At 61.9% G+C, this 56,794-nt stretch carries 52 protein-coding genes and 1 tRNA gene (1 of these 53 cut by a window edge); 29 read left to right on the forward strand and 24 right to left on the reverse strand.

What is annotated here, in order from left to right; all coding sequences use genetic code 11:
* Positions 1-251 precede the first annotated feature (251 nt).
* Positions 252-1,451 carry a tyrosine--tRNA ligase gene (gene tyrS / locus IDM28_RS20445; RefSeq protein WP_188036769.1) on the reverse strand — a complete coding sequence of 400 codons (1,200 nt, stop codon included), beginning with the start codon at positions 1,449-1,451 and terminating at the stop codon, positions 252-254.
* Positions 1,452-1,674: 223 nt separating this feature from the next.
* Here tyrS and IDM28_RS20450 point away from each other — a divergent pair, with 223 nt between their 5' ends.
* On the forward strand, positions 1,675-3,084 hold the full coding sequence (locus tag IDM28_RS20450) for a peptidoglycan DD-metalloendopeptidase family protein (protein WP_181107977.1): 1,410 nt from the start codon (positions 1,675-1,677) through the stop codon (positions 3,082-3,084).
* 3 nt (positions 3,085-3,087) lie between these two features.
* Positions 3,088-4,179: an anhydro-N-acetylmuramic acid kinase gene (locus IDM28_RS20455; RefSeq protein WP_188036770.1), complete on the forward strand. Its 1,092-nt coding sequence runs from the start codon at positions 3,088-3,090 to the stop codon at positions 4,177-4,179.
* 60 nt (positions 4,180-4,239) lie between these two features.
* Here the strand turns inward: IDM28_RS20455 and erpA are convergent, their stop codons facing one another.
* Together erpA and argC are read right to left on the reverse strand one after the other, a co-directional pair.
* Positions 4,240-4,590, reverse strand: a complete 351-nt coding sequence (erpA, locus tag IDM28_RS20460; protein WP_101322360.1) for an iron-sulfur cluster insertion protein ErpA — start codon at positions 4,588-4,590, stop codon at positions 4,240-4,242.
* Between the two features lie 133 nt (positions 4,591-4,723).
* Positions 4,724-5,758 (reverse strand): N-acetyl-gamma-glutamyl-phosphate reductase, encoded by a 1,035-nt coding sequence (argC, locus tag IDM28_RS20470; protein WP_101322361.1) that lies wholly within the window; start codon positions 5,756-5,758, stop codon positions 4,724-4,726.
* Positions 5,759-5,900: 142 nt separating this feature from the next.
* On the opposite strand from argC, the gene hemJ reads away from it, so the two are divergent.
* The 6 genes from hemJ (at position 5,901) to IDM28_RS20500 (ending at position 9,802) form a co-directional block, all read left to right on the forward strand.
* Entirely contained in the window at positions 5,901-6,326 is a 426-nt protein-coding gene (hemJ, locus tag IDM28_RS20475; RefSeq protein ID WP_101322362.1) for a protoporphyrinogen oxidase HemJ, read from the forward strand.
* 86 nt (positions 6,327-6,412) lie between these two features.
* On the forward strand, positions 6,413-7,195 hold the full coding sequence (locus IDM28_RS20480) for an SDR family NAD(P)-dependent oxidoreductase (protein ID WP_101322363.1): 783 nt from the start codon (positions 6,413-6,415) through the stop codon (positions 7,193-7,195).
* Between the two features lie 63 nt (positions 7,196-7,258).
* Positions 7,259-7,597 carry a histidine triad nucleotide-binding protein gene (locus IDM28_RS20485; RefSeq protein WP_101322364.1) on the forward strand — a complete coding sequence of 113 codons (339 nt, stop codon included), beginning with the start codon at positions 7,259-7,261 and terminating at the stop codon, positions 7,595-7,597.
* Between the two features lie 66 nt (positions 7,598-7,663).
* Positions 7,664-8,311, forward strand: a complete 648-nt coding sequence (coq7, locus tag IDM28_RS20490; protein WP_101322365.1) for a 2-polyprenyl-3-methyl-6-methoxy-1,4-benzoquinone monooxygenase — start codon at positions 7,664-7,666, stop codon at positions 8,309-8,311.
* Positions 8,312-8,321: 10 nt separating this feature from the next.
* Complete coding sequence (locus IDM28_RS20495; protein ID WP_150571182.1) at positions 8,322-9,362, forward strand: DUF2157 domain-containing protein; 1,041 nt, start codon at positions 8,322-8,324, stop codon at positions 9,360-9,362.
* Positions 9,363-9,409: 47 nt separating this feature from the next.
* Complete coding sequence (locus IDM28_RS20500; RefSeq protein WP_224785546.1) at positions 9,410-9,802, forward strand: hypothetical protein; 393 nt, start codon at positions 9,410-9,412, stop codon at positions 9,800-9,802.
* Here the strand turns inward: IDM28_RS20500 and IDM28_RS20505 are convergent.
* A complete protein-coding gene (locus tag IDM28_RS20505; RefSeq protein WP_150572886.1) occupies positions 9,768-10,190 on the reverse strand; it encodes an OsmC family protein in 423 nt (140 codons plus the stop codon). The genes IDM28_RS20500 and IDM28_RS20505 overlap by 35 nt on opposite strands.
* 186 nt (positions 10,191-10,376) lie before the next feature.
* On the opposite strand from IDM28_RS20505, the gene crp reads away from it, so the two are divergent.
* The gene (gene crp / locus IDM28_RS20510; protein ID WP_188036771.1) at positions 10,377-11,021 is read left to right on the forward strand and encodes a cAMP-activated global transcriptional regulator CRP; all 645 of its coding nucleotides are present in this window, start codon (positions 10,377-10,379) and stop codon (positions 11,019-11,021) included.
* Here the strand turns inward: crp and IDM28_RS20515 are convergent.
* The 13 genes from IDM28_RS20515 to IDM28_RS20575 all read right to left on the reverse strand — a co-directional run bounded on the left by IDM28_RS20515 (position 11,018) and on the right by IDM28_RS20575 (position 25,245).
* Positions 11,018-11,722, reverse strand: coding sequence for a biotin/lipoate A/B protein ligase family protein (locus tag IDM28_RS20515; RefSeq protein ID WP_188036772.1), 705 nt, complete (start codon positions 11,720-11,722; stop codon positions 11,018-11,020). The genes crp and IDM28_RS20515 overlap by 4 nt on opposite strands.
* 66 nt (positions 11,723-11,788) lie before the next feature.
* The gene (gene trpC / locus IDM28_RS20520) at positions 11,789-12,625 is read right to left on the reverse strand and encodes an indole-3-glycerol phosphate synthase TrpC (RefSeq protein WP_188036773.1); all 837 of its coding nucleotides are present in this window, start codon (positions 12,623-12,625) and stop codon (positions 11,789-11,791) included.
* Positions 12,622-13,671 carry an anthranilate phosphoribosyltransferase gene (gene trpD / locus IDM28_RS20525; protein WP_150571178.1) on the reverse strand — a complete coding sequence of 350 codons (1,050 nt, stop codon included), beginning with the start codon at positions 13,669-13,671 and terminating at the stop codon, positions 12,622-12,624. Before trpD ends, trpC begins: the two co-directional genes overlap by 4 nt.
* A 10-nt stretch (positions 13,672-13,681) precedes the next feature.
* A complete protein-coding gene (locus IDM28_RS20530) occupies positions 13,682-14,275 on the reverse strand; it encodes an aminodeoxychorismate/anthranilate synthase component II (protein ID WP_103435182.1) in 594 nt (197 codons plus the stop codon).
* 145 nt (positions 14,276-14,420) lie between these two features.
* Positions 14,421-15,902, reverse strand: coding sequence for an anthranilate synthase component I (trpE, locus tag IDM28_RS20535; RefSeq protein ID WP_101322373.1), 1,482 nt, complete (start codon positions 15,900-15,902; stop codon positions 14,421-14,423).
* A 69-nt stretch (positions 15,903-15,971) separates the two neighbouring features.
* Positions 15,972-16,790: a phosphoglycolate phosphatase gene (locus IDM28_RS20540; protein ID WP_101322374.1), complete on the reverse strand. Its 819-nt coding sequence runs from the start codon at positions 16,788-16,790 to the stop codon at positions 15,972-15,974.
* A complete protein-coding gene (gene rpe / locus IDM28_RS20545) occupies positions 16,787-17,461 on the reverse strand; it encodes a ribulose-phosphate 3-epimerase (protein ID WP_150571176.1) in 675 nt (224 codons plus the stop codon). Before rpe ends, IDM28_RS20540 begins: the two co-directional genes overlap by 4 nt.
* 123 nt (positions 17,462-17,584) lie before the next feature.
* The gene (locus IDM28_RS20550; protein ID WP_188036774.1) at positions 17,585-18,412 is read right to left on the reverse strand and encodes an ABC transporter permease; all 828 of its coding nucleotides are present in this window, start codon (positions 18,410-18,412) and stop codon (positions 17,585-17,587) included.
* A gap of 11 nt (positions 18,413-18,423) precedes the next feature.
* The gene (locus IDM28_RS20555; protein WP_101322377.1) at positions 18,424-19,671 is read right to left on the reverse strand and encodes an ABC transporter permease; all 1,248 of its coding nucleotides are present in this window, start codon (positions 19,669-19,671) and stop codon (positions 18,424-18,426) included.
* Positions 19,672-19,735: 64 nt separating this feature from the next.
* The gene (locus IDM28_RS20560) at positions 19,736-20,773 is read right to left on the reverse strand and encodes an ABC transporter substrate-binding protein (protein WP_101322378.1); all 1,038 of its coding nucleotides are present in this window, start codon (positions 20,771-20,773) and stop codon (positions 19,736-19,738) included.
* Positions 20,774-20,813: 40 nt separating this feature from the next.
* The gene (locus IDM28_RS20565; RefSeq protein ID WP_188036775.1) at positions 20,814-21,938 is read right to left on the reverse strand and encodes an ABC transporter ATP-binding protein; all 1,125 of its coding nucleotides are present in this window, start codon (positions 21,936-21,938) and stop codon (positions 20,814-20,816) included.
* Positions 21,939-22,218: 280 nt separating this feature from the next.
* Positions 22,219-22,848 (reverse strand): response regulator transcription factor, encoded by a 630-nt coding sequence (locus tag IDM28_RS20570; RefSeq protein WP_188036776.1) that lies wholly within the window; start codon positions 22,846-22,848, stop codon positions 22,219-22,221.
* Positions 22,849-22,857: 9 nt separating this feature from the next.
* Positions 22,858-25,245, reverse strand: coding sequence for a PAS domain S-box protein (locus IDM28_RS20575; protein ID WP_188036777.1), 2,388 nt, complete (start codon positions 25,243-25,245; stop codon positions 22,858-22,860).
* Positions 25,246-25,340: 95 nt separating this feature from the next.
* On the opposite strand from IDM28_RS20575, the gene IDM28_RS20580 reads away from it, so the two are divergent.
* Positions 25,341-26,339, forward strand: a complete 999-nt coding sequence (locus IDM28_RS20580) for an alpha/beta hydrolase family protein (RefSeq protein ID WP_188036778.1) — start codon at positions 25,341-25,343, stop codon at positions 26,337-26,339.
* A gap of 13 nt (positions 26,340-26,352) precedes the next feature.
* Here the strand turns inward: IDM28_RS20580 and IDM28_RS20585 are convergent, their stop codons facing one another.
* The 3 genes from IDM28_RS20585 to IDM28_RS20595 are packed head-to-tail and all read right to left on the reverse strand — an operon-like array spanning position 26,353 to position 28,800.
* On the reverse strand, positions 26,353-27,117 hold the full coding sequence (locus IDM28_RS20585; protein WP_101322383.1) for a TerB family tellurite resistance protein: 765 nt from the start codon (positions 27,115-27,117) through the stop codon (positions 26,353-26,355).
* Between the two features lies 1 nt (position 27,118).
* Positions 27,119-27,790, reverse strand: coding sequence for an N-acetylmuramate alpha-1-phosphate uridylyltransferase MurU (gene murU / locus IDM28_RS20590; RefSeq protein ID WP_188036779.1), 672 nt, complete (start codon positions 27,788-27,790; stop codon positions 27,119-27,121).
* Positions 27,787-28,800 (reverse strand): aminoglycoside phosphotransferase family protein, encoded by a 1,014-nt coding sequence (locus tag IDM28_RS20595; protein WP_150571171.1) that lies wholly within the window; start codon positions 28,798-28,800, stop codon positions 27,787-27,789. Before IDM28_RS20595 ends, murU begins: the two co-directional genes overlap by 4 nt.
* Before the next feature lie 130 nt (positions 28,801-28,930).
* On the opposite strand from IDM28_RS20595, the gene IDM28_RS20600 reads away from it, so the two are divergent.
* The 11 genes from IDM28_RS20600 (at position 28,931) to IDM28_RS20650 (ending at position 42,942) form a co-directional block, all read left to right on the forward strand.
* A complete protein-coding gene (locus IDM28_RS20600) occupies positions 28,931-31,759 on the forward strand; it encodes an LPS-assembly protein LptD (RefSeq protein ID WP_188036780.1) in 2,829 nt (942 codons plus the stop codon).
* On the forward strand, positions 31,740-33,059 hold the full coding sequence (gene surA / locus IDM28_RS20605; RefSeq protein ID WP_101322387.1) for a peptidylprolyl isomerase SurA: 1,320 nt from the start codon (positions 31,740-31,742) through the stop codon (positions 33,057-33,059). Before IDM28_RS20600 ends, surA begins: the two co-directional genes overlap by 20 nt.
* Entirely contained in the window at positions 33,056-34,045 is a 990-nt protein-coding gene (gene pdxA / locus IDM28_RS20610; protein ID WP_101322388.1) for a 4-hydroxythreonine-4-phosphate dehydrogenase PdxA, read from the forward strand. Before surA ends, pdxA begins: the two co-directional genes overlap by 4 nt.
* Entirely contained in the window at positions 34,042-34,845 is an 804-nt protein-coding gene (gene rsmA, locus IDM28_RS20615) for a 16S rRNA (adenine(1518)-N(6)/adenine(1519)-N(6))-dimethyltransferase RsmA (protein WP_101322389.1), read from the forward strand. The genes pdxA and rsmA overlap by 4 nt, the downstream gene beginning before the upstream one ends.
* Before the next feature lie 151 nt (positions 34,846-34,996).
* On the forward strand, positions 34,997-35,377 hold the full coding sequence (gene apaG / locus IDM28_RS20620; RefSeq protein WP_101322390.1) for a Co2+/Mg2+ efflux protein ApaG: 381 nt from the start codon (positions 34,997-34,999) through the stop codon (positions 35,375-35,377).
* Entirely contained in the window at positions 35,377-36,258 is an 882-nt protein-coding gene (locus IDM28_RS20625; protein ID WP_103435195.1) for a symmetrical bis(5'-nucleosyl)-tetraphosphatase, read from the forward strand. Before apaG ends, IDM28_RS20625 begins: the two co-directional genes overlap by 1 nt.
* Positions 36,255-36,584 carry a thiosulfate sulfurtransferase GlpE gene (gene glpE, locus IDM28_RS20630; RefSeq protein WP_101322392.1) on the forward strand — a complete coding sequence of 110 codons (330 nt, stop codon included), beginning with the start codon at positions 36,255-36,257 and terminating at the stop codon, positions 36,582-36,584. The genes IDM28_RS20625 and glpE overlap by 4 nt, the downstream gene beginning before the upstream one ends.
* A 280-nt stretch (positions 36,585-36,864) precedes the next feature.
* Complete coding sequence (locus IDM28_RS20635) at positions 36,865-38,787, forward strand: PrkA family serine protein kinase (protein WP_101322393.1); 1,923 nt, start codon at positions 36,865-36,867, stop codon at positions 38,785-38,787.
* Positions 38,788-38,916: 129 nt separating this feature from the next.
* A complete protein-coding gene (locus IDM28_RS20640) occupies positions 38,917-40,191 on the forward strand; it encodes a YeaH/YhbH family protein (RefSeq protein WP_101322394.1) in 1,275 nt (424 codons plus the stop codon).
* Entirely contained in the window at positions 40,188-41,756 is a 1,569-nt protein-coding gene (locus IDM28_RS20645) for a SpoVR family protein (RefSeq protein WP_101322395.1), read from the forward strand. The genes IDM28_RS20640 and IDM28_RS20645 overlap by 4 nt, the downstream gene beginning before the upstream one ends.
* Before the next feature lie 58 nt (positions 41,757-41,814).
* Complete coding sequence (locus IDM28_RS20650; protein WP_188036781.1) at positions 41,815-42,942, forward strand: multifunctional CCA addition/repair protein; 1,128 nt, start codon at positions 41,815-41,817, stop codon at positions 42,940-42,942.
* A 19-nt stretch (positions 42,943-42,961) separates the two neighbouring features.
* On the opposite strand, the gene folK is transcribed toward IDM28_RS20650, so the two are convergent.
* Together folK and folB are read right to left on the reverse strand one after the other, a co-directional pair.
* Positions 42,962-43,471: a 2-amino-4-hydroxy-6-hydroxymethyldihydropteridine diphosphokinase gene (gene folK, locus IDM28_RS20655; RefSeq protein WP_188036782.1), complete on the reverse strand. Its 510-nt coding sequence runs from the start codon at positions 43,469-43,471 to the stop codon at positions 42,962-42,964.
* Positions 43,462-43,818 (reverse strand): dihydroneopterin aldolase, encoded by a 357-nt coding sequence (folB, locus tag IDM28_RS20660; protein ID WP_101322398.1) that lies wholly within the window; start codon positions 43,816-43,818, stop codon positions 43,462-43,464. Before folB ends, folK begins: the two co-directional genes overlap by 10 nt.
* Positions 43,819-43,892: 74 nt before the next feature.
* Here folB and plsY point away from each other — a divergent pair, with 74 nt between their 5' ends.
* Entirely contained in the window at positions 43,893-44,462 is a 570-nt protein-coding gene (plsY, locus tag IDM28_RS20665) for a glycerol-3-phosphate 1-O-acyltransferase PlsY (protein WP_101322399.1), read from the forward strand.
* Between the two features lie 27 nt (positions 44,463-44,489).
* Here the strand turns inward: plsY and tsaD are convergent, their stop codons facing one another.
* Positions 44,490-45,515, reverse strand: coding sequence for a tRNA (adenosine(37)-N6)-threonylcarbamoyltransferase complex transferase subunit TsaD (gene tsaD / locus IDM28_RS20670; protein ID WP_101322400.1), 1,026 nt, complete (start codon positions 45,513-45,515; stop codon positions 44,490-44,492).
* Positions 45,516-45,720: 205 nt separating this feature from the next.
* Between tsaD and rpsU the strand changes: the two genes are divergently transcribed.
* The 5 genes from rpsU to IDM28_RS20695 all read left to right on the forward strand — a co-directional run bounded on the left by rpsU (position 45,721) and on the right by IDM28_RS20695 (position 54,151).
* Positions 45,721-45,936, forward strand: a complete 216-nt coding sequence (rpsU, locus tag IDM28_RS20675) for a 30S ribosomal protein S21 (protein ID WP_002551877.1) — start codon at positions 45,721-45,723, stop codon at positions 45,934-45,936.
* 297 nt (positions 45,937-46,233) lie between these two features.
* Positions 46,234-48,213, forward strand: a complete 1,980-nt coding sequence (gene dnaG / locus IDM28_RS20680) for a DNA primase (protein WP_150571166.1) — start codon at positions 46,234-46,236, stop codon at positions 48,211-48,213.
* Positions 48,214-48,281: 68 nt separating this feature from the next.
* Positions 48,282-50,132 carry an RNA polymerase sigma factor RpoD gene (rpoD, locus tag IDM28_RS20685; protein ID WP_101322402.1) on the forward strand — a complete coding sequence of 617 codons (1,851 nt, stop codon included), beginning with the start codon at positions 48,282-48,284 and terminating at the stop codon, positions 50,130-50,132.
* A gap of 183 nt (positions 50,133-50,315) precedes the next feature.
* The gene (locus IDM28_RS20690) at positions 50,316-54,053 is read left to right on the forward strand and encodes a bifunctional diguanylate cyclase/phosphodiesterase (protein ID WP_150572895.1); all 3,738 of its coding nucleotides are present in this window, start codon (positions 50,316-50,318) and stop codon (positions 54,051-54,053) included.
* A 21-nt stretch (positions 54,054-54,074) separates the two neighbouring features.
* Positions 54,075-54,151 (forward strand) — tRNA-Ile (locus IDM28_RS20695).
* Positions 54,152-54,345: 194 nt separating this feature from the next.
* Here the strand turns inward: IDM28_RS20695 and IDM28_RS20700 are convergent.
* Entirely contained in the window at positions 54,346-55,029 is a 684-nt protein-coding gene (locus IDM28_RS20700) for a hypothetical protein (protein ID WP_150571164.1), read from the reverse strand.
* A 204-nt stretch (positions 55,030-55,233) separates the two neighbouring features.
* Between IDM28_RS20700 and IDM28_RS20705 the strand changes: the two genes are divergently transcribed.
* Together IDM28_RS20705 and IDM28_RS20710 are read left to right on the forward strand one after the other, a co-directional pair.
* Entirely contained in the window at positions 55,234-55,695 is a 462-nt protein-coding gene (locus IDM28_RS20705; RefSeq protein WP_101322405.1) for an Lrp/AsnC family transcriptional regulator, read from the forward strand.
* 173 nt (positions 55,696-55,868) lie between these two features.
* Positions 55,869-56,794, forward strand: partial view of a flavin monoamine oxidase family protein gene (locus IDM28_RS20710; RefSeq protein WP_101322406.1) — the 5' portion only. The gene runs 754 nt beyond the window's last position; 926 of the gene's 1,680 nt are visible here — the first part of the coding sequence; the start codon lies at positions 55,869-55,871; its stop codon lies off the right edge, out of view.

Here is a 56,794-nt window from a genome sequence, read left to right on the forward strand (position 1 = left end):
ACTGCCTTTTTCACCGCTGGCGATCTTTCGATCGAAGCCCTTGCAGCATCTCTGAAACTTCTAACTCATTGAATCTCAAGGAGTTTTCCGCTCCAACTACGCTGGAAGTGGGGCGCATTATAAGCGCTTACAGAAACCCGTCAACCGTTAATTTCAGCTTTGTGCATTTGGCCCTCACAAACAAAAGCGGGGAGGCCTTTCGGCCTCCCCGCTCTCTCTATACAGCCAAGCACTCTATATAGAAGCAAACATCACTCTGCTTTCAGCGAAACCCGCGCAAAGGCTTTCTTGCCTGCCTGACACACATGGGTCGCACCCAAGGCAAACACAAAGCTGCGATCAACCACTTCGCCATCAACCTTCACGCTACCCGCAGCCAGCAAGTCCCGCGCTGCAGCCGAGTTCTTCACCAGGCCAGCCTTGTTCAGGATTGCAGCAATCGGCATCGACTCGACAGCGGCGACCGTCACCTCAGGGATGTCCTCTGGCAGCTCACCATCCTTCATCCGATTACCAGCAGCGCGGTGCGCATTGGCCGCAGCCTCTTCGCCATGGAAGCGGGCGACGATTTCTTCCGCCAGCTTGATCTTGATGTCGCGCGGGTTGGCGCCCTGCTCGACATCGGCGCGGAACTGCTCGATCTCTTCAATGGAGCGGAAGCTCAGCAGCTCGAAGTAACGCCACATCAGCGAATCCGGGATCGACACCAGCTTGCTGTACATCACCCCCGGCGCTTCCTGGATACCGACATAGTTACCCAGCGACTTGGACATCTTCTTGACGCCGTCCAGGCCCTCGAGCAGCGGCATGGTAACGATGCTCTGTGCTTCCTGGCCGTAGGCACGCTGCAGCTCACGCCCCATCAGCAGGTTGAACTTCTGGTCGGTACCGCCCAGCTCGACGTCGGACTTCAGCGCTACCGAGTCGTAGCCCTGCACCAGCGGGTAGAGGAATTCGTGGATCGCGATCGGCTGGTTGCTGGTGTAACGCTTGTCGAAGTCGTCACGCTCGAGCATCCGCGCCACGGTGTACTGCGACGACAGGCGAATGAAATCGGCGGGGCTCAGCTGGTCCATCCAGGTGGAGTTGAACGCGACTTCGGTCTTGGCCGGGTCGAGAATCTTGAACACCTGCTGTTTATAGGTCTCGGCATTGTCGAGGACCTGCTCGCGGGTCAGCGGCGGGCGGGTGGTGCTCTTGCCGCTTGGATCACCGATCATGCCGGTGAAATCGCCGATCAGGAAGATCACCTGATGCCCCAGCTCCTGGAACTGGCGCAGCTTGTTGATCAGGACCGTGTGCCCCAGGTGCAGATCCGGTGCGGTCGGGTCAAAGCCCGCCTTGATACGCAGCGGCTGACCGCGCTTGAGCTTTTCGACCAGCTCCGACTCGACCAATACCTCTTCCGCACCGCGCTTGATAAGCGCCAGCTGCTCTTCAACCGACTTCATAGAAAACCCGCAAGGCTCAGATTCAAAGGCAGCCAACCATACAAGATCGGCCATCAAATACAAGTTTGGCAACGAGATGTGACCCGAACGGGCGCTGTTGACGTCTATGCGCCCTTGCGCGAAACTGCTTTTGGTTATATTTTATACAGTTATTTCATCTTCATCATGTCATTCATCTTTTCTATTTCACTTTTTTCATTCACCTTTTCAAAGTCACCTTCCTATGCCTAAAGAAACGCCTAAAGCGCCGCCGCTTTATCCGAAAAGCCATCTGGTGGCCGCGAGCGGCATTGCCGCCCTCCTCAGCCTGGCCTTGCTGGTATTCCCTTCAAGCGAAGTCGAAGCCAAGAAAACCACCCTCAATCTCGAGCTGGAAACTCCCGCCGAGCAGCTCAAAGACGAAGCCAACGCAGCCCCCATGCTGCAGGCACCTGCCGAGCAAGCCTCGCCATTTGCCCAGATCGACAACGCCGCTACCCCGGCCGAGAACACCGCCAAGACCGAAGCACCGGTTGAAGCACCCAAGGCGCCAGGCCATCGTGAAGTGATCGTCGCCCGCGGCGACACCCTGTCGACCCTGTTCGCCAAGGTCGGCCTGCCGTCCAACGTGGTCCACGACGTGCTCGCCAGCGGCAAGCAAGCCAAGCAGTTCAGCCAGCTCAAGCATGGCCAGGTACTGCAGTTCGAGCTGGACAAAGACGGCCAGTTGACCACCCTGCACAGTAAGGTCAGCAACCTCGAAACCATTCGCCTGAGCAAGACCGACAAGGGTTACAGCTTCGAGCGCGAAGTCAGCAAACCGGTCGTGCGCACTGCCTATGCCCACGGCGTGATCAAGAGCTCGCTGTCGGCCTCGGCCCAGCGTGCCGGGCTGTCGCACAGCATGACCATGGACATGGCCCGTGTACTGGGCTACGACATCGACTTCGCACAGGACATCCGCCCTGGTGACGAATTCGACGTGGTCTACGAGCAGAAGGTCATGGACGGCAAGGTGGTCGGCACCGGCAATATCCTCTCGGCCCGCTTCACCAACCGCGGCAAGACCTACACCGCAGTGCGCTACACCAACAAACAAGGCAACACCAACTACTACACCGCTGACGGCAACAGCCTGCGCAAGGCGTTCATCCGTACTCCGGTGGATTTCGCCCGCATCAGCTCGCGCTTCTCCAATGGCCGCAAGCATCCAATCCTGAACAAGATTCGCGCACACAAGGGTGTCGACTACGCGGCCCCTCGCGGTACGCCGATCAAGGCTGCAGGCGATGGTCGTGTCGAACTGGCAGGCCGTCGTGGTGGTTACGGCAACACTGTAATCATTGCCCACGGCAACCGTTACAAGACCCTCTACGGCCACATGCAAGGCTTCGCCAAAGGCGTCAAGACCGGCAGCACGGTCAAGCAAGGGCAGATCATCGGCTACATCGGTACTACCGGCCTGTCGACCGGCCCACACTTGCACTACGAGTTCCAGGTAGGTGGTGTCCACGTCGATCCGCTGAGCCAGAAGGTGCCGATGGCTGATCCGATCGCCAAGTCCGAGCGCCAGCGCTTCCTCCAGCAAAGTCAGCCATTGGTTGCCCGCATGGACCAGGAAAAGGCCACCCTGCTCGCCGCGAACAAGCGCTGAGTCATGGCGCTCTATCTGGGAGTGATGTCCGGGACCAGCCTCGACGGCCTGGACATCGCCTTGATCGAACAGGGTGAGCAGCTGCGGCTGCTTGCCACCCACTACACCCCGATGCCCACCGATCTGCGCCAGCAGTTGCTGAGCCTGTGCGCCAGCGGCCCTGATGAAATAGCCCGCGCCTGCCTGGCCGAGAACAGCTGGGCCACCCTCGCCGCCGAGGGCATCGCGCAACTGCTGGCCACACAAGGCCTGCAAGCTGATGACATTCGCGCTATCGGCAGCCACGGCCAGACCATCCGTCACGAGCCTGCACGCGGCTTCACCGTGCAGATTGGCAACCCGGCATTACTGGCCGAGCTGACCGAGATTTGCGTAGTAGCAGACTTTCGTCGGCGCGATGTTGCCGCCGGCGGTCAGGGCGCGCCACTGGTGCCGGCCTTCCATGAATCGTTGTTCGGCCACCTTGGTCAGCGCCTGGCAGTACTCAATGTCGGCGGCTTCAGCAACCTCAGCCTGATCGAGCAGAACACGCCAGTGCACGGCTTCGACTGCGGCCCCGGCAACGTGCTGATGGATGCCTGGATCGAGCGCAAGCGCGGCCAGGCATATGACGTTGATGGCAATTGGGCGGCAAGCGGCGTGATCATTGAGCCGCTGCTGAAACGCCTGCTGAGTGACCCGTTCTTCGCCGGCAGCGGCCCGAAAAGCACCGGGCGCGAGGTATTCAACCTGCCCTGGCTGCAAGCCCATCTGGCAGCATTGCCCGCCTGCCGCGACGAAGACGTGCAGGCCACGCTGCTCGAGCTGACTGCCCGCAGCATCATCGACTCGCTGAGCAATGCCCAGACCGCCACCGAGGCCCTGCTGGTGTGTGGCGGCGGTGCGCGCAATGGCGCCTTGATGCAGCGCCTGGCGCAGCTGTTGCCAGACGCTGAGGTCGCGAGTACCGCAGCCTATGGCGTCGATCCGGACTGGGTCGAGGCAATGGCCTTCGCCTGGCTGGCGCATTGCTGCCTGCAGGGCATCCCCGCCAATCGCCCCAGCGTTACCGCCGCCAAGGGCTTGCGCGTGCTCGGCGCTGTCTACCCCGCTTAACGCCCCCGCAGAATGCAAAACGCCGCGCAATTGCGCGGCGTTTTGCCAATCAGCCCTGCTTCAGATCGAGAACGAAGAACCGCAGCCACAAGTGGTGGTGGCGTTAGGGTTCTTGATCACGAAACGCGAGCCTTCCAGACCTTCCTGGTAATCGACTTCGGCGCCAGCCAGGTATTGGTAGCTCATTGGATCGACCACCAGCGCAACGCCTTCGCGCTCGACGATGGTGTCGTCGTCAGCAACTTCTTCATCGAAGGTGAAGCCGTACTGGAAGCCCGAACAGCCGCCGCCCGTCACGAACACGCGCAACTTCAGGCGAGCATTGCCCTCTTCGCTGACCAGGTTCTTCACCTTGCTTGCAGCACCTTGGGTGAACTGCAAAGCCGTGGGGGTGAAGGATTCGACGCTCATGTTGACTCTCCCGGCGCAGTGCCGCCATAAAACTCGATGGCGGCTATTATCCGCTTCTCCGAGAAAAATGGTCAACAATACGTAAGCAGCAGGTGACCCATCTTACGCCGCAGCACAAGGCGGGTCACCGCGATCAAGGTAGCAAGCCGGCGTGGGACAAGCCCATGCGCTCGTCCAGGCCGAACAGGATGTTGAGGTTCTGTACCGCCTGCCCTGATGCGCCCTTGACCAGGTTGTCGATTACCGACAGCACCACCACCAAGTCACCACCCTGCGGCCGGTGTACGGCGATACGGCAGACGTTGGCGCCGCGCACACTGCGGGTTTCCGGGTGGCTGCCAGCCGGCATTACATCGACGAACGGTTCATCGGCGTAGCGTTTTTCGAACAAGGCCTGCAGGTCGACCGACTTGTCGACGACATTTGCGTACAGCGTGGCGTGAATACCGCGGATCATCGGTGTCAGGTGCGGGACGAAGGTCAAGCCGATGTCCTGGCCAGCAGCCAGACGCAGGCCCTGGCTGATTTCCGGCAGGTGACGATGCCCTTTGACCGCATAGGCCTTCATGCTTTCGCCCGATTCGCAGAACAGCGAACCGACCGCAGCCCCACGCCCCGCACCACTGACCCCAGACTTGCAGTCGGCGATCAAGCGCGATGGATCGGCCAGGCCAGCTTCGAGCAACGGCAACAAGCCAAGCTGGGTAGCGGTTGGATAGCAGCCCGGCACAGCGATCAGACGTGCCTGACGGATCTTCTCGCGGTTCACCTCAGGCAAACCATAGACCGCATCCTTGAGCAGCTCCGGCGCACCGTGCGGCTGGCCGTACCACTTGCCCCACTCGACCGCGTCCTGCAGGCGGAAGTCAGCCGACAGGTCGATAACTCGGGTACCGGCCGCCAGCAACTCGCCAGCCAGGGCGTGGGCAACGCCGTGCGGGGTGGCAAAAAACACCACGTCACAGGCCGCCAGGGCCTTGCTGTCGGGTACGCTGAAGGCCAGGCCGTCGTAATGACCACGCAGGTTCGGGTACATATCGGCCACTGCCACACCGGCTTCGGAGCGCGAGGTGATGACCGCGACTTCGGCCTGAGGATGCTGCGCCAGCAGACGCAACAGTTCGACCCCGGTGTAACCCGTGCCGCCGACGATACCGACCTTGATCATAACGCTTGCCCCTTATCAACGATGCGACTGGAAAGCGCACGATGATAGGGCTGCCAGCCGTCTGTAACAACTCTTGGGATGCGCCGGCAGGTGCTTCACCACTACTATCCGACCACCGTGAAAACCTGAAGGAACACCCTCCATGCTTTACCTATGGATCAAAGCGCTGCACATCGTCAGCGTGGTCTGCTGGTTCGCCGGCCTGTTTTACCTGCCACGGCTGTTCGTCTATCACGCGCAAAGCGAGGACAGCACCAGCCAGGAGCGCTTCACCGTGATGGAGCGCAAGCTGTATCGCGGCATCATGAACCCGGCGATGATCGCCACCTTCGTGTTCGGCATCTGGATGCTCTACCTGACCCCAGGCTGGCTCAGCCAGGGCTGGATGCATGCCAAGCTGACGCTGGTAATCCTGCTGACTGGCTACCATCACATGTGCGGCGCTCAGCGCAAACGCTTCGCGGCCGGCACCAACAAGCGCAGCCATGTGTTCTACCGCTGGTTCAACGAGGTACCGGTACTGCTACTGTTGGCGATTGTCATTCTGGTGGTGGTCAAACCGTTCTGACCCGCTGGGGCGCCGTAGCAAAAGGCAACACCTCTGTTGGCCACGCTGTACACTAGCGCCCCTTTCCGTCGCCCCAGGAGCCGCGCATGACCCGTTACGCCATGATCACCGGTGCTTCCAGCGGCCTGGGCCTGGCCCTGGCGGAAGCCCTGGCGCGGCGTGGCCGTAGCCTGATCCTGGTGGCGCGCCATCGCGAAACCCTCGAACCGCTGGCAATCGAGCTGGCTCAGCGCTTTGGCGTCGAGGTGCTGCTGCGTGCCTGCGACCTCAGCCAGCCGCTGCGCCTGTCGGGCTTTGTGCTTGAGCTGGAAGAAGGCGAGCGGCGCATTGACCTGCTGGTCAACTGCGCCGGGCAACGCACCTATGGCCCGTTTCTGGCCCACGAGTGGGCTGACGAACAAGACCTGCTCGAGGTCAACATCCTCGCCCTGACCCGCCTGTGCCACGCCATTGGCAACCTGATGGCGATCCAGGGCGGCGGGCAGATTCTCAACGTTGCCTCGCTGGCAGCTGTGGCCCCCGGCCCGTGGATGGCCTGCTATGCCGCGAGCAAGGCGTATGTGCTGAGCTTTTCCGAAGCCCTGCGCGAAGAGCTTGGCCGTACCGGCATCAAGGTCTCGGTGCTGTGTCCAGGCCCAGTACGCTCGGCACTGCGCAAGATCCCCAGGCTGGACAACGGCCAGCGCTGCCTGAGCGCCGAAGAAGTGGCGTTGTATACCGTCCGCGCACTGGACAAGAACCGCCCGCTGATCATGCCCGGTCGGCGTAATCGCTGGCTGGCGAGGCTGCCACGCCTCCTGCCGCGTTGGTTGACGCGCAAGCTGGCCGGCTTGATCAATCGCCGTTACTGCCCGCTGGAAGCGCAATAGCACTGTGCGCGCAGCGCCGTGCTGGGTACACTCAGCTCGGACCCTGACCATGGAGCAAGTGCTGTGGAGACTCTCTTCACCAAGATCATCAACCGGGAAATCCCGGCCAAGATCATCTACGAGGATGACCAGGTTCTGGCCTTCCACGATATCGCCCCGCAGGCGCCGGTACATTTTCTGGTTATCCCGAAAAAGCCGATCCGCACCCTCAACGACCTGACCGAAGATGACAAGGCCGTCGCCGGCCATATCCTCTTCACCGCGCAGCGTCTGGCCAAGGAGCTGGGTTGCGAGGACGGTTTCCGCGTAGTCATGAACTGCAACGAACTGGGCGGCCAGACGGTCTACCATATTCACATGCACGTGCTCGGCCAGCGCCAGATGCACTGGCCACCGGGCTGATCCAAGGCAAGCCCCGGCCAGGGGTTTGCGGTAAACTGTCGGGCATCACTCTTGCGGAGGTGCCCGATGGCTACCGAACGTCACTATTCGCCGCTCGACCGCTTGTTGCTGCAGGCCGATACCGCCATGCGCACCTTGCTCCCTTTCAGCGGCCAACCTGCCCGCCCTTCTCCTGCAATCATCCAGCCCGACGCTGACCTGGACGACGCGCAAACGCGCCATGTCGCCGGTTTGATGCGCATCAACCACACGGGTGAAGTCTGCGCCCAGGCGTTGTACCAGGGGCAATCGCTGACCGCCCGCCTGCCTCAGGTGCGCAAAGCGATGGAACATGCAGCCGAAGAAGAGATCGACCATCTGGCCTGGTGCGAGCAGCGTATTCGCCAACTCGGCAGCCATCCCAGTGTGCTCAACCCATTGTTCTACGGCATGTCGTTCGGCATCGGCGCAATCGCCGGGCTGGTCAGCGACAAGGTCAGCCTTGGCTTCGTTGCGGCAACCGAGCATCAGGTCTGCAAGCATCTGGATGAACACCTCGAGCAGTTGCCCAGCGAAGATGAAAAATCCCGAGCCATTCTCGAGCAGATGCGGGTCGATGAAGAGCACCATGCCGACGCGGCACTGGAAGCCGGCGGCTATCGCTTCCCGGCGCCCGTGCGCTTTGGCATGAGCCTGATGGCCAAGGTCATGACCAAAAGCACCTACCGTATCTAGGAATACACAGATGACCGAACGTTTCGATGCCAAGGATCTGGCGCGTGCGGTCGACGCCGGTATTCTGCAACCCGGCCAGGATCAGGCGCTGCTGAGTTTTCTGCGGCGCCAGCCAGTTGTCCAGGCAAGCTTCCAACTGGCACATGTAGCGTTCTACCTCGGCGGCCTGCTGATCATGGCCGCCATGGGCTGGCTGCTGACCGAGGCCTGGATGAGCATCGGTGATTCTGCACTGCTGGCTATCGCCCTGCTGTATATCGCCGTATTGACCATATCAGCCCTGGCCCTGCAACGGCGCCAGCAGCTTGTGCCTGCCGGCGTGCTCGGCGCAGTGGCGGTGAGCATTGTGCCGCTGAGTGTGTTTGCTCTCCAGCGCTTGCTGGGCTGGTGGCCGCTGGACGACACTCAGGTCGACTTCCATCAGTACTACACCAACGTGCAAGCCGGCTGGCTGCTGATGGAGGCGGCGACGGTGCTCGCCGGCCTGCTGATGCTGCGCCTGATTACCTTCCCGTTCATCGTCATGCCGATCGCCGTGGCGCTGTGGTTCATGTCGATGGACCTGACTGAGTGGATATACGGCGCGCCGTTCAGCTGGGAGCAGCGGCGCCTGGTCTCGGTCTGGTTCGGCCTGGGCGTGCTGCTGCTGAGCATCGTGGTCGATGGACGCACGCGCAAGGACTACGCCTTCTGGGGTTACCTGGCTGGCCTGGCAGCGTTCTGGGGTGGATTGACCCTGCTCGACAGCGGCAGCGAATGGGGCAAAGCCATGTATGGCTTGATCAACCTGGGCCTGATGGGCCTGGCGGTGCTGCTGCGACGGCCGATCTTCATGGTGTTCGGCGCCATGGGCGTGGCGGCCTACCTGGGCTACCTGTCCTATCAGGTGTTTGCCGACTCGCTGTTGTTCCCGCTGCTGCTGACCTTGATCGGCCTCGGCGTGATCGGTCTGGGCCTTGTCTACCAAAAGCATCGTGAAAAGCTCAGTGCCAGCTTGCGCGGCAACTTGCCCGAACGCCTGCTCACGCTGTTACCCGGGCTGCGCCGATAATGTCGAGAGTTGCCCGGCGCCTGCTGCAAAGTCTGGGCTTGCCGTTGATGGCCTACCTGTTCATATGCCTGATGACCGCGCAAATCCGGCAAGCGAGCTTCAGTCTCACGCTACCCAGCCTGGGCGAACCCGACAGCAACAGTGCACTTGAACTGCTGCTGTTGAGCCTGCCGGGACAGTTACTGTTTGTGCTGGCGGGCTGCTTTACTCACAGACGCCGACTGCTGATTGGCGTCTTCTTGCTGGCGGCCAGCATCACGGCACTGTTGCAGTGCCTGGTGTTTGCCCAATGCTTCGGCACCACGTGGAGCACCGCCGAGACTTTCATCCTGCTGGCCAGCAATGCACCAGCACTGCTGCTGGCGCTGGTGCCCGGGCTGGCCTTGGTCTACAACACGGAACAACTCAGCCGAGTTCGACGATCTCATAGCTGTGGGTGATTTCCACACCTGCGCGGCCGAGCATGATCGACGCCGAGCAGTACTTCTCTGCTGACAGCTCGACAGCGCGCTTGACCTGCGCTTCCTTGAGGCCGCGACCCTTGACCACGAAGTTGAGGTGGATCTTGGTGAACACCTTCGGATCTTCGTCAGCGCGCTCGGCGTCGAGGAATGCTTCGCAGCTCTCCACTGCCTGGCGCGATTTCTTCAGAATGCTGACCACGTCGAAGTTGCTGCAGCCACCGAGGCCGAGCAGGAGCATCTCCATCGGCCGCACGCCAAGGTTGCGCCCACCGGCTTCGGGCGGACCGTCCATGACCACGACATGGCCGCTACCCGATTCACCGAGGAACATGGCTTCACCGGCCCATTGGATGCGTGCCTTCATGCTTGTCGACTCCAGATACGTAGAAAGGGTGCCAGCTTAAGCCTTGTGAGCCCGTCGGAAAAGCTCAACTCAACACGCATCGCTGCCGATACACTGGGCAGCGCCTGATAAGCTGGCGCCAAATGACTGGCGCGGCCTGCCAGCCGATCCGAAAAGCCTCTGTATCGCATCGAACAGGATGTCCTGATGGTTGTGTCCGCCCTCTCCGCCAAGATCAAGAACATCGACAAGTTGCTGGTGCACTGCCAGCGCCGCCGGTTTGCCGCCAAGAGCGATATCCTTTGTGCCGGCGACCGGGCTGAGACCTTGTCGTTCATCATCAAAGGTTCGGTCACCGTGATCATCGAAGATGACGAGGACCGCGAGATGATCATTGCCTACCTCAACGATGGCGACTTCTTTGGTGAGCTGGGCTTGTTCGAGCCAGTCGGCAAGGAGCAGTATCGCAGCGCCTGGGTGCGGGCCAAGACCGAATGTGAAGTGGCCGAGATCAGCTACGAGAAATTCCGCGAGGTCGCCCGCCTCGACCCGGACATTCTCTACGCCTTGGGCAGCCAGATGGCCCAGCGCCTGCGCAACACCACGCGCAAGGTCGGCGACCTGGCGTTCTTCGATGTCACCGGGCGCGTCGCCCGCTGCCTGCTCGACTTGTGCAAGCAGCCCGATGCCATGACTCATCCGGACGGCATGCAGATCAAGATCACCCGCCAGGAGATCGGGCGGATTGTGGGTTGTTCACGGGAGATGGTCGGCCGCGTCCTCAAGGATCTGGAGGAGCGCAGCCTGGTTCAGGTCAAGGGCAAAACCATGGTGGTCTACGGTACCCGTTAATCCTTGGGCAAACTTGCGATCACCTCAGCATAGGCGGCGGACAGGCGCTCGAACCAGGGCACTGCCGGCGCCACTTCATGCAGGGCGATATGACTGTCGGCGCGGCAGTGCTGATCAATGCCGCAGCACTGGTTGAAGCGGTTGACCGCCGCCACCATCGACTCGCGCTGGTCATCCAGCAGCAGGGCGCCATGCACCAGCACTACCGGGCGCTTGCCACCCAGGCCCTGGCGCCAGCGCTGAGCAGTGCCGACCAGCTTGCGCCCGTTGAGGTTGACGTTGTAACGGCCATCGCAAAACGCGCCATCGATCTCGCCCAGCGAAGCCACCCCGCCCCATTCGCGCAGAACCTCACACAGCGGCTGACACAAGCGCTCGTAGGCGTTCTCGATACGGCCATGGTCGCCTTCGCTACGCGGGGCAACATACACCAGCGCGACGTTGACCGTTGCATGCGATTGCGGCACCGGTTCGCCGCCAGTCTCGCGTAGCAGCACCGGCCACCCGGCAATGGCCAGTTCGGCGCAGGCAACTTCAAAGTCCTCTTGTCGGCTCAGCCGCCGCGGCATCACCAGCGCCTGATCGGTCGGGCGCCAGAACAGCACGCCGGCCTCGGCATCGCCGCGGCACACGGCGGCGAGCAGGTCCTGCTCGGCTTGCAGGCCCTGCGCGACGGTCAGGGCCAGAGGTTGTTCGCTCATCAGGATGCCACCTTTTAGCCACCACGTAGAAACAACGAAGCCGGCAATGGCCGGCTTCAAGGTCAATCAGTCCAGTTCCTGAACCACGTTCTGTACCGGCCGCTGCGGGAAAAACAGCCGCTGCAATTCCTGCCCCGGTTGCTCTGCGCGCATGAACGCTTCGCCAACCAGGAACGAGTACACCCCGTTGATTTCCATCAGCTCGACATCGGCCCGGTTGAAGATCCCGCTCTCGGTGATCGCCAGGCGCTCGCGAGGAATCCGCGGCAGCAGGTCGAGGGTGGTTTCCAGGCTGACGTCAAAGGTGTGCAGGTTACGGTTGTTGACCCCGACCAGTGGTGTGTCGAGGGTGTTCAAGGCCCGCTCCAGCTCGTCGCCGTCATGCACTTCGACTAGCACATCCAGGCCGACCGACTTGGCCACAGCGGCCAGTTCGGCCATGCGCACATCATCCAGCGCAGAGACGATCAGCAGCACGCAATCGGCACCCAACGCACGGGCTTCGACGATCTGGTACGGATCGATCATGAAGTCCTTGCGGATCACCGGCAGCGTGCAGGCCGCGCGGGCCTGCTGCAGGTAGGCATCGGCGCCCTTGAAATAGTCGATATCGGTCAGCACCGACAGGCAGGTCGCGCCGCCCTTCTCGTAACTGACGGCGATGTCGGCCGGGACGAAGTTTTCGCGGATCACGCCCTTGCTCGGTGAGGCCTTCTTGATTTCGGCAATCACCGCAGGCTGCTTGCGTCTGGCCTGCTCGATCAACGCATTGGCAAAACCACGCGGCGCATCAGCAGCCTTGGCCAGTTGCTCGAGCTCGGCCAGGCTGACCCGGGCACGGCGCTCGGCGACTTCCTCGACCTTGCGGGCGAGGATATTTTCCAGCACGGTCGGCACGCTCATGCTTCGTTCTCCTGCTTGAATACGGCGGTAAAGGCGCCCAGTTCCTGGAGTTTTTCCCAGGCCAGGCCGGTGTGCAATACATCGCTGGCAAGCTCTACGCCCTGCGCCAGGGTCATTGCATGGTCTGCTGCGTACAGTGCGGCGCCCGCATTGAGCACGATCATCTCGGCAGCCTTCTGGCCGTTTTCGGTCTTGCGCCGGCCCAAGGCATCGCGGATCAGTTCATATGAGGCCTGCGGGTTTTCCACCGCCAGGCCATGCAGGCTCTGGCTCTTCATGCCGAGGTCTTCGGGCTCGACCCAATACTCGCTGATCTCACCTTTTTTCAGCTCGGCAACAAAGGTCGGCGCTGCCAGGCTGAACTCATCCAGGCCATCCTTGGAGTGCACCACCAGCACGTGCTTGCTGCCCAGACGCTGCAGCACCTCGGCCAGCGGCCGGCACAACGCCTGAGAAAACACGCCGACCACCTGGTGTTTCACCCCGGCCGGATTCGTAAGCGGGCCAAGCATGTTGAACAGGGTACGCAGGCCCAGCTCGCGACGCGGGCCAGCGGCGTACTTCATGGCTTTGTGATGGCTCTGCGCGAACATGAAGCCGATGCCCAGGCTGTCGATGCAGCGGGCAACCTGCACTGGCGTCAGGTTCAGGTAGATCCCGGCCGCCTCGAGCAGGTCGGCACTGCCGCTTTTGCCCGAGACTGCGCGGTTGCCATGTTTGGCCACCTTGCAGCCCGCTGCGGCGAGTACAAACGACGCTGCCGTGGACACGTTGAAGATGTTCGCACCGTCACCGCCAGTACCGACCACGTCGACCACGCCGTCGAGGCTTTCCAGCTCGACCTTGTCTGCCAGCTCACGCATGACCGAGACCGCGCCGACGATTTCGTCGATGCTCTCGCTCTTCATGCGCATGCCCATCAGGAAGGCACCGATCTGCGCCTCGCTGCACTGGCCGGTCATGATCTGGCGCATGACGTCGCTCATTTCTGCAGTCGACAGGTCCAGGTGGCCAACGATACGGCTCAATGCGCTTTTGATATCCATGCTCGAATCCTTAACGGCGGCCGCCGGTCTGCTTGAGGAAGTTGGCGAACAGCTCATGGCCCTGCTCGGTAAGAATCGACTCGGGGTGGAACTGCACCCCTTCGATGTTCAAGGTCTTGTGGCGCAGGCCCATGATTTCATCCACCGAGCCATCGTCGTGGGCAGTCCAGGCGGTCACCTCGAGGCACTCGGGCAGGGTCTCGCGCTTGACCACCAACGAATGGTAGCGGGTCACCGTGAGTGGATTATTCAGTTCGGCAAACACGCCCAGGTCGCGATGATGGACCGGGCTGGTCTTGCCGTGCATCACCTGGCGAGCGCGGACTACGTCGCCGCCAAAGGCCTGGCCGATCGACTGGTGGCCAAGGCAAACGCCAAGAATCGGCAGCTTGCCGGCAAAATGCAGGATGGCCTCGATCGACACGCCGGCTTCGCTCGGGGTGCACGGGCCAGGTGAAACCACGATGCGCTCGGGGTTGAGTGCTTCGATCTGGGCGATGGTCATCTCGTCATTGCGGATGACCTTGACCTCGGCCCCCAACTCGCCAAAGTACTGGACGACGTTGTAGGTGAAGGAGTCATAGTTGTCGATCATCAGTAACATGTGCGGCAAACCTCTAGAAGACTGACTTCTGATTCGGACCTTGCGCTTGCGCTTCCAGGCGCGGGTCATCCCGCACGGGGCGCTGGGTCAAGCACAAGGCAGGCAGATGGAGCGAGGCCGCGTGGCGGCCAGCCAACTCAACACATCAACGCGACGGGGTCTGTTCCGCCAGGGCTACGGCGCGGAACATCGCGCGGCGCTTGTTGATGGTTTCTTCCCACTCCAGTGCAGGCACCGAATCAGCAACGATACCGCCACCGGCCTGAACATGCAGTTCGCCATCCTTGATCACCGCGGTACGAATGGCGATCGCGGTGTCCATGTTGCCGTTCCAGGCAAAGTAACCGACTGCGCCGCCATACACGCCACGCTTGACCGGCTCGAGCTCGTCGATGATTTCCATGGCACGGATCTTCGGCGCGCCGGACAAGGTCCCGGCCGGCAGGATCGCCCGCAGTGCATCCATTGCAGTCAAGCCCTCGGCCAGTTGGCCGGTGACGTTGGAGACGATGTGCATGACGTTGGAATAGCGCTCGATCACCATCTTCTCGGTCAGGCGCACGCTGCCGGTTGCCGACACCCGGCCGACATCGTTGCGGCCCAGATCGATCAGCATCAGGTGCTCGGCAATTTCCTTGGCGTCGGACAGCAGGTCGTCTTCCAGCGCGCGGTCGGCTTCTTCGTTGGCACCGCGTGGGCGGGTGCCGGCGATTGGGCGCACGGTGACCAGGTTGTCTTCGACCCGCACCAGCACTTCCGGCGAACTGCCGACGACATGGAAGTCACCGAAGTTGAAGAAGTACATATAAGGCGTCGGGTTGAAGCAGCGCAGCGCGCGATAAAGGTCGATGGGCGCGGCCTTGAAGTCGATCGACATGCGCTGCGACGGCACCACCTGCATGCAGTCGCCGGCGAGGATGTACTCCTTGACCGTATCGACCGCCCGCTCGTAATCGTCCTGGGTGAAGCTTGAACGGAATGCCGGTTCGGCAGCCATCGGCCCGCTCAGGTCAAGGCCGCGACGTGGCGTGATCGGCTCGCGCAGCTTGGCCAGCAGCGCCTGCAGGCGCGCCTGGCCCTGTTCGAGGGCGTCTTCGGCAGACGGGTCGACCAGCACGATCGCGTGCATCTTGCCGGCCAGGTTGTCGAACACCACTACTGCGTCCGAGACCATCAGCAGAATGTCCGGCACACCCAGTGGGTCCGGGTTCGGGCAGGCGCCCAGGCGTTTTTCCACATAACGCACGCAGTCGTAACCGAAGTAGCCGACCAGGCCGCCATTGAAGCGCGGCAGGCCGGCGATATCGGCAACCTTGTAACGCTCTTTGAATGCTTCGACGAAAGCCAGCGGGTCTTCCACCTCGTGGCTTTCTACCTCGACACCGTCTTCAAGGATGCTCACCTGATAGCCGTGTACGCGCAGCACCGTGCGCGATGGCAGGCCGATCATCGAGTAACGGCCCCACTTCTCGCCGCCCTGAACGGATTCGAGCAGATACGAGTTGGCCTGATCAGCCAGCTTCAGGTAGATCGACAGCGGCGTGTCGAAGTCGGCCAGGGTTTCGCAGGCCAAAGGAATGCGGTTGTAGCCAGCAGCGGCCAGACGCAGGAATTCTTCGCGGGTCATGAGTAGCCTCGGAGCAAGAGCAATGGGGTCAGGCAAACGGACGGGCCGGCAGCTGCCGGCGAGCAGAAGTCAGGCGCGCCAACGCCAACGGGCCAGGGCCTTGATGACTTTCATCCAGTATTTGCCGATAACCGCCACGATGGACTCTCTGTCTTTGGAGGCTGGAAGGTCGGCCAACGTTATCCCAGTGTCGGTGACTACGCAACCAGGCAACAGGATGCGTAGATCACTGATCACCAGGCTGGGCGATTCTTCCTCGATTGGCCGACCGTGGTTGTAGCCATAGCTGAGGCCCACCGACTGCACCCCGGCGGCTTTGGCAGCGAGCACATCGCTGCGCGAATCGCCGACGAACACCGCCTGCGCCGGGCTGACCCCGGCCATTTTCATCACGAACAGCAGCGCCGCCGGGTCAGGTTTTTTCTGTGGCAGGGTGTCGCCGCCAATGATCCAGCGGAAATAGCGACCGATCTTCATCTGATCCAGCAGCGGCGCGACAAAGCGCTCCGGCTTGTTGGTGATCAGCGCCATCTCCACGCCTTGCTTGTGCAGCCAGCGCAAGGTGTCGCGCACGCCAGGGTAGACCACGGTGAGCTCATGGCTCTCGGCATAGGCCTCCATGAACAGGGACAGGCCCTGCTCGGCCAGCGCGTCGTCGACCATGCCGTGGTCAAGGCCTCCCGCCAGTGCCCGGCGCACCAGTACCGGTGCGCCATTGCCGACCCAGTGGCGAACCGCCTCAAGGCCGGCCGGCGGGCGACCGAGTTCGAGCAGCATGCGGTCTACCGCTGCAGCCAGGTCGGGGACAGAATCGATCAGCGTGCCATCCAGATCGAACATCACCAACTTGGGCAGCGTCCCCGGGAACAGCTGCTCGAAGCCGCTCATGGGCGGGCCAGGGCCATTTCGGCGCGCATCTTGGCGATCACTTCCTGGTAATCCGGCGCATTGAAGATTGCCGAGCCGGCGACAAAGGTGTCGGCGCCAGCAGCGGTGATCTCGCGGATATTGTTGACGTTGACGCCGCCGTCGATCTCCAGGCGAATGTCACGCCCGCTGGCATCGATCAGCGCGCGTGCTTCACGCAGCTTGTCGAGGGTGCCAGGGATGAACTTCTGCCCGCCGAAGCCTGGGTTGACGCTCATCAGCAAGATCATGTCGACCTTGTCCATCACGTACTTCAAGGTCTCCAGACCGGCAGCCGGGTTGAACACCAGGCCCGCCTTGCAGCCGCCGTCACGGATCAACTGCAGCGAGCGGTCGACGTGCGTGGTCGCGTCCGGATGGAAGGTGATGTAGGTAGCGCCGGCTTCGATGAAGTCGCCGATTATGCGGTCGACCGGGCTGACCATCAGGTGCACATCGATCGGCGCGGTGACGCCGTATTTGCGCAGTGCGCTGCACACCATCGGGCCGATGGTCAGGTTTGGGACATAGTGGTTGTCCATGACATCGAAGTGGACGATGTCGGCGCCGGCGGCCAGTACTTTGTCGACGTCTTCACCCAAGCGGGCGAAATCGGCAGAGAGAATGGACGGGGCAATAGCGTAGGGCTGCATGGCGCACCTGTAGGCAGAAATCACGGTGGCGCGCATTGTACCTCAGCCCTGCCGGATGGGGGCTGATTGGTGTCAATCCTGCTGCAGCGCGCCAGCCCGAGGGTGGGGGCTGGCGCCAGCAGGCTATTCTGGCTGTTGCGTACGCAGTTTTTCGCTGCGCCCACGCAGCCATTCCAGGGTCAACAACAGCACCACCGAGAAAGCGATGAGCAAGGTCGCTGCCGCAGCGATGGTCGGGCTCAGGTTCTCGCGAATACCGCTGAACATCTGCCGCGGCAGGGTTGCCTGTTCAGGCCCGGCGAGAAATAGCGTGACTACCACTTCATCGAACGAGGTAGCGAAGGCAAACAATGCCCCCGAGATCACCCCAGGGGCAATCAGCGGCAAGGTCACCCGACGGAACGTGGTCAGCGGCGAGGCACCGAGGCTGGCCGCGGCCCGCACCAGGTTGTAGTTGAAGCCCTGCAGGGTGGCCGACACGGTGATGATCACAAACGGTACGCCCAGCACCGCGTGCACCAGGATCAACGAGATGAAGCTGTTGCCCAAGCCCAGCGGGGCAAAGAACAAATAGCTCGCGACACCGATGATCACCACTGGCACCACCATCGGCGAGATCACCAGGGCCATCACCAACGACTTGCCGGGGAAGTCGCCGCGGGTCAGGCCAATCGCGGCCAGGGTGCCGAACACCATTGCCAGCACAGTCGCCGCAGGGGCGACGATGATGCTGTTGCGCAGGGCGCGCATCCACTCCGCCGAAGCGAAGAAGTCCTGATACCAGTGCAGCGAAAAGCCCTGCAGCGGGTACACCAGAAAGCTGCCGCTGTTGAACGACAGCGGGATGATCACCAGGATCGGCAGCACCAGGAACAACAGGATCAGGCCGCAGAGGATCCGCAGGCTGTAGAACCACACCCGTTCGATGGGTGACATATATGGGCTCAGCATGACAAGGCTCCTCAGCTCAGACGCAGGCGGCTGGCGCCGACCAGCCAGCTATAGATCAGGTACAGCAGCACGGTTGCCAGCAGCAACAGCCCGCCCAGTGCGGTGGCCATGCCCCAGTTGATGCTGGTGTTGGTGTAGAAGGCCACGAAGTAGCTGACCATTTGATCGTTCGGGCTGCCGAGCAGCGCCGGCGTGATGTAGTAGCCGATCGCCAGAATGAACACCAGCAGGCAACCTGCGCCAATCCCTGCGTAGGTCTGCGGGAAGTACACCCGCCAGAAACTGGCGAACGGATGGCAGCCCAGCGAAATCGCTGCGCGCATATAGCTCGGCGAGATGCCCTTCATGACGCTGTACAACGGCAGGATCATGAATGGCAGGAGGATATGCACCATCGAGATGTACACCCCGGTGCGGTTGAACACCAATTCCAACGGTTCGTCGATGATACCCATCGCCATCAGCGCACTGTTGATCAACCCGCCCGACTGCAACAGCACGATCCAGGCAGCCACCCGCACCAGAATCGAGGTCCAGAACGGCAACAGCACGAGAATCATCAACAGGTTGCTCTGCCGGGTTGGCAGGTTGGCCAGCAGATAGGCCAACGGGTAAGCCAGCAGCAGGCAGATCACGGTGATGACAACACCCATCCACAGGGTGCGGGTGAAGATATCCAGGTAGATCGCCTGGTCCGGCGTGGCCTTGGCTATCTCACCGAGATCATCGATGCGGTGATCGACCGAGGCCAGCAGGTAATAGGGGGTGACGGTGCTGGTATTGCGGCGGATCGCCTGCCAGTAGGCAGGATCGCCCCAACGCTCATCCAGGTTTTGCAGTGCTTCTTTATAGGAAGCCGGTTCGCTCGCGAACGGCAGCGCCCGGGCAGTCTTCGACAACAGGCTGCGGTAACCGGCCAGCTCCATGTTCAAGCGTTTGGACAGGTCACCGAGGGTCTGGTTCTTGCGCGCCTCGGCCAGGTCCTGGCTCAGCGCCTGATATACCGGTTCGCCAGGCAGGCTCTTGCCATCCCACTGCTGTACCGCCTCGACGGTGCGCGGCAGGCCGGCGACCACCTCGGGGTTGGCCACGCTCTTGAACAACAGCGCCGCAATCGGCACCAGGAACACCAGCAGAAGAAACAGCGCCAGCGGCGCGATCAACGCCTGGGCCTTCCAGCGGTTGACCCGCTCGGCATGCTTGAGGCGCTGTTTGAGGCTTTTACCTGCGCCTTCGTTCAGGGGCACTGCAATGGCCATGGCGAACTCCGAAAATCTGGAAAACGGGGAGCGCCGGAGATAACCCGGCGCTCCGAGGGCGCAGTTACTTCTTCGCCGCCCAGGCGTTGAAGCGTTGCTCCAGCTGCTCGCTGTTGTCAGCCCAGAAGGCCACGTCGATCTGCACCTGGTTGGCGATGTTTTCAGGCGTGGTCGGCATGTCTTTCTTCACGTCATCCGCCAGCAGCGCGACCGCCTTGGAATTGGCCGGACCGTAGGCGATGTTTTGCGAGTAGGTCTTTTGCTGCTCGGGCGCAACGCTGAAGGCGATGAATTCCTTCGCCTCTTTGCTGTTCTTCGCGCCTTTAGGAATGGCCCAGGCGTCAAAGTCATAGATGCCGCCGTTCCATACCACCTTGAGGTTGCTTTCTTTCTGCACGGCAGCGATGCGACCGTTGTAGGCCGAGCTCATCACTACGTCGCCAGAGGCAAGGTACTGCGGCGGCTGGGCGCCGGCTTCCCACCACTGAATGCTCGGTTTGAGCTGATCGAGCTTTTTGAAGGCGCGATCCTGACCGGCTTTGGTCGCCAGTTCCTTGTAGACGTCCTTGGGCGCAACACCGTCGGCCATCAACGCGAACTCGAGGGTGTACTTGGCACCTTTGCGCAGGCCGCGCTTGCCCGGGAACTGCTTGGTGTCCCAGAAATCAGCCCAGCTGGTTGGTGCGGTCTTGAGCTTGTCGGCGTTGTAAGCAAGCACCGTGGACCAGACGAAGAAGCCGACACCGCAAGGCTGAATAGCGCCCTTGACGTAGTCCGCCTCGTCACCGAACTGAGCGGGATCGATTTCCTCGAACAGGCCCTCGTCGCAACCACGGGCTAGCTCCGGCGATTCGACTTCGACCAGGTTCCACGACACGCTCTTGGTATCGACCATGGCTTTGACCTTGGCCATTTCACCGTTGTACTCACCGGCGACGATCTTGCCCTTGCCGGCCTTTTCCCACGGCTCGTAGAAGGCTTTGACCTGGGCGGCCTTGTTGGCTCCACCGAACGACACCACGGTCAGGTCTGCGGCGGCCATGGCCTGGCTGGCGGCGAACAGGCCGAGGGCCACGGCGGTCAGTTTCAACTGCTTGCGCATTATTATTCTCTCCACAGTACAGGGTTGGTTAAGCGAACCTTCAATGGGCTTCGGCAATCGGATCGAGCGCGCGGGCGTGTTCGACTTCCCAGCCCAGCGGTACCACATCGCCCACGGCCAGGGCCGGGTCGAGTTCGGCAATCGGCTGCTTCACGAAGAAGTCGCCCTTGCCGCAGACTTCCAGACGCACCCGTACGTGGTCGCCCAGATAGATGAACTCGGCCACGCGGCCGGAGAATCGGTTGGCGCAGTGCTCGCTGTGGCCATTGAGGCGGACCCGCTCGGGGCGGATCGACAAGGTCACCGGATCGCCCGCCTGGCCGACATTCACCGCCAATGCCTCGACCTTCTCGCCCCGCGCCAGCTGCACCTGGCAGCGCTCGCCATTGCGCGCCAGCAAGGTGCCGCTGAGGCGGTTGTTTTCACCGATGAAGTTGGCGACGAAGGTATTGCGCGGCTCTTCATAGAGGGTGCGCGGGTCGGCGATCTGCTGAATTTCGCCCTGATGGAACACTGCCACCCGATCAGACATGGTCAGTGCTTCGCTCTGGTCGTGGGTGACGTAGACCACGGTCACGCCCAGGCGCTGGTGGATGTGCTTGATCTCCATCTGCATGTGCTCACGCAGTTGTTTGTCCAGCGCCCCGAGCGGTTCGTCCATCAGCACCAGCTGCGGCTCGAAAACCAGAGCACGAGCCAATGCCACCCGCTGCTGCTGGCCGCCGGAGAGCTGACCGGGGTAGCGCTGGGCGAAGGCGTCCAGCTGGACCATGCCGAGCACGCGCTTGACCCGCTCGCTGATGTCGGTCTTGCTCAGGTTGCGCACGCTCAGGGGGAAGGCAAGGTTCTCGGCGACGGTCATGTGCGGGAACAATGCGTAGTTCTGGAACACCATGCCGATATCGCGCTTATGCGGTGGCACGTTGTTGATCGAGTGCCCACCGAGGAGGATTTCGCCGGCGGTGGGGGTTTCAAAACCGGCCAGCATCATCAGGCTGGTGGTCTTGCCCGAGCCGGACGGGCCGAGCAAGGTCAGGAACTCGCCCTTGCGGATGTCCAGATTGAGGTCTTTGACGATCAACGACTCGCCGTCGTAGCTCTTCTGCACACCACGGAAACTGACCAGCGTGTCGCCGCTGGCAGTGTTCGAATTCGCCTCGCTCATGCCTGCACCTTTTTGTTGGATGACTGCGTGAGAGAAGCTTAGACAAGGCGCAAGTGCCGGCAAATCGGGGCCGCTGAGAGAATGCCATCATCCCCTTGGAAGATTGCCTGTAGGGATCGCCCTACACGGATGGCGTTATCAGACAGGCGCTTCGCCGACTGAGCTGTGCCCTCGATGGCGTAGGTGGCGGGCAAGCCGCGTGCTTGAGCAGGGTACGTACTGCAATCGCTGCGCACCGCGGCAACTGCGCGGATGACCGCCGACGTCGCCGGCAGAACAGTCACACCAGCTTGTGCTCCATGGCGTACTTCACCAGCTCGGCCAGGGAGTTGACCTTGAGCTTCTGCATCAGCCGCGCTTTATGGGTGCTGATGGTCTTGCTCGACAAGGCCAACTGCAGCGCGATGTCATTGACGTTGGCGCCCTGGGCCAGGCGCTCGAATACCGAAAACTCGCGTTCCGACAGCAGCGTATGCAGCGGCCGGGTGTCGGTCAGGCCGACCTCGAACACCATGCGGTCAGCCAGCGCCGGGTCGATGTAGCGCCCTCCTCCCGCCACTCGGCGGATGGCCGTCAACAACAGCGCCGGGTCGCTGTCCTTGGTCGCGTAGCCGGCAGCGCCGGCCTTCAAAGCCCGCGCAGCCATTTGCGCCTCGTCATGCATCGACAGCATGAGAATTGCCGGCGGGTTGGTCAGTGCGCGGATGCGCGGGATCGCCTCTAGGCCATTGACCCCTGGCATGGAGATATCCAGCAAAACCACTTCGCACGGGGTGTGGCGCAACGCATCCAGCAACTGCTCGCCATTGCCCGCCTCGGCCACCACCTGCATGTCCTTGGCCAGGCCGATCAGTTGCTTGATGCCCTCGCGGACAATGGTGTGGTCTTCTGCCACCAGCACTCGAATCATGCTTGTCTCCTAATCCAGAGGGATACTGACACTCAGGCTGCTGCCCTCGCCGGGTTCACTGTCCAGGGTCATGCTGCCGCCCAGCATCAATACCCGCTCACGCATACCGACCAGGCCAAACGAAGTCGGCCTAGGTTGATCGGGGCAAAAACCGACACCGTCATCGATCACGCTCAGGCGCAGGGTACCGCCGGTGCGCAGCAGCTCGATCTGCACGGTGTGCGCCTGGGCATGGCGCATCACGTTGGTCAGCGCCTCCTGCAGAATCCGAAACAGCCCGGTGGCCTTGGCATCACTCAATGCTGGCAGATTATCCGGCACCTGCACCAGACACGGTATCTGCGTGCGCGCTTCGAAGCGGCGCGCCTGCCATTCAATGGCCGAGGCGATGCCGGCATCAAGGATCGGCGGGCGCAGGGCGGTGGCGACATCACGCACCAGCTGGAACAACTGCGCGATCAAGCGCTTCATGCTCGCCAGGCGCTCGTGCAGGCCGGGGTCGAGCTCGGCATAGGCCAGCTCGCACATCGACACCTCGAGCTTGAGCACGGTCAGCATCTGCCCGAGTTCATCATGCACTTCGCGGGCGATGCGGGCCTTTTCTTCTTCGCGCACGCTCTCAAGGTGGGCAGACAACTCGCGCAACTGCCCCTCGGAACGGGCCAGGGCCAGCTCGGCGCGTTTGCTCTGGCTGATGTCCCAGACCACCCCATCCCAGACCACGCGCCCGTCGGCCAGGCGCCGGGTACTGGCCTTGATATCAGCCCAGCGCTGCTCGCCCTGGCGGGTGACGATGCGCCCCTGCCACGACCAGTCCTGATTGTTGGCCAGGGCCAGGTCCTGGACCCGGTGATAATCACTGCGGTCATCCGGATGCACCAGGTTGCGCAAGCCCATCTGCGGATGCTGGATGGCTGCCGGAGTGTAGCCAACCAGGGCTTCGCTACCCTCGCTGATATAGGGGAATTCAAGCTCGCCGGCAGCAGGGTTGCGTTCGAGCCGAAACACCAGCCCCGGTACGTTGCCGGCAATGCCCTTGAGCTGCGCTTCGCTTTCGCGCAGGGCCGCCACGGTGCGCCGGCGCTCGGTGACATCGGTGAGGAACATCACCAGGTATTCGGCATCGCGAAAGCGCAGAAAACTCAGCGACAGATCGACCGGCAACACGCTGCCATCGGCACACCGGCACTGACTCTCGAATTGCTCGGCGCCACCGTTGCCAGCCCGCACCCGGCGCCACAGCTCCAGCCAACGGTCCATGTCCAGGTTGGGCTCGAAGTCACGCAGCGGCCGGTCCAGCAGTTGCCCTTCGGCGTAGCCAAGCATGCCCTCGGCCGCGTGGTTGGCGTAGCGCACATGGCTGTCCCAGTTGATCCAGAGGATACCGACGGTGCTGTGGTCGATGGAAAACTGGCTCAGGCGCAGTGCCTGTTCGCGGCCGTGGCGCTCGGCCAACGCTTCGCGCGCCTGCAACAAGCTGCGTTCCAGCTGGCGCTGCTCACGGCGCTGCCACAGCAAGGTGGCGATGGCACACAGCAACAGCAGCCCGAACAACAGCGCGAGGTTCTGCCAGAAACCCGCGCTCTCGCTCAGGCGCGGGTACTTGGGCTGCAGCCAGCGCTGGTGCAATTGCTCCAGCTGCTTGGCCGGCATCGCCTGCAGCCCGCGCTCGAGCACATCGGCGAACAGCGGCCAGTCACGCCGCGAACCGATCCGCAGCAGTTGCGGCAAGCCGATGTCACCGACCACGACGAGATCGCTGAACTCGCCTTCGCGCGACAGGCGGCTGAGCTGCGCTTCGTCGACCACCGCAAAGCTCGCCTGCGCACCGAGCAGGGCTTGCAGCGCCTGCCGCTCGTTGGGCACGCCTTGCAGGTTGAGGTGGGTGTAGTTGCTGCGCAGGTAATCGGCCAGCGGGCTGGGCATGCGCACCACTACCCGCTCACTCGACTCAAGCTTCTCCAGTTCGACCGCCACCGCGCCGCTGCGCGGCCCGACCACCAGCTGCGGCACGCGCATGTACGGGTCGCTGAACAGCCACAGGCGCAGGCTGGCCGGGGTCTGGGTCAGGCCTGGGGCGAAGTCGATCTCACCAGCCTTGAGGGCGTGCTCAAGCGCTGCCTGGTCAGCGAAATTGCGCCAGGTCAGGTCCAGTCCGAGCGCCTGCGCCAGCCAGCTGACCAGTTCGACGTTGGCCCCATACAGCTGCTGCAGGCGCCGGTCGAACTGCGCATAAGGCGCCTGCAGCACCAGGCCCACACGCAGGCTGCGGTGCTCCTCCAGCCATTGTTGCTGAACCGGCTCCAGCGCCACCGTCGGCACCGCAGCGGGCCGTGCCAGGGCGATCAAGGGCAGGCACAGGCAGCCGATAACCAACAGGCGACGCATTCGCTTCATCTATACGCTCGACTTGGCAAGCGCGACCACCAGCCGTGGCCGTCGCGGACAAATACTATTAGGCTGCCGGTATCATTCTGGCTTTGGGTTGATTCATGTTGACACTTTATCGCACGCAGCTGGCAATGATCTGCCTCAGCTCACTCCTGCCGCTGGCAGCCCAGGCGACCGCTGCCGAACCTGCAGCTCCGGCCGATACAGCCGCCGCCGCGCCGATTGTGCGCCCGGTGTTGCTCGAACGCAGTCAGGAAGACGCGCAAGCACTCGAACGGCGCGTGCCCAAGGCCGAGCAGCAGATGCTGCAGGCCGGCAGCGACAGCTTTCTGGCCCTGTGGAAGCCGGCCAACGACAGTAACCCACAAGGCGCGCTGATCATCCTCCCCGGCGCCGGCGAGAACGCCGACTGGCCCAATACGGTCGGCCCGCTACGCAGCAAATTCCCCGATGCCGGCTGGCACAGCCTTAGCATCAGCCTGCCTGACCTGCTTGCCGACAGCCCGCAGGCGCGGGTCGAGGCAACACCAGCGGCGCCCGCCGAGAAAAGCAACGGCGAGGTTGCTGCCGTGCAGGACACCCCGGTCGATGCCAACGCCAACGTCGCCCAGGCCACCGCAGCCGACCCCGATACCGCGCAGAGCACCGATGCGGTCGACGCCAGCGAACAGAACGACCAGGCCGACGCCGAGCGTATCTTCGCCCGCCTGGACGCTGCCGTGGCCTACGCCCAAAGCCAGAAAGCGCGCAGCATCGTCCTGCTCGGCAACGGCAGTGGCGCCTACTGGGCAGCGCGTTACCTCAGCGAAAAGCAGCCGCCGCAGGTGCAGAAACTGGTGATGGTGGCGGCGCAGACGCCGGCGCGGGTCGAGCATGATCTGCTCAGCCTGACGCCCACGCTGAAGGTGCCGGTTGCCGACCTGTATTTCGCCACCCGCAGCGCAGACCAGCGCGCCGCGCAGTTGCGCCTGCAGGCCAGCAAGCGTCAGCCAGGCAGCCAGTATCGGCAGCTGTCGCTGATCGCCATGCCCGGCAACAAGGCAGCAGAGCAGGAGCAACTGTTCCGCCGCGTGCGCGGCTGGCTCGGCCCGCAGGAATAAACCCTGGCCGTGGCTACAAACCGCGGCGCTTGCGCACCAGTGCGTAGGCCTGGTGCAGCTCGCGGGTGGTCTCGGTTGCCTGGCGCACCTGCGCCTCGCTGGCGCCGTTGCCAACCAGTTTGTCCGGGTGATGGCGGCTGAGCAGGCGCCGGTAGGCCTGCTTGACCTGATCGGCCTCGGTATCGGCGGCTACGCCGAGCAAACGCAGCGCGCCTGCGTAGGTCAGGGTGCTGCCCTCGACCCCGGTTTTACGCGGCTCGTACTCAAGCGAAAGCGCCTGCGCCTCGCGCCGGCTCAGGCCCAGCTGTTGCCCCCAGGCCAGCACCAGATCACGCTCATTGGCGCCGGCCCGGCCATCGGCCCAGACCATCCGCCAACACGCGCGCAAGGTGCCTTCGGCAGCGTGCGGCTGTTGCTTGATGCGTTGCAGGTGATGGCTGAAGCGGTCCTTGCCAGCCTTGCCGCGATTGAACGCGGCAATCGCCCGCAACCGCGCCGGCTCGGCCAGCGCCAAGCGGGCCATCTCCTGACGCGCCTGCTGAATATGCCCAGGCGCCACCCGGCCGTCGCTTTTGGCCAAACGCCCAAGCAACACAAACAACAGCTCATCATCACGCAACGGCGGGCGCCCGCTCAGGCGCTCGCGACAGTCCGCCCAACCCTGCAGACGCAAACGCCGGTCCATGGCCTGACCCAGCAAGGCTCCCAGCAGTGCACCAGGAATACTGGCCACTGCAAAGCCTGCCCCGGCACCAATCACTGTGCTCGGCCACCACATGTCAGGCGCGCTCGCCGATCAGGCGCTCGACTTCGGCGAGCCGCTCGAGCGTACCGACATCGACCCAATGGCCCTGATGGTGCTCACCGCTGACCTGGCCCTGCGCCATCGCCGTACGCAGCAGCGGCGCAAGCTTGAACGCGCCCGCCTGGCAACCGGTGAACAACGCTGGGTCCAGTACCGACACCCCACTGAAAGTCAGCGTGCCTGGAGTATCGTCGCCATCGATCACCCGCTCACCTTGCAGGCGGAAATCGCCACGGCCGTGGTGCCCGGGGTTATCCACCAGCACCAGATGCGCCAATGCCTTGCTCGGCGCGCGCAAACGGCTGAAGTCGAAATCGGTCCAGATATCGCCGTTGATCAGAATGAACGGCGCATCACCGAGCAGCGGCAGCGCCTTGAAGATACCGCCGCCGGTTTCCAATGGCTCGCCCTCGGCCGAGTAGCGAATGCTCAGGCCGAACTGGCTGCCATCGCCGAGGTGGTCTTCGATCTGCTGGCCGAGCCAGGCATGATTGATCACCACCTCGGTCACACCGGCAGCCGCCAGCGCGCGCAGGTGATACTCGATCAACGGCTGGCCGGCGACCGGCACCAGCGGTTTCGGGGTGTGCAGGGTCAGGGGGCGCATGCGCTCGCCCTTGCCTGCGGCCAGAATCATCGCCTTCATCGGCCCGCCTGCAGTTGTGCGATCAAGCTGCCCAGTTCTGCCAGCTCCGGTCGGCGCACGATCACTTCGTCTATATAAGCAAAGAAGCGTGGTACGTCGCTGAGGTAGCGCGGCTTGCCGTCGCGGTGGCAGATGCGCGCGAAAATACCGATGACCTTGAGGTGGCGCTGCACGCCCATCAGGTCACTGGCGCGGTGGAACGCCTCGAACTCAGCCTGCACCGGGATGCCGGCAACCCGCGCCTTCTCCCAGTAATCACCCAACCAGCCTTCAACCCGCGCTTGCGGCCAACTGAGGAAGGCGTCCTTGAACAGGCAGGTGATGTCATAGGTAACCGGGCCATAGACCGCATCCTGAAAATCCAGCACGCCAGGGTTGGGCGCACTGTGCATCAGGTTGCGCGGCATGTAGTCGCGGTGCACCAGCACTTTTGGCTGGGCCAGCGCGCTGTCGATCAACAGCTGGCTGACACGCTGCCAGCTGGCCTGCTGCTCGGCACTCAGGCTGACGCCCAGCTCGCGGCCCACATACCACTCAGGGAACAGCTCAAGCTCGCGGCGCAGCAAGGCATCGTCGTAGCTCGGCAGCGCTGCGTCCAACGGCAGCCGCTGCAAGGCCAGCAGGGCGTCGATGGCGTCGGCGAACAGGCCGTCGGCGTTTTCCGGGTTAATGATGTCGAGGTATGTCTGGTGGCCCAGATCGCCCAGCAGGAGGAAGCCCCGCGCCAGGTCTTGCGCATGAATGGTCGGCACGTGCACGCCGGCACTGGCCAACAAATGATCGATGGCAACGAACGGCGCGCAATTTTCCTGCGGCGGCGGCGCATCCATGACCACGAAACTGCGCTCGCCGGCCTGCCAGCGGAAGTAGCGGCGGAAGCTCGCGTCACTGCTGGCGGCGGTCAGCGTGCCTGCTGGCACGTCGCCCCAGGCGTTGCGTTGAAACAGGTTGAGCAGTTGTTCCTGGAGCCAGGCCTGGAGCAGTTCTAGACGAAGATCGTGTTCGGGCATTACAAGGGTCTCCGACGGCCCTAGCCGTCAAGCGGGTCATGCTTTATTATCCAGCATCTTTTTCAGACCATCGAGAGGCGTGCGGCCCCACACGCGGGCAGATGGCACGCAGGAAGCCCGGACTAATAAGATGGCATTGAAATCCCCCACGTTTCGTAGAAAGTTTCCGTTGCTGGTAACAGGCAGTTTGCTGGTACTGCAACCACTGGCCACCTCGTACGTGGTGGCAGCCGAGCAGTTTGACTGCCAAGTGTCCGCCTCCGGTGGTTGGGACTGCAAGCCCAAGACGCCAGCCAACAGCCTGCCACCACGCCCTGTGCATGATGGCGCGGCGCTCAGTTCGACCGGCGAAGGTAAGGCTGAACAAGCCACCGTCGACGGCGAACCCGCGCCAATGCTGGTTACCGAGAGCAAGGGCCGCGGCCTGAAAACGCGCAGCGAAGACTACAGTCACCTCGACTGGGTCCCGCGCGACAAGCTCACGGCTGCCCAACTGGCCGAGACCGGTCCGTACTGCGCCGGTGCCTACATCGAACCGACCCGCCCTGGCATGGATGACACCACGCCCAAAGACGAGTCGCCGACCTACATCAACGCCAAGGTCTCCAAGTACCAGCAGGAGCAGCAGATCGCTACCCTCGCCGGTGACGTGGTCATGCGCCAGGGCAGCATGCAGGTCGAGGCTGATGAAGCCAACCTTTACCAGGCCGAAAACCGTGGCGAGCTCAAGGGCAACGTCAAGATCCGTGACAACGGGGCGCTGGTAGTCGGTGATGCCGGGCAGATCCAGCTCGACACCGGTGAAGCCCAGGTCGACAACGCCGAATACGTGATGCACAAATCGCGCATTCGCGGTAACGCCCTGTACGCCAAACGCGCCGAAAACGCCATCATTCGCCTCAAGGACGGTACCTATACCACCTGTGAGCCGAACAGCAACGCCTGGCAGCTGAAGGGCAACAACATTACCTTGAACCCGGCCACGGGCTTCGGTACTGCGACCAACGTCACCCTGCGGGTCAAGGATTTCCCGGTGTTCTACACACCGTACATCTATTTCCCGATCGATGACCGTCGCCAGTCCGGCTTCCTGCCGCCGTCGTTCAGCTCCAGCAGCGACACCGGCTTCATGCTGGTCACGCCGTACTACTTCAACCTGGCGCCGAACTACGACGCCACGTTGTACCCGCGCTACATGGCCAAACGCGGCATGATGGTCGAAGGCGAATTCCGCTACCTGACCAAGTCCAGCGAAGGTCAGTTCGGCGGCGCCTACCTGAACGACGAAAGCAACGATCGCGAGAAGCAGACCGACTACCAGAAAGATCGCTACATGATCAACTGGCAGCACCGCGGTGGCCTCGATGATCGCCTGATGGCGGAGGTCGACTACACCAAGATCAGCGATCCGTTCTACTACCAAGACTTGGAGTCGGAGCAGATCGGCGTCGAGACCTCGGAAGTGGTCAACCAGCAAGGCGCACTGACCTACCGTGGAGACAGCTACGTTGCGCGCCTGAACGCGCAGGCGTATGAGATGGCGACAATTTCGCGCATCACTCCGTACGACAAGCTGCCGCAGCTGACCCTTAACGGCATGCTCCCTTACCACCCGGGCGGTCTCGACTTCACCTATCAGAGCGAAGCTGTACGCTTCGATCGTGATTTGAAGAACGACACTGTGCGCGACAAGGACGGTAATCTTGACACTTCAGCCGGTGGCACTCCGGGTCGACGCCTTGATGAAAACGTCTTCGGTCTGGCCCGTGCCAACGGCACTCGCCTGAACTTCGCACCGGCGATCAGCCTGCCGGTTGAGGCCAGCTATGGCTACGTGAAGCCGAAGCTCAAATACGTCTACACCCGTTATGACCTGGACTTGGATGGTGAAGGGAAAGGTGACATTGCAGACCTAGCCGCTCGTGATCCTGCTCAATTGGCACTGCGCGGAGAATACTCCAGCAGCCAGGACCGCAACGTGCCGGTCTTCAGTGTCGACAGCGGCCTGTACTTCGACCGCAACACCCAGTGGTTCGGCAAAGACTATCGCCAGACCCTCGAGCCGCGTCTGTTCTATCTCTACGTTCCGTATGAAGATCAGAAAGACATCCCGATCTTCGACACCGGTGAGAGCTACTTCAACTACGCCTCGCTGTTCCGCGACAACCGCTTCGGCGGCTCGGACCGCATCGGCGACGAGAACAAGCTGTCGCTCGGTTTGACCAACCGCTGGATCGAAGAAAACGGCTTCGAGCGTCAACGCGTCAGCGTCGGCCAGGCCCTGTACTTCGCCGATCGCAAGGTGCAGATGCCAGGCATCGACTGGCGCACCCGTCAGGACTCGCAGTCGAACGTCTCGCCGTACGCATTCGAATACATGTTCGCCTTCAACCGCGACTGGCGCCTGAATGCCGACTACAACTGGGATCCGGACACCCGCAGCCCTCGTTCGGGTAGCGCGATGTTCCACTACCAGCCGGAAGATAATCCGAACAAGATCATCAACGCTGGCTACCGCTACCGCAACGACCTGGTCCGCTACGACTCGCTGACCGGCTTGTGGCAAGTGGGCGGCGGCGACTACGGCACCCCAGGCCAGCCGAACTACGTCAAGGACTACTACAAGATCAAGCAGCACGACTTCTCGGTGATCTGGCCGATCGTGCCGCAATGGAACGCCATTGCGCGCTGGCAGCATGACTACAACCAGAACCGCACCCTGGAAGCCATGGGCGGGTTCGAGTACGACAACTGCTGCTGGAAGCTGCGTCTGATCAACCGTTACTGGATCGACTACGACGACTTCAGCCAGGCAATTCCGCAGAACGAAAAAGGCGACCACGGCATCTTCCTGCAAATCGTCCTGAAAGGGCTCGGTGGCGTCGTGGGCAACAAGGTCGAATCTTTCCTCGACCAAGGCATTCAAGGTTATCGTACTCGTGAAGACCAAGCTTATTGATCGTCTGCGCCCGCTGATGCTGGGCGCCGCACTGCTGACCGGCGTGGCGCATGCTGCGCCACAACCGCTGGACAGCGTGGTGGCCATCGTCGACAACGACGTGGTCATGAAGAGCCAACTGGACCAACGTGTACGCGAGGTCGAGCAGACCATCGCCAAGCGTGGCGGCGGCATGCCGCCAAAAGGCGCGCTGGACCAGCAAGTACTGGAGCGCCTGATCGTCGAAAACCTGCAATTGCAGATTGGCGAACGCTCGGGCATCCGCATTACCGACGAAGAGCTGAACCAGGCCATCGGCACCATTGCCCAGCGCAATGGCATGTCGCTGGAGCAGTTCCAGGCAGCGCTGCGTCGTGACGGCCTGTCGTTCGACGATGCTCGCGAGCAGGTCAAGCGCGAGATGATCATCAGCCGCGTGCGCCAGCGCCGGGTTGCCGAGCGGATTCAGGTGTCCGAGCAGGAAGTGAAAAACTTCCTCGCCTCCGACCAGGGCAAGATGCAGCTGTCGGAAGAGTTCCACCTCTCCAACATCCTCATCCCGACCCCGGAAGGCGCCAACTCGGCAGCGATCCAGGCGGCCGCTCAGCAAGCCGGCCAGGTCTACCAGCAGCTCAAGCAAGGCGCCGATTTCGCGCAGATGGCCATCGCCCGTTCGGCCAGCGAAAACGCCCTCGAAGGCGGCGACATGGGCTGGCGTAAAGCCGGTCAACTGCCACCTGAGTTCGCCAAGATGCTCAGCGGCCTCAGCAACGGCGAGATCGCCCAGCCGATTCGCATCCCCAACGGCTTCCTCATCCTGAAAATGGAAGAGAAGCGCGGTGGCAGCGAAAACGTCCTGCGTGATGAAGTGCACGTGCGCCATATCCTGATCAAGCCAAGCGAGATCCGCAGCGACGCGGCCACCGAGCAACTGGCCGAGAAGCTCTACGAGCGGATCAAGAACGGTGAAGACTTCGCCACCCTGGCCAAGAGCTTCTCGGAAGACCCGGGCTCGGCGCTCAACGGCGGCGACCTCAATTGGGTCGACCCGAACAGCCTGGTGCCTGAGTTCCGCGAAGAAATGGCCCGCGCCCAACAGGGTGAAGTGACCCGTCCGTTCCGTACCCAGTACGGCTGGCATGTGCTTGAAGTCATGGGCCGCCGCGCCACTGACAGCACCGACCAGGCCCGTGAACAGCAAGCCCTGAGCGTGCTGCGCAACCGTAAATACGACGAAGAGCTGCAAACCTGGCTGCGCCAGATCCGCGACGAAGCCTACGTTGAGATCAAGCTGCCTGGCGCCGACCAGGCCGCCCAGTGAAGCCCCTGCGCTTCGCCGTTACTCCCGGCGAGCCGGCCGGCATAGGTCCCGACCTGTGCCTGCTGCTCGCCAGCGAAGCCCAGCCCCACCCCCTGATTGCCATCACCAGCCGTGACCTGCTCGCCGAGCGGGCCACCCAGCTGGGGCTGGCTGTCGACCTGCTGGCAGTAGCGCCGGGCAACTGGCCCGAGCAACCAGCACCGGCCGGCAGCCTGTATGTCTGGGATACACCGCTGGCGACAGCGGCTGTGGCCGGCCAGCTCGATCAGGCCAACGCCGCATTCGTGCTGCAGACCCTGACCCGCGCGGGCAACGGCTGCCTCGATGGCAGCTTTGCCGGGATGATCACCGCGCCGGTGCACAAGGGCGTGATCAACGAGAGCGGTATCCCATTTTCCGGACATACCGAGTTTCTCGCCGAACTGACTCACACCGCACAAGTGGTGATGATGCTCGCCACCGGCGACCTGCGCGTTGCCCTGGTAACCACCCATCTGCCGCTGCGCGAGATTGCCGACGCAATCACCGCTGAACGCCTCGAGCGGGTCACGCGCATCCTGCATGCCGACCTGCGCGACAAGTTTGGCATCGCCAACCCGCGCATCCTGGTCTGCGGGCTCAACCCGCATGCCGGCGAAGGCGGCCACCTGGGCCGCGAAGAAATCGACATCATCGAGCCTGCACTGCAGCGCCTGCGCAACGAAGGCATGGACCTGCGCGGCCCGCTGCCGGCCGATACCCTGTTTACCCCAAAATATCTGCAGCACTGCGACGCGGTGCTGGCGATGTACCACGACCAAGGCCTGCCTGTACTCAAGTACAAGGGCTTTGGCGCAGCGGTCAACGTCACCCTGGGCTTGCCGATCATCCGCACCTCGGTCGATCACGGCACCGCCCTGGACCTCGCCGGCAGCGGCCAGGTCGACACCGGCAGCCTGCGCGTCGCGCTACACACCGCCTATCAGATGGCCGAGAACCGCACATGAACGAGCAATACCAACACCGCGCGCGCAAGCGCTTCGGCCAGAACTTCCTGCATGACGCCGGCGTAATCCACCGCATCCTGCGTGCCATCCATGCCAAGCCCGGCGAGCACCTGCTGGAAATCGGCCCAGGCCAGGGCGCCCTCACCGAAGGCCTGCTGAGCAGCGGCGCGCAACTGGACGTCGTCGAGCTGGACAAGGACCTGGTGCCGATCCTGCAACACAAGTTCGCCGGCAACGACAATTTCCGCCTGCATCAAGGCGATGCGCTGAAGTTCGACTTCAACCAGCTAGGTGTTCCTGCCGGCAGCCTGAAAGTAGTCGGCAACCTGCCGTACAACATCTCTACGCCGCTGATCTTCCACCTGCTCAGCCACGCCGGGCTGATCCGCGACATGCACTTTATGCTGCAAAAGGAAGTAGTCGAGCGCATGGCCGCAGGGCCTGGCGGCGGCGATTGGGGCCGGCTGTCGATCATGGTGCAGTACCACTGCCGGGTCGAACACCTGTTCAACGTCGGCCCTGGCGCGTTCAACCCGCCGCCGAAGGTCGACTCGGCGATCGTGCGCCTGGTCCCGCATGAAGTCCTGCCGCACCCGGCCAAGGATCACCTGCTGCTCGAGCGCGTCGTGCGCGAAGCCTTCAACCAGCGCCGCAAGACCCTGCGCAACACGCTCAAGGCCTTGCTCAGCAATGAACAGATCGAAGCCGCCGGCGTCGATGGCAGCCTGCGCCCCGAGCAGCTCGACCTGGCTGCGTTCGTGCGTCTGGCTGACAAGCTGGCCGAACAGAGCGCCGCGTAACAACGATACCGGCCTGGCCTGGGTGCAGCCATTTGCGCCCAGGCCGCTCCCCCCCTGAAGCACCTCCGCTGCGACACGACTGGCCTCCCGCCCCGCCGATAGCCTAGACTGCATGCACTGCCGTAATCGCGTGTTTGCTCAAGGCCATTGCATGTCCGACCCTCGATACCTGATCGACGTTAGCGTCGTCACCCGCTACCTCAAAGAACAGTCCGACCCCGACAACGAGCGCTTTGCGTTCGCCTACACCATTACCGTGCAGAACAGTGGCACGGTCGCAGCCAAGCTGATGTCACGGCACTGGCTGATCACCAATGGCAATGGCGAAGTCGAAGAAGTGCGCGGGGCTGGTGTGGTGGGCCAGCAACCGCTGATCGCGCCTGGGCAGAGCCACACCTACAGCAGCGGAGCGGTGATCAGCACCCACGTCGGTGCCATGCAGGGCAGCTATCAGATGTTCGCCGAAGACGGTAAGCGCTTCGATGCCACCATTGCCCCCTTCCGCCTGGCTGTACCTGGGTCGCTGCACTGATGGCTGTGTACGCCGTCGGTGATCTGCAAGGCTGCCTGCAGCCGCTCAAGTGCCTGCTCGAGCGCGTGCGCTTCAATCCAGCTGTCGACCGCTTGTGGCTGGTCGGTGACCTGGTCAACCGCGGCCCCGAATCGCTGGAAACACTGCGTTACCTGTACGCCATGCGCGACTCGCTGGTGTGCGTGCTGGGCAACCACGACCTGCACCTGCTGGCGGCCTGGCACAATGTCGAGCGCCTGAAAAAAAGCGACACCCTGCGCGAGATTCTCGAGGCGCCAGATGCCGATCAGTTGCTCGACTGGCTACGCCGGCAAAAACTGCTGCATTACGACGAGCAGCGCGGCGTTGCCCTGGTGCATGCCGGTATCCCACCTCAATGGACCCTAGGCAAAGCCCTTGAACTGGCTGCCGAGGTAGAGCAGGTACTGCGCGACGACACCCGACTCAAACTCTATCTGGACGGCATGTACGGCAACGAGCCGAACAAGTGGAGCAAGGACCTCAGCGGGGTCGATCGCCTGCGTGTGATCACCAACTACTTCACCCGCATGCGCTTCTGCACCGCCGCAGGCAAACTAGACCTGAAAAGCAAAGAAGGCCTGGACACTGCACCCAAGGGCTATAAGCCCTGGTTCGCGCACAAAGACCGCCGCTCCCGGCATGTGCAGATCATCTTCGGCCACTGGGCCGCCCTCGAAGGGCAAGCCGACGCCCCTGGCGTAGTGGCGCTGGACACCGGCTGCGTGTGGGGCGGCGCGATGACCCTGTACAACGTCGACAGTGGCGAAATGCACCGCTGTGACTGCGCCGACGACGGGACCCCGCGCCCGCCGGTCAGTCAGCTAAACTCAACGATCAGCCCAGAAGGAACCTCGCCATGAGCGAATTCAAGCGCATCCCTCCCGAGCAGGCTCAGGCCCTGCGCGAGCAAGGTGCAGTCGTGGTCGACATCCGTGACCCGCAGGCCTACGCCGCTGGCCACATCGATGGCGCTCAGCACCTGGATAACCACTCGATCAGCGACTTCATCCGCGCCGCCGATCTGGACAAACCCACCGTCGTTGTCTGCTACCACGGCAACTCCAGCCAGAGCGCTGCCGCGTACCTGATTGGCCAGGGTTTCTCCGACGTCTACAGCCTCGATGGCGGCTTTGAACTGTGGCGCAATACCTACCCCGCCGAGACCGCTACCAGCTCCGCCGAATAAATTTTCACTTAGCCTGCAGCCCGCGCCCCGTGCGGGCTGCGCCAGACCTGACGAACGGTCGCGGCAAACTTCTCGGCCTAGCGCCCTTGCCCTTGCGCAGAACCAACTACTCTTAAGCTCAGGCCATCCAAAAAGGGGAGAGCCGGTACACCGGCGTGCGGGTCATCGGTAGCGCTTCAAGGGTGTTCTGGGGGGTACACAGCGGCCGGCGAAATCCGGCAGCTGCCAGCATCAACTGATTGATCCGGCGTCGGCTCCACGTATCGAGCGAGGTGACGTCATGAGTATTTTTAGCCACTTCCAACAACGTTTCGAGTCAACCCGTCAGGAAGAATTGACGCTGCAGGAATACCTGGAGCTGTGCAAGCAGGACCGCAGCGCGTACGCCTCGGCGGCCGAACGGCTGTTGCTGGCCATCGGTGAACCGGAGGTGATCGATACCTCCACCAACTCACGGCTGTCGCGCATCTTCTCCAACAAGGTGATCCGGCGCTATCCGGCCTTTGCCGACTTCCATGGCATGGAAGAGTGCATCGATCAGATAGTCTCCTACTTCCGCCATGCTGCGCAGGGTCTGGAAGAGAAGAAACAGATCCTTTATTTGCTCGGTCCGGTAGGTGGCGGTAAGTCGTCGCTGGCCGAGAAGCTCAAGCAACTGATCGAAAAAGTACCGTTCTATGCGATCAAGGGCTCGCCGGTCTTCGAGTCGCCGCTGGGTCTGTTCAATGCGACAGAAGACGGCGCCATTCTCGAAGAAGACTTCGGCATCCCACGGCGTTATCTGAACACCATCATGTCGCCCTGGGCGACCAAGCGGCTGGCTGAGTTCGGGGGCGACATCAGCCAGTTCAAGGTGGTCAAGCTGTACCCGTCGATCCTCAATCAGATCGCCGTGGCCAAGACCGAACCCGGTGACGAAAACAACCAGGACATCTCGGCACTGGTCGGCAAGGTGGATATCCGCAAGCTCGAAGAATTCCCGCAGAACGACGCCGACGCCTACAGCTACTCGGGCGCATTGTGCCGGGCCAACCAGGGCCTGATGGAATTCGTCGAGATGTTCAAGGCGCCGATCAAGGTCCTGCACCCACTGCTGACAGCTACTCAGGAAGGTAACTACAACAGTACCGAAGGCTTGGGGGCGATCCCCTACTCCGGGATTCTGCTGGCTCACTCCAACGAATCGGAGTGGCACACCTTCCGTAACAACAAGAACAACGAAGCGTTCATCGACCGGATCTACATCGTCAAGGTGCCGTACTGCCTGCGCGTCAGTGACGAGATCAAGATCTACGACAAGCTGCTGTTCAACAGCTCGCTGGCCAAGGCGCATTGCGCGCCCGATACCTTGAAGATGCTGGCCCAGTTCACTGTGCTGTCGCGCCTCAAGGAGCCGGAAAACTCCAACATCTACTCGAAGATGCGCGTCTACGACGGCGAGAACCTAAAGGACACCGATCCAAAAGCCAAGTCGATCCAGGAGTACCGCGATTCGGCCGGTGTCGACGAGGGCATGAACGGTCTGTCGACCCGCTTCGCGTTCAAGATCCTGTCCAAGGTGTTCAACTTCGACGCCCACGAGGTAGCGGCCAACCCGGTGCACCTGCTGTATGTACTGGAGCAGCAGATCGAGCAGGAGCAATTCCCGGCCGAGGTGCGTGAACGCTATCTGCGCTTCCTCAAAGAGTACCTGGCACCACGCTATATCGAGTTCATCGGCAAGGAAATCCAGACCGCCTACCTCGAGTCCTACAGCGAGTACGGCCAGAACATCTTCGACCGTTATGTGCTGTACGCAGACTTCTGGATTCAGGACCAGGAGTACCGCGACCCGGAAACCGGCGAAATCCTCAACCGGATTGCCCTCAACGAGGAGCTGGAGAAGATCGAGAAACCGGCCGGCATCAGCAATCCGAAGGACTTCCGCAACGAGATCGTCAACTTCGTGTTGCGTGCCCGCGCCAACAACAACGGCAAGAACCCAACCTGGCTCAGCTACGAAAAACTGCGGGTGGTGATCGAGAAGAAAATGTTCTCCAACACCGAGGACCTGCTGCCGGTCATCAGCTTCAACGCCAAGGCCAGCAAAGAGGACCAGCAGAAGCACAACGACTTCGTCACCCGGATGGTGGAGCGTGGCTACACCGACAAGCAGGTGCGCCTGCTTTCGGAATGGTACCTGCGGGTCAGGAAATCGCAGTAAGCGGCTAGCTAGACGGCCCAGATCGCACGCTGTGCAGCGCACCGTTTCGACGTTGCGCCACAGCCTGCGGTACTGGTGGTGGCTGTTTCGTGCAGCGTCAAGCCTGCAGCTGTTGTCAGCGGAGAGACCATGAGCTACGTAATCGACCGACGCCTGAACGGCAAGAACAAGAGCACGGTCAACCGCCAGCGTTTTCTGCGCCGGTACCGTGACCACATCAAGAAGGCCGTCGAAGAGGCGGTGAGTCGTCGTTCCATCATGGACATGGAGCACGGCGAGCAGATCAGCATCCCCGGGCGTGATATCGACGAACCGGTGCTTCATCATGGCCGCGGCGGCAAGCAGACTGTGGTCCATCCAGGCAACAAGGAATTCACCGCCGGTGAACACATCGCGCGGCCGCAAGGCGGCGCCGGCGGTGGCGGCGGACGTGGCAAAGCGGGTAATTCCGGCGATGGCATGGACGACTTCGTATTCCAGATCACTCAGGAAGAGTTTCTCGAGTTCATGTTCGAGGACCTCGAGCTACCCAACCTGGTCAAACGCCAGCTGACCGGCACCGAGACTTACAAGACCGTCCGCGCCGGGATCAGCAACGAAGGCAACCCCGCACGCATCAACATCATCCGCACCCTGCGCTCGGCCCATGCCCGGCGCATCGCCCTGACCGGCAGCAGCCGCGCCCTGTTGCGTGAGGCCAAGGCGGAGCTGGCACGACTGAAAGTCGAAGAACCAGACAATTTCACCGATATCCAGGCAGTCGAAGCCGAAATCCAGCGGTTGAGCGCGCGGATCAACCGCCTGCCCTTCCTCGACACCTTCGACCTCAAGTACAACCTGCTGGTGAAGCAACCCAGTCCCAGCTCCAAGGCGGTGATGTTCTGCTTGATGGACGTGTCCGGCTCGATGACCCAGGCCACCAAGGACATCGCCAAGCGCTTCTTCATCCTGTTGTATCTGTTTCTCAAGCGGAACTACGACCGCATCGACGTAGTGTTCATACGTCACCACACCAGTGCCCGCGAAGTCGACGAAGAAGAGTTCTTCTATTCGCGCGAAACCGGCGGCACCATCGTCTCCAGTGCGCTCAAACTGATGCAGGAGATCATGGCCGAACGTTATCCGACCAACGACTGGAACATCTACGCCGCGCAAGCTTCGGACGGGGACAACTGGAACGACGATTCGCCGATCTGCCGCGAGATCCTCTCCAAGCAGATCATGCCGCATGTGCAGTACTACACTTACGTTGAAATTACCCCACGTGAGCACCAGGCGCTGTGGTACGAGTACGAGCGCATCGGCGATTCGTTCCCGGATACCTTTGCCCAGCAGCAGTTGGTCTCGGCCGGTGATATCTATCCGGTCTTCCGTGAACTCTTCCAGCGCAGGTTAGCCACATGACCGCCAGAGCACAGAGACGCCAACCGATTTCCACCGGGTCCGAGTGGACGTTCGACCTGATCCAGACCTACGACCGCGAAATCGGTCGGCTGGCCGAGCGTTACGCGCTGGACACTTACCCCAACCAGATCGAGGTCATCACTGCCGAGCAGATGATGGATGCCTATGCCTCGATCGGCATGCCGCTCGGTTACCACCACTGGTCCTACGGCAAGCAGTTCCTCAGCACCGAGAAGTCCTACAGCCGGGGGCAGATGGGCCTCGCTTACGAGATCGTGATCAACTCCGACCCGTGCATCGCCTACCTGATGGAAGAAAACACCATGTGCATGCAGGCACTGGTGATTGCTCACGCCTGCTACGGCCACAACAGCTTCTTCAAGGGCAACTACCTGTTCCGCACCTGGACCGATGCCAGCTCGATCATCGATTACCTGGTGTTCGCCAAGCAGTACATCGCCCAGTGTGAAGAGCGCCATGGCATCGACGCAGTGGAGGACCTGATCGACTCCTGCCACGCCTTGATGAATTACGGCGTGGACCGCTACAAACGCCCCTACCCGATTTCCGCCGAGGAAGAGCGCCGCCGGCAAAAGGACCGTGAAGAACACCTGCAACGCCAGATCAACGACTTGTGGCGGACCATCCCCAAAGGCGCCGACAAGGGCAACGACCGCGACGACGCGCGCTTCCCGGCCGAACCGCAGGAGAACATCCTCTATTTCATCGAGAAGCACGCCCCATTGCTTGAGCCTTGGCAGCGTGAAGTGGTGCGCATCGTGCGCAAGATTGCCCAGTACTTCTATCCACAGCGCCAGACCCAGGTGATGAACGAAGGCTGGGCAACCTTCTGGCATTACACCTTGATGAATGACCTCTACGACGAAGGCCTGGTTACTGAAGGCTTCATGATGGAGTTTTTGCAGTCGCACACCAGCGTGGTGTTCCAGCCCGGCTTCGACAGCCCGTACTACAGTGGCATCAACCCCTACGCCCTGGGCTTTGCCATGTACGTCGATATTCGGCGTATGTGTGAACACCCAACTGATGAAGATCGCCGCTGGTTCCCTGAAATTGCCGGCAGCGATTGGTTGTCTACCATCAAGTTCGCCATGAGCAGTTTCAAGGATGAGAGCTTCATTCTGCAGTACCTGTCACCCAAGGTAATCCGCGACCTGAAGCTGTTCAGCATCCTTGACGACGACCAGCGTGATGACCTGCTGGTGCCTGCAATCCACGACGAAGACGGCTACCGCACCATCCGCGAACAACTGGCATCGCAGTACAACCTTGGCAACCGCGAACCGAACGTGCAGATCTGGAGCATCGACCGCCGCGGCGACCGCTCGCTGACCCTGCGCCACCAGCAGCACAACCGCAAACCATTGGGCGACTCCACCGAAGAAGTCCTCAAGCACCTGCACCGTTTGTGGGGCTTCGATATCCATCTGGAAACCGTGCAAGGTGACCAGATCATGAAGACCCATCACATGCCGCCACGGGGCGAACACGGCGACCCCGGCGACTACGGCCGGATGGACCTGGCGGTGATCCACCACCTCTAGCCCAGCCACCGCCATTGCTGTCGACAGGGTATCCTGTCGCCAGCAATGGAGGTTCTACATGCAGATTTACAAAGTCGGCGGCGCCGTGCGCGACCGCCTGCTCGGCTTGCCGGTAAGCGATGTCGACTGGCTGGTGGTGGGTGCAACGGTCGAGCAGATGCAAGCGCTGGGCTATCGCCCGGTCGGTGCTGATTTCCCGGTCTTCATCCACCCGAAAACCGGCGAGGAGTACGCACTTGCGCGCACCGAACGCAAGAGCGGACGCGGCTATGGCGGCTTTACCTTTCACGCCAGCCCCGAAGTTACGCTCGAAGAAGACCTGATCCGCCGCGATCTGACCATCAATGCCATGGCCGAAGACCTGCAGGGCAACCTATACGATCCCTACAACGGCCAGAGTGACCTCGAACAGCGCATCCTGCGCCATGTATCTCCGGCGTTCGCCGAAGATCCCCTGCGCGTGCTGCGGGTTGCGCGCTTCGCTGCGCGCTATGCCGCTTTGGGCTTCACAGTGGCCGCCCAGACGCTTGAGCTGATGCGCCAGATCACCGGGTCCGGTGAACTGCAGGCGCTGACTGCCGAACGCAGCTGGAAGGAGATCGAACGGGCCCTGATGGAAGATCAGCCACAGGTATTCATTGAAGTGCTGCGGGCCTGCGGCGCGCTCAAAGAGCTGCTACCCGAGCTGGATTCGCTGTTTGCCACGCCAGGTGAACGCGGCCAGGCCACCTTGGCCGTGTTGGCCCACGCCGCAGCCCATGAACAGCCACTGCACGTACGCTGGGCCTGCCTGACCCATGATCTGGGTGCAGCCATCAAAGCCGTCGGCCAGCGTTTCAAGGCACCTCGTGAATGTCAGGAACTCGCCTGCCTGGTAGGCGAATGGCAGCATCACTACCAGCAGGCAGCAGCGCTGGATGCCAGCACGTTGCTGAATATTTTGCAGAAGTTCGACGTCTATCGCCGTCCGCAGCGCCTGGAAGACTTCATCGCAGTCTGCGAGATGATTGCCCATGGACACTCGCTGCATGACTGCTCGCAGAGTGCCTACCTGCGCGGAGCAGCTGCAGCCGCGAAAGCCGTAGAAGTGAAAGATCTGGTCCAGCAAGGCCTGACCGGGCAAGCGCTGGGCGAGGCGGTCAAAGCCCAGCGATTGTCGGCACTGGAAGCCTATACCCAGCGCTGAATGCCGCTGTGACTGGGGCTCAGGTCCGGGTCAACTGCAAGCCGCGCCATTCAAACGGCACGGGTGCCAATATCTGATCGATGTTGGCATCCTGCCACAGCTGGGCCATGCGCTTGCCCTCACTGGGATGGACCAGCTGCGGCGCGATCTGCGACAACGGCAGCAGCACAAAGGCGTTTTTCAGAATCTCCGCCCGCGGCAATTCCAGGCCATCGAAGCTACCGTGCAGATCGTCATACATCAGCACATCGATATCCAGCGGCAAGCCCTTGCGCTCAGGCGCGTAGCGGCCGTTTTCCGCCTCGATCAACTTCAGCCGACGGTCCAGCTCGAGCAGCGGCAGGTCGGTTTGCCCGGTCACCACCAGGTTGTAGAACGGACCACTCTTGATCCCCACCGCCTGGCTTTCGAATACTGCCGAGCAACGCATGTCGCCGAGAAAGCTGGCCAGCGCGTCGAGCCCCGCACACAAGTGCCGCTCGCGCTCAACATTGCTGCCCAGCCCCAGATATACCGTGCTCAGAGACATCCGCGCTCGATCTCCACGCCAACACCACCACGGGCCGCCGGCACCGCGCCCGGCTTGGTCAGTTTCAGGCGTATCCAGGGGATATTGAATTCGGCCATCAACAGCGCGACCAGGCGCTCGGCGAAGGTTTCTACCAGTTCGAACCGCGCCTGTTCGGCAAAGGCCTGAATGCGCGCCGTGATGGTGGCGTAGCACAGGGCCAGGTTGAGGTCGTCAGTGGCGGCCGCAGGGCGGTTGTCCCACGCCAGACTCAGGTCCAGGCGCAGGCACTGGCGAATCTCCCGCTCCCAGTCGTAGGCGCCGATTACCGTATCGACTTCCAGGCCTTCGATGAACACTCTGTCCAAGCACTTCTCTCCACAGCACGACAAGGGCGACTGGCGCCGTTAGAATCAAGGCGTCCTCGCCCGGAATAGTTAGCATGTTTTGGTTATTGGCGATGCTCGCCTACCTGCTTGGCTCGCTGTCCTTTGCCATTGTTCTGAGCCGCCTCAGCGGTAACCCCGACCCTCGCTCAAGCGGTTCGGGCAATGCCGGGGCGACCAACATGCTGCGCCTGGCTGGGCGCAAGATGGCGATCCTGACCCTGCTGGGCGACCTGTGCAAGGGCATCGTGCCCGTGCTGCTGGCCGAGCAAGCCGGGCTGGGCCTGCAACAGCAAGCCTGGATCGGCCTGTGCGCGGTCATCGGCCACCTGTTCCCGGTGTACTTTCGCTTCCGTGGCGGCAAGGGCGTAGCCACTGCCGCCGGCGTGCTCCTGGCCCTGTACATTCCAGCTGCCTTGCTGGCTATCACGGCCTGGCTGATGACCTTCTACCTGACCCGCACCAGCTCGCTCGCCGCATTGATCGCCACTCCGCTGACCCTGCCATTGCTGGCCTGGCGCGAGCCGGCGGCGCTGCTGCCGATGAGTGTGCTGACGTTACTCATCGTCTGGCGCCATCGGCGCAACCTGCGCGACCTGTTCGCTGGCCGCGAACGGCATTTCTGACGCCGCCCCACCCCTTAAAAAAACCGATCAGATCGGCGGCAACTGCTCCATCGGCCAGCGCGCCTGCACGCTGATCGCCAGATCCTGCTGCTGCCCGGCCAGCAAACGCTGACAACCGGCATAGGCGATCATCGCGCCGTTGTCAGTGCAAAAGCGCGGACGCGCGTAGTAAACATTGCCCTTGATCGTTGCCAGCATGCCTTCCAGCGATGCGCGCAACGCGGTATTGGCACTGACCCCGCCGGCAATCACCAGGCGCTTGAGGCCGGTCTGCTGCAGGGCGCGCTTGCACTTGATAGTCAGAGTGTCGACTACCGCCTGCTGGAACGCCAGCGACACGTCGCAACGGGTTTGCTCGGTGTCGTCACCGGCATCACGGCACTTGTTCCAGGTGTTCAGCGCTGAGGTCTTGAGGCCACTGAAGCTGAATTCCAGCCCAGGGCGGTCGGTCATCGGCCGCGGGAACGTGAAGCGCCCCGGCACACCCTGCTCGGCCAGGCGGGCAATTTCCGGGCCGCCGGGGTAATTCAGGCCGATCAGCTTGGCAGTCTTGTCGAAGGCCTCGCCGGCGGCATCGTCCAGGCTCTCGCCGAGCAACTGGTACTGGCCGATGCCATCGACCCGAACCAGCTGCGTATGGCCGCCGGACACCAACAAAGCGACGAACGGGAATTGCGGCGGCTGCTCTTCGAGCATCGGCGCGAGCAGGTGACCCTCCATGTGATGCACGCCGATTGCCGGGATATCCCAGGCAAATGCCATCGACTGCGCGCAGGAGGCGCCCACCAGCAGCGCGCCGACCAGGCCCGGGCCTGCGGTGTAGGCGATTGCGTCGATATCGCTGGCCACTGCGCCGGCATCCGCCAGTACTTCGCGGATCAACGGCAGCATGCGCTTGACGTGATCGCGCGAGGCGAGCTCGGGCACAACGCCGCCGTAGGCGCGGTGCAGGTCGATTTGACTGAACAGTGCATCAGCGAGCAAACCGCGTTCACTGTCGTATAATGCGACGCCGGTTTCATCGCAGGATGTTTCCAATCCCAGTACTAGCATGGGTCTGTGCCTTGTTTAGGCTGAATTCGAAGGCGCGCATGATAGTCCCCGTGCCCAGTGCCGACCAGCGGTTTTCGATCAGAGGCTTTGCATTCCGGTCAGCTTAGCGTTAACATCCGCAACCCTTGAAAACCGACGTTCTCCAGCGCATCTTTATTTTTGTCAGGAGCACGTCTACCCCGGTAACGAACGAAGGTAGCCCTGGATGCCAGCCGTCAAAGTAAAAGAGAACGAACCCTTCGACGTAGCTCTGCGTCGTTTTAAGCGCTCCTGCGAAAAAGCCGGTGTACTGGCTGAAGTGCGTAGCCGCGAGTTTTACGAAAAGCCAACTTCCGAGCGTAAGCGCAAGGCTGCTGCTGCAGTCAAGCGTCACGCGAAGAAAGTGCAGCGCGAACAGCGCCGCGCCGTTCGCCTGTACTAATACAGACGTTCGTCGCAAAGCTTCTGCCCTGCCCGGCTAACCCCGGGCAGTTGGCAGCAGCAGCTTCAAACCTCAGGCGCGAGCCCGAGGCGCCAGCTACCTAGAGCAGCCGGCAACCGTAACACACGTCAGAACTGGTCCTCGCGACCAGGCGTGCCGTCCCTGTCTGACGAGCCCTTGTGGCTGGCGACGCGCACACTCCCCTCGCTTGACCCTCACTGCATCGCACCGCACCCATCATTCCCGCACCCTTGCGTTAGCGATTAGACTTGCCGACTGCACGATGACGAGACTGCCATGGCCGGGCTGATTCCCCAGAGCTTCATTGACGACCTGCTTAACCGCACCGACATAGTCGACGTGGTGAGTTCGCGCGTCCAGCTGAAAAAAACCGGCAAGAACTACTCCGCCTGCTGCCCGTTCCACAAAGAAAAATCGCCGTCGTTCACGGTCAGCCCCGACAAGCAGTTCTATTACTGCTTCGGTTGCGGCGCCGGCGGTAACGCGCTCGGCTTCGTCATGGACCACGACAACCTGGACTTCCCCCAGGCCGTCGAAGACCTCGCCCGCAGTGCCGGCATGGAAGTCCCGCGCGAAGAAGGCCGGCGTGGCAACAAGCCACGTCAACCGACCGACTCGCCGCTGTACCCTTTGCTGGAAGCTGCCGCCGAATACTACCGCCAGGCGCTGCGCAGCCATCAGACGCGCAAGGCGGCCGTTGATTACCTAAAGGGTCGTGGCCTGTCCGGCGAAATCGCCCGTGATTTCAGCCTGGGCTTCGCCCCGCCCGGCTGGGACAACCTGATGAAGCACCTGGGTGCCGACAGCCTGCAGCAAAAGGTCATGATCGATGCCGGCCTGCTGATCGAGAATGCCGAAAGTGGCAAGCGCTACGACCGCTTCCGCGACCGGGTGATGTTCCCGATCCGCGACAGCCGTGGCCGGATCATCGCCTTTGGCGGCCGCGTGCTGGGTGACGACAAGCCCAAGTACCTGAACTCGCCGGAGACCCCGGTATTTCACAAAGGCCAGGAGCTGTACGGCCTGTATGAAGCGCGCAAGCACAACCGCAGCCTCGACGAAATCATCGTCGTCGAAGGCTACATGGATGTCATCGCCCTGGCTCAGCAAGGCCTGCGCAATGCCGTAGCGACCCTCGGCACTGCCACCAGCGAAGAGCACCTCAAGCGCCTGTTCCGGGTAGTGCCCAGCGTGCTGTTCTGCTTTGACGGCGATCAGGCCGGTCGCAAGGCAGCCTGGCGTGCACTGGAGTCGACGCTGTCGAGCCTGCAGGACGGTCGCCGCGCACGCTTTCTGTTCCTGCCCGAAGGCGAAGACCCGGACAGCCTGGTCCGTGCCGAAGGCACCGACGCGTTCCGCGCGCGCATCATTCAGCACGCACAACCGCTGGCGGATTACTTTTTCGAGCAATTGAGCAACGAAGCCGATCCTCGCTCACTGGAAGGCAAGGCGCACATGGCGACCCTGGCTGCACCGCTGATCGAAAAAGTCCCCGGCGCCAACCTGCGCCAATTGATGCGCAACCGGCTCAAGGAAATCACCGGGCTGGATACTCAGCAGGTCGAGCAACTGACGCAGAACGCGCCAGCGGCCAGCGTGCCCGATTACGACCCAGGCTTCGACTACGACGCCATGGCCAGCTACACCCCCGACTATGCCGACGCGCACCAGCCCGACTACGGCGCGCAGCAAGAGCAGCGGCCATGGACGCCGAACAAAGGTGCCGGCAAAAAGCAGTGGGAGAAAAAACCCTGGGACAAGAAAGGCGGCAAACCCTGGCAACGGGATGGCCAGCGCGAGGCGCCGCCACGGGTGCCGGCGCCGGTCGAACCACCAACGCTGTCGGCCTTGCGCACCCTGCTGCATTACCCGCTGCTGGCTGGCAAGGTCGAAGACGCCAGCCATTTCGCCGATGAAGAGCATGTGTACAACCAGCTGCTGATTTCGCTGATCGAAGCTGCACAGAAGAATCCTAAGCTAAGCTCAATGCAACTGATTGCACGCTGGCACGGCACTGACCAGGGGCGTTTATTGCGCGCCTTAGCAGAAAAGGAATGGCTGATCGATGCCGATAACCTTGAACAACAGTTTTTCGACACCATTACTAGCTTATCCGCCCGCCAACGCGAGCGCAGCCTGGAACATCTGATGCGCAAAGCGCGTCAAAGTGACTTGAGTCCAGAGGAAAAATCTCAGCTTTTGGCCCTGCTGAGCCGCAAAGTTCCTGCACAAAACCCGACCTCATCTGGCGCGTGAGGCCCTTATTCGGGTATAATCCTCGGCTTGTTTTTTTGCCCGCCAAGACCTTCAGTGGATAGGGTGTTATGTCCGGAAAAGCGCAACAGCAATCTCGTATCAAAGAGTTGATCACCCGCGGTCGTGAGCAGGGCTACCTGACTTACGCGGAGGTCAACGACCATCTGCCTGAGGATATTTCAGATCCAGAGCAGGTGGAAGACATCATCCGCATGATCAACGACATGGGGATCAACGTATTCGAGACTGCTCCGGATGCGGATGCCCTGTTGTTGGCGGAAGCCGACACTGATGAGGCCGCAGCCGAAGAAGCCGCCGCAGCACTGGCTGCTGTCGAGACCGATATCGGCCGCACGACCGACCCGGTGCGCATGTACATGCGCGAAATGGGTACTGTCGAGCTGCTGACCCGCGAAGGCGAGATCGAAATCGCCAAGCGGATCGAGGAAGGCATTCGTGAGGTCATGGGGGCTATCTCCCATTTCCCGGGTACTGTCGACTACATCCTCGGCGAATACACCCGCGTCACCACCGAAGGTGGTCGCCTGTCCGACGTATTCAGCGGTTACATCGACCCTGATGACAATATCGCCACGCCGTCCGAAGAAGCCCCGCAGCTAGGCGCCAAAAACGCCGCTGCAGCCAAGGACGACGAGGAAGAGGACGAAGAGAAAGACGACAGCGAGGAAGAGGAAGAGACCGAAAGCGGTCCCGACCCAGTTCTCGCCCAGCAGCGCTTCGGCGCCGTGTCCGATCAGCTCGCGATTACCCTCAAAGTGCTCAAGAAGCACGGCCGCAGCCATGCCGAAAGCATTGGCGCGATGCAGGTTCTGGCCGAGCTGTTCATGCCGATCAAGCTGGTGCCCAAGCAGTTCGAGGTGCTCGTCGAGCGCGTTCGTGGTGCCTTGGACCGTCTGCGTCAGCAAGAACGCGCAATCATGCAGCTGTGCGTACGTGATGCGCGCATGCCGCGTGCCGACTTCCTGCGCCTGTTCCCGGGCAACGAAGTCGACCAGACCTGGAGCGGTGACCTCTCCAAGCGCAGCACCAAGTGGGCTGCAGCGCTGGGCGAAAAGAACGATGCCATCGTCGCCTGCCAGCAGAAGCTGGTAGACCTTGAAAACGAAACCGGTCTGACCGTTGCCGAAATCAAGGACATCAACCGTCGCATGTCGATCGGCGAGGCCAAGGCCCGTCGCGCCAAGAAAGAGATGGTCGAGGCCAACCTGCGTCTGGTGATTTCGATCGCCAAGAAGTACACCAACCGTGGCCTGCAATTCCTCGATCTGATCCAGGAAGGCAACATCGGCTTGATGAAGGCGGTCGACAAGTTCGAATACCGTCGTGGTTACAAGTTCTCGACGTACGCCACCTGGTGGATTCGTCAGGCCATCACCCGCTCGATCGCCGACCAGGCACGCACCATCCGTATTCCGGTGCATATGATCGAGACGATCAACAAGCTCAACCGTATTTCCCGGCAGATGCTGCAGGAAATGGGTCGCGAACCGACCCCGGAAGAGCTTGGCGAGCGTATGGAGATGCCTGAGGACAAGATCCGCAAGGTGCTGAAAATCGCCAAAGAGCCAATCTCCATGGAGACGCCGATTGGTGATGACGAAGATTCGCACCTGGGTGACTTCATCGAAGACTCGACCATGCAGTCGCCAATCGATGTAGCTACCGTCGAGAGCCTCAAGGAAGCGACTCGTGATGTTCTGGGCGGCCTGACCGCACGCGAAGCCAAAGTGCTGCGCATGCGTTTCGGTATCGACATGAACACCGACCACACCCTTGAAGAGGTCGGCAAACAATTCGACGTAACCCGTGAGCGGATTCGTCAGATTGAAGCCAAGGCGCTGCGCAAGTTGCGCCACCCGACCAGAAGCGAGCATCTACGCTCCTTCCTCGACGAGTGATGACAAACCCCGGCCCAGGCCGGGGTTTTTCTTGGCCATCGAAAAAGTGCCAGCACTGACCGCGCAGTTGTCGGGGCAATCCCGCCAGCTGTTGAATTCCTGCCGAAGTTAATCGTCTTACCCTCACACCCCGCAGCAATGCACGGCTACACTCGAATTCAGACTATCTGCCTAGAGGCTGCTATGCCGAAAATGCCGGCCCTACTGTTGCTGATCCTGTTTTACTGGAGCGCAACGGCCGGCGCCCTGACCCTGACCGAAGACGAGCAAGCCTGGCTCAGCGCCCATCCACAGCTGCGCCTGGGCGTGGACGCATCCTGGCCCCCGTTCGAGTTTCGCGATCAGGAGGGCCTCTACCAGGGACTGGCCGCCGATTACATCAATGTGATCCAGGAACGTCTTGGCGTCACCCTCAAGCCGACCGAGCCAAAAACCTGGAGCGAGGTGCTTGAGCTTGCCCGCAACAATCAACTCGATCTGCTGCCGGGCGTGATGTCGACCCCGGAACGGCAGAACTACCTGTCCTTCACCCGCCCATACCTGGACTTCCCGATCGTTATTCTGGCCCATGAGGGCGGTCGCCAACCGCGCACCCTCAAGGATCTGTACGGGCTGAAGATCGCGGTGGTGGAAAACTACGCGCCCCATGAACTGCTGCGCACCCACCACCCCGACCTCAATCTGGTTGCCCTGCCCAATGTCAGCTCGGCCCTGCAAGCCTTGGCGACCGACGAAGTGGACGCCGTGGTCGGTGACCTTGCTTCAAGCATCTGGAGCCTGCGCGAGCTCAAGCTCGATGGCCTCTACGTCAGCGGCGAAACACCCTACCGCTACCAGTTGGCAATGGGCGTACCCCGGGACAACAAGCAACTGGTGGCCATCCTCGACAAAGTCATCGCCGATATGAGCAGCGATGAAGTCAATGACATCCAGCAGCGCTGGGTCGGCAACGTCGTCGATCAGCGCAGCTTCTGGCACGACATGCTGCTCTATGGCCTGCCGACAGTTGTTCTGCTGATGCTGGTTCTCGCTGCCGTCATCCGCATCAATCGCCGGCTCAGCTCGGAAATATCCCGGCGCATAGCGCTTGAACAGGAACTGCGCAGCAGCGAATACCATTACCGCAGCCTGGTCGAAAGCCTGTCGGCGGTCGCATGGGAAGCCGACGCCAACGATTTCACCTACAGCTACGTCTCGCCCCACGCCGAAGACCTGCTCGGTTACAGCCTGGGAGACTGGCTCAGACCCGGTTTCTGGAGCAGCATCGTGCATCCCGAGGACGCGCTCTGGGCCAAGGCTTACTGCGACAGCGAAACTGCCGCCGGCCGCGATCACAGCCTCGACTACCGCGTGATCCGCGCCGATGGCCATACGCTGTGGGTGCGCGATATCGTCAGCATGATCGAGCAGGGCCAGCGCTCGGTGATGCGCGGCCTGATGATCGATATCAGCGAGACCAAGCGTACCGAGCACGCCTTGCGTCTGTCCGAGCAGAAGTTTGCTTCGGTGTTCCAGCAATGCCCGGATATCCTCCTGATTGCTCGGCACAGCGATGGCTGCCTGCTTGAGGTCAACGAAGCATTCGAGGAGCAGATCGGCCTCGGCCCCAATCAGGTAATCGGCCGCACCGCTACCGAGCTTGGTCTGTGGGGCGTCAGCGGCAGCGGCCCGAGCGTACTGGAACGCTTGCACCTGGGCGGTATTCGCAATCTCGAGATGAGCTTCCGGCGCAGCAACGGCGAGTTGTTCACCGGCCTCACCTCGGCGGAGACCTTCGACCTCGACGGCACCCCGGCGCTGGTCGTGGCCGTACGCGACATCAGCCAGCTGAAGGAAACCCAGCAGCGCCTGCAGATCTCCGAAGAGAAATTCGCCAAGGCCTTCCACGCCTCGCCCGACGGCTTGCTGCTGTCCAGGCAGAGCGACGGCCTCCTGCTCGAGGTCAACGAAGGCTTCTGCCGCCTGACCGGCTACAACCTTGACCCGCGCCTTGACCAAACCTCGCTGGACCTGGGCATCTGGGTCGACCTCAACGAACGCAAGCTGCTGCTGAGCAAACTCAAGAAAGACGGCTTCGTGCGTGATTTCAGCTGCCACATTCGCCGCAGCGATGGTCAGATTCGCCTCTGTGAGCTGTCCGCCAGACCGCTGCCGATTGCCGGCGCCGACTGCATGCTGACTATCGCCCGCGACATCACCGAACGCCATCTCATGCAGGAAAAACTGCAACTGGCCGCCACTGTGTTTGAAAACACTGCCGAAGGTGTGTTGATCACCGACACCGATCAGCGCATCACTGCGGTCAACCGGGCATTCAGCGAGATCACCGGTTACAGCGAGATCGAAGCCCTCGGTCAGACCCCGCGCCTGCTCGCCTCTGGCCAGCATGACAGCGCCTTCTACGTTGCCATGTGGCACCAGCTGACTGCCGAAGGCCACTGGCAAGGCGAGATCTTCAACAAGCGCAAGAACAGCGACCTGTACCCGAGTTGGCTGACCATCAGCGCGGTGCGTAACAGCGAGCGCGAGATCACTCACTTCGTGGCGGTGTTTGCCGACATCTCCAGCCTCAAGCACGCCCAGGCCAAACTGGATTACCAGGCGCATCACGACCCACTGACCGGCCTGCCCAACCGCGCCCTGTTCGAAAACCGCCTGCATGCCGCGCTGCAGTGCTCGCAGGTGTCCAACCGCCAGGGCGCGGTGCTGTTCCTCGACCTCGATCGCTTCAAGCACATCAACGACAGCCTCGGCCACCCGGTTGGTGACCTGCTGCTCAAGGGCATTGCCCAGCGCCTCAAGGAACAGGTGCGCGACGTCGACACCGTGGCCCGCCTGGGCGGTGACGAATTCATCATTCTGCTGCCTGGTCTGCATAAGCCAAGTGACGCCAGTGCCATCGCCAACAAACTGCTGGCCTGCTTCAGCGCGCCGTTCCAGGCCGGCGAACACGAGTTCTTCACCAGCGCCAGTATCGGCATCAGCCTCTACCCACAAGACGGCAGCGACGTCGCCAGCCTGATCCGCAACGCCGACGCTGCGATGTACCGCTCCAAGGCCAAAGGCCGCAACCGGGTCGAAGCCTACACCCGTGACCTCACGGCCCAGGCCAGCGTGCGCGTGGCCCTGGAAAACGAACTGCGCCGCGCCATCGATCGCAACGAGCTGAGCCTGTGCTACCAGCCCAAGCTCAGCCTCAAGACACAAAACCTGGTCGGCGCCGAAGCCCTGATCCGCTGGAACCACCCAACCTTCGGCGACGTTTCCCCAGAGCATTTCATCCACCTCGCTGAAGAGAACGGCACCATCCTCCAGCTTGGCGACTGGGTACTGGAACAAGCCTGCCGGCAGATGCACCAGTGGCAAAAGCGCTATCAGCCGTTCGGCCCGCTGTCGATCAACCTCGCCGGCGCGCAGATGCGCCAGCCCCACCTGGCCAAGCGCATCGAGCAACTGCTCAAGACCTACCAGCTCAAGGCCGGCGACCTGCAGCTGGAGATCACCGAAAACTTCATCATGAGCCAGGCCGAAGAAGCGCTCAGCGTGCTCCATCAGCTCAAGCAGCTCGGCGTGCAACTGGCGATCGACGACTTCGGCACCGGCTATTCATCCCTGAGCTACCTCAAGCGCCTGCCGCTGGACATCCTCAAGATCGACCAGTCGTTCATCCGCGGCCTGCCCGACGACCCGCACGACGCTGCGATCACTCGCGCGATCATCGCCCTCGGCCGGAGCATGCAGCTGACCATCATTGCCGAAGGGGTAGAGAACCAGGCGCAGCAGCATTTCCTCACCGCTGAGGGCTGTGAGCAGATCCAGGGCTACATCGTCAGCTTGCCGCTGCCGCCGGAAGAATTCGCTGCAGGCTTCCTGCGTTTAGCACTATCGGATCTTTCGGATGGCACCCATTCAAAACCCTAGCTATAATCCCCGCCACCTCTGGGGCCTATAGCTCAGTTGGTTAGAGCAGAGGACTCATAATCCTTTGGTCCACGGTTCAAGTCCGTGTGGGCCCACCAAATTGAAAGCCGCGCATTGCGCGGCTTTTTTCGTTTCTGAAATATCACTTACGGCCACGCAGCCGCTTCAGCCAGCACCAGGAAAGAGCAGTCCTCATTGCTAACCGTCGGACCAGCCCGCGCCAATGGCTACTTTGAGCCGAATAGCGTTTTTAATCGGCTCATTCTTGAAAACAGCACGCGTCAGGTGAAATCTACAAATCCCGCAACAACAGCGTCTTGCCCACATTACGCAGCACCTGGCTGTACTGCCGGCGCCAGTTATCGCGCCAGAACGCCGCATCGGCGGCGGTGCCGTCGGTGGAGCGGGCGCGGACGATATCGCTGGCGGCGACTTCTTCGGGTTGTTGCTGGCTCAACATGGGGAAGGCCATGTAACCGCGATAGTGCTGCGCCAAGACCTTGTCCAGAGCAGTGCCCGCGTAACCGCCTTGCTCCAACAGGCGCTGACAGCCGCGGTTCGACAGCAGATAAGCATGGCTGCCGCGGGCACGCACCCGGGCGATGCCACGGCGCCAAGTCAACCAGACCTTGCCCAGGTTTGCGCCCAGGTAGAACAGCTCTGGATCGGCGCTCTGCAGAAAGCGGTTGACCTGCTCGACCTGAAACGGCTCGAACGCTACCAGCGTGGCGTCGTCCTCGAGAATCAACACGCGCCGACAGCCGCGCTCCAAGGCAATGCGCGCGCATTGAACATGGGAATCGAAACAGCCCCGTTCAGGGCTGTGCTGATCGCGCTCGACCAGCACATATTCGATCTTCAGCCCGCTGTCTGCGAACTCGTGTTGCAGCAGCAGGCGGCGATCGGCGCGTTCGCGCAAGCTGATGCAAAAAACGCTATCGACCTGCAGCTGTGTAAGGTCCTTGGATCTGGTCATCCTTCCCATCTCTGGAACTGCGTAAAGACTTCAAGGGTTATTGCCAGGCATAACGTCCCGGTTGGCCTGACACCCACTGGCGTGTGAACTGCGATTGATTTCAAAAGTATAGATCAACTGCGCCAGTCTGCCCGCGACTGTGCCGCAGTGGGTTTATCTGCGTTATAAGTGTCGTCACTCAAGTTCCAGCTGCAGAGAGCCGACATGTCGCAACCGCGTCAAATCATCCTCGACGAAATCGATCGCCAGCTGATCGCCCTGCTTCAGATCAACGCCCGCGAAAGCGTCGCCAACCTCGCCCGGCAGCTGGGCATCGCCCGCACCACGGTCAATTCACGCCTGGAGCGCCTGGAAAACAGCAAAGTCATCGCCGGCTACGGCGTACGCTTGGGCCAGCGCCTGATCGGCGGTGGGCTGCAAGCTTATGTCGGGATCAAGGTCCAACCGCGCGCGGGCAAGGAGGTGGTGCGGCGGATGACGGCCATGGGCCAGGTGCAACAGCTGTGTGCCGTGAGTGGCGAGTTCGACTACGTGGCGTGGCTGCACAGCGAATCGCCGGAACAGCTGGACCAGTTGCTCGACCAGATCGGCAGCCTGGACGGTGTGGAAAAAACCACCACGTCGATCATCCTCAGCAGCAAGATAGACCGCGGCCAGCCGATCTGAAAGCCACTTAATGCCTTCGTCATAACGACGTCATTAGCCTCAAAGTGACGAAAAAAAGATTAAAACGACGCCAGCATGAGTCTTAATAACGAACTGCGCACACCCTAGAATGATCCCAGGCATTTTCTATACTCACGCTTCGCCCTCCGCGCAGCTCCTGGCAAGGTCATAACATGAACAACAATCGCCACCCCGCCGACGGCAAGAAACCAATCACGATTTTTGGCCCGGACTTCCCCTTCGCTTTCGACGACTGGCTGGAGCATCCGGCCGGTCTGGGCAGTATCCCGCTCGACCGCCAGGGCGAAGAGGTGGCGATTATCGGCGCCGGCATTGCGGGGTTGGTAGCGGCCTACGAGCTGATGAAGCTTGGCCTTAAACCAGTGGTGTATGAAGCGTCGAAAATGGGCGGCCGTCTGCGCTCGCAAGCCTTCAACGGCACCGACGGGATCATCGCCGAGCTGGGCGGCATGCGCTTTCCGGTGTCGTCGACGGCGTTCTACCATTACGTCGACAAGCTGGGCCTGGAGACCAAACCGTTTCCAAACCCGTTGACGCCAGCTTCGCCAAGTACCGTCATCGACCTCGAAGGCCAGACCTACTACGCCGAAAGCGCGGCGGATTTGCCAGCGCTGTTTCAGGAAGTAGCCGACGCCTGGGCCGACGCGCTGGAAAGCGGCGCGCGCTTTGGTGATATCCAGCAGGCCATTCGCGACCGCGATGTGCCGCGCCTCAAGGAGCTGTGGAACACCCTGGTACCGCTGTGGGACGACCGCACGTTCTATGACTTTGTCGCCACTTCCAAGGCCTTCGCCAAGCTCAGCTTCCAGCACCGCGAGGTGTTTGGTCAGGTTGGCTTCGGTACCGGCGGCTGGGACTCGGACTTCCCCAACTCGATGCTGGAAATCTTCCGCGTGGTAATGACCAACTGCGACGATCACCAGCACTTGATCGTCGGCGGTGTCGAGCAGGTGCCTCAAGGCATCTGGCGCCATGTGCCGGAGCGTTGCGCGCACTGGCCGGCAGGCACCAGCCTCAGCTCGCTGCATGGCGGCGCGCCGCGCACCGGGGTCAAACGGATTGCCCGTGCCAGCGATGG

The sequence above is a fragment of the Pseudomonas sp. EZ-C24 genome, from assembly GCF_014525325.1.
Lineage (GTDB): Bacteria > Pseudomonadota > Gammaproteobacteria > Pseudomonadales > Pseudomonadaceae > Aquipseudomonas > Aquipseudomonas shirazensis.

What these genes read in the sequence shown, in the direction of transcription:
- tyrS (WP_188036769.1), bottom strand. Translation starts at nt 1,451, where the DNA reads ATGAAGTCGGTTGAAGAGCAGCTGGCGCTTATCAAGCGCGGTGCGGAA.
- IDM28_RS20450 (WP_181107977.1), top strand. Translation starts at nt 1,675, where the DNA reads ATGCCTAAAGAAACGCCTAAAGCGCCGCCGCTTTATCCGAAAAGCCAT.
- IDM28_RS20455 (WP_188036770.1), top strand. Translation starts at nt 3,088, where the DNA reads ATGGCGCTCTATCTGGGAGTGATGTCCGGGACCAGCCTCGACGGCCTG.
- erpA (WP_101322360.1), bottom strand. Translation starts at nt 4,590, where the DNA reads ATGAGCGTCGAATCCTTCACCCCCACGGCTTTGCAGTTCACCCAAGGT.
- argC (WP_101322361.1), bottom strand. Translation starts at nt 5,758, where the DNA reads ATGATCAAGGTCGGTATCGTCGGCGGCACGGGTTACACCGGGGTCGAA.
- hemJ (WP_101322362.1), top strand. Translation starts at nt 5,901, where the DNA reads ATGCTTTACCTATGGATCAAAGCGCTGCACATCGTCAGCGTGGTCTGC.
- IDM28_RS20480 (WP_101322363.1), top strand. Translation starts at nt 6,413, where the DNA reads ATGACCCGTTACGCCATGATCACCGGTGCTTCCAGCGGCCTGGGCCTG.
- coq7 (WP_101322365.1), top strand. Translation starts at nt 7,664, where the DNA reads ATGGCTACCGAACGTCACTATTCGCCGCTCGACCGCTTGTTGCTGCAG.
- IDM28_RS20495 (WP_150571182.1), top strand. Translation starts at nt 8,322, where the DNA reads ATGACCGAACGTTTCGATGCCAAGGATCTGGCGCGTGCGGTCGACGCC.
- IDM28_RS20500 (WP_224785546.1), top strand. Translation starts at nt 9,410, where the DNA reads ATGGCCTACCTGTTCATATGCCTGATGACCGCGCAAATCCGGCAAGCG.
- IDM28_RS20505 (WP_150572886.1), bottom strand. Translation starts at nt 10,190, where the DNA reads ATGAAGGCACGCATCCAATGGGCCGGTGAAGCCATGTTCCTCGGTGAA.
- crp (WP_188036771.1), top strand. Translation starts at nt 10,377, where the DNA reads ATGGTTGTGTCCGCCCTCTCCGCCAAGATCAAGAACATCGACAAGTTG.
- IDM28_RS20515 (WP_188036772.1), bottom strand. Translation starts at nt 11,722, where the DNA reads ATGAGCGAACAACCTCTGGCCCTGACCGTCGCGCAGGGCCTGCAAGCC.
- trpC (WP_188036773.1), bottom strand. Translation starts at nt 12,625, where the DNA reads ATGAGCGTGCCGACCGTGCTGGAAAATATCCTCGCCCGCAAGGTCGAG.
- trpD (WP_150571178.1), bottom strand. Translation starts at nt 13,671, where the DNA reads ATGGATATCAAAAGCGCATTGAGCCGTATCGTTGGCCACCTGGACCTG.
- IDM28_RS20530 (WP_103435182.1), bottom strand. Translation starts at nt 14,275, where the DNA reads ATGTTACTGATGATCGACAACTATGACTCCTTCACCTACAACGTCGTC.
- trpE (WP_101322373.1), bottom strand. Translation starts at nt 15,902, where the DNA reads ATGACCCGCGAAGAATTCCTGCGTCTGGCCGCTGCTGGCTACAACCGC.
- IDM28_RS20540 (WP_101322374.1), bottom strand. Translation starts at nt 16,790, where the DNA reads ATGAGCGGCTTCGAGCAGCTGTTCCCGGGGACGCTGCCCAAGTTGGTG.
- rpe (WP_150571176.1), bottom strand. Translation starts at nt 17,461, where the DNA reads ATGCAGCCCTACGCTATTGCCCCGTCCATTCTCTCTGCCGATTTCGCC.
- IDM28_RS20550 (WP_188036774.1), bottom strand. Translation starts at nt 18,412, where the DNA reads ATGCTGAGCCCATATATGTCACCCATCGAACGGGTGTGGTTCTACAGC.
- IDM28_RS20555 (WP_101322377.1), bottom strand. Translation starts at nt 19,671, where the DNA reads ATGGCCATTGCAGTGCCCCTGAACGAAGGCGCAGGTAAAAGCCTCAAA.
- IDM28_RS20560 (WP_101322378.1), bottom strand. Translation starts at nt 20,773, where the DNA reads ATGCGCAAGCAGTTGAAACTGACCGCCGTGGCCCTCGGCCTGTTCGCC.
- IDM28_RS20565 (WP_188036775.1), bottom strand. Translation starts at nt 21,938, where the DNA reads ATGAGCGAGGCGAATTCGAACACTGCCAGCGGCGACACGCTGGTCAGT.
- IDM28_RS20570 (WP_188036776.1), bottom strand. Translation starts at nt 22,848, where the DNA reads ATGATTCGAGTGCTGGTGGCAGAAGACCACACCATTGTCCGCGAGGGC.
- IDM28_RS20575 (WP_188036777.1), bottom strand. Translation starts at nt 25,245, where the DNA reads ATGAAGCGAATGCGTCGCCTGTTGGTTATCGGCTGCCTGTGCCTGCCC.
- IDM28_RS20580 (WP_188036778.1), top strand. Translation starts at nt 25,341, where the DNA reads ATGTTGACACTTTATCGCACGCAGCTGGCAATGATCTGCCTCAGCTCA.
- IDM28_RS20585 (WP_101322383.1), bottom strand. Translation starts at nt 27,117, where the DNA reads ATGTGGTGGCCGAGCACAGTGATTGGTGCCGGGGCAGGCTTTGCAGTG.
- murU (WP_188036779.1), bottom strand. Translation starts at nt 27,790, where the DNA reads ATGAAGGCGATGATTCTGGCCGCAGGCAAGGGCGAGCGCATGCGCCCC.
- IDM28_RS20595 (WP_150571171.1), bottom strand. Translation starts at nt 28,800, where the DNA reads ATGCCCGAACACGATCTTCGTCTAGAACTGCTCCAGGCCTGGCTCCAG.
- IDM28_RS20600 (WP_188036780.1), top strand. Translation starts at nt 28,931, where the DNA reads ATGGCATTGAAATCCCCCACGTTTCGTAGAAAGTTTCCGTTGCTGGTA.
- rsmA (WP_101322389.1), top strand. Translation starts at nt 34,042, where the DNA reads ATGAACGAGCAATACCAACACCGCGCGCGCAAGCGCTTCGGCCAGAAC.
- apaG (WP_101322390.1), top strand. Translation starts at nt 34,997, where the DNA reads ATGTCCGACCCTCGATACCTGATCGACGTTAGCGTCGTCACCCGCTAC.
- IDM28_RS20625 (WP_103435195.1), top strand. Translation starts at nt 35,377, where the DNA reads ATGGCTGTGTACGCCGTCGGTGATCTGCAAGGCTGCCTGCAGCCGCTC.
- glpE (WP_101322392.1), top strand. Translation starts at nt 36,255, where the DNA reads ATGAGCGAATTCAAGCGCATCCCTCCCGAGCAGGCTCAGGCCCTGCGC.
- IDM28_RS20635 (WP_101322393.1), top strand. Translation starts at nt 36,865, where the DNA reads ATGAGTATTTTTAGCCACTTCCAACAACGTTTCGAGTCAACCCGTCAG.
- IDM28_RS20640 (WP_101322394.1), top strand. Translation starts at nt 38,917, where the DNA reads ATGAGCTACGTAATCGACCGACGCCTGAACGGCAAGAACAAGAGCACG.
- IDM28_RS20645 (WP_101322395.1), top strand. Translation starts at nt 40,188, where the DNA reads ATGACCGCCAGAGCACAGAGACGCCAACCGATTTCCACCGGGTCCGAG.
- IDM28_RS20650 (WP_188036781.1), top strand. Translation starts at nt 41,815, where the DNA reads ATGCAGATTTACAAAGTCGGCGGCGCCGTGCGCGACCGCCTGCTCGGC.
- folK (WP_188036782.1), bottom strand. Translation starts at nt 43,471, where the DNA reads ATGTCTCTGAGCACGGTATATCTGGGGCTGGGCAGCAATGTTGAGCGC.
- plsY (WP_101322399.1), top strand. Translation starts at nt 43,893, where the DNA reads ATGTTTTGGTTATTGGCGATGCTCGCCTACCTGCTTGGCTCGCTGTCC.
- tsaD (WP_101322400.1), bottom strand. Translation starts at nt 45,515, where the DNA reads ATGCTAGTACTGGGATTGGAAACATCCTGCGATGAAACCGGCGTCGCA.
- rpsU (WP_002551877.1), top strand. Translation starts at nt 45,721, where the DNA reads ATGCCAGCCGTCAAAGTAAAAGAGAACGAACCCTTCGACGTAGCTCTG.
- dnaG (WP_150571166.1), top strand. Translation starts at nt 46,234, where the DNA reads ATGGCCGGGCTGATTCCCCAGAGCTTCATTGACGACCTGCTTAACCGC.
- rpoD (WP_101322402.1), top strand. Translation starts at nt 48,282, where the DNA reads ATGTCCGGAAAAGCGCAACAGCAATCTCGTATCAAAGAGTTGATCACC.
- IDM28_RS20690 (WP_150572895.1), top strand. Translation starts at nt 50,316, where the DNA reads ATGCCGAAAATGCCGGCCCTACTGTTGCTGATCCTGTTTTACTGGAGC.
- IDM28_RS20700 (WP_150571164.1), bottom strand. Translation starts at nt 55,029, where the DNA reads ATGACCAGATCCAAGGACCTTACACAGCTGCAGGTCGATAGCGTTTTT.
- IDM28_RS20705 (WP_101322405.1), top strand. Translation starts at nt 55,234, where the DNA reads ATGTCGCAACCGCGTCAAATCATCCTCGACGAAATCGATCGCCAGCTG.